The organism is Nonomuraea sp. NPDC050536 (genome assembly GCF_044457685.1).
Classification (GTDB): Bacteria; Actinomycetota; Actinomycetes; order Streptosporangiales; family Streptosporangiaceae; genus Nonomuraea.
Window position 1 is genome coordinate 391,887 of sequence record NZ_JBITHD010000007.1, and the last position, 57,135, is coordinate 449,021.

Genomic DNA, 57,135 nt, shown 5'->3' on the forward strand with positions numbered 1-57,135 from the left:
TCCAACTGGACCATCACCAGGCCCTTGCGCAGCGAAGGCAACACCTCAAGTAGGTGCAAAACCACCGGCACCGCAACGTTGTACGGCAAATTAGCCACGAGCGCCGTAGGGGAAAAGTCCGACAAATCGGTGGAAGTCAAACGTAGGGCGTCCTGATTCACCACCGTGAGCCGGTCGGCGAGCCCCCGGTCGGCCACGGTGAGCGGCAGCTGCCGGGCCAGTACCGGATCGATCTCCACGGCCACCACGTGCGCGGAAGCAGGCAGCAGCGCGAGCGTGAGCGACCCCAGCCCGGGCCCCACCTCGATGACCACGTCGTCACTCGACAGGGAAGCCACCCGGACGATCCGCCGGACGGTCCCGGCGTCGATCACGAAGTTCTGCCCGAGCCGTTTCGTCGGACGAAGATCTAGCTTGTCCGCCAAATTACGTATTTCCGCGGGCCCCAGCAGGTTCATCATTTCAACCACGTAGACAACATCCGTCCAGTCTCCCGCATCGAAGAACCTGTGATGGCGGACGGGGGCATCTAAAGGGGAGGATGGGATGCACGACGAAGGGACATCCCTGATGGAGCCAACGGGCGCCGCCCCGCTCCGTCCCACCGACCTGCGGGAGATCGGCCCGTACCGGCTGCTGGGGCGGCTCGGCGAGGGCGGCATGGGCACGGTCTTCCTGGCCAAGGCGCCAACCGGGCGATTCGTCGCGGTCAAGGTGGTGAAGGCCGAGTTCGCCAACCAGGAGGGTTTCGCGATCCGGTTCCACGCCGAGGTCGACAACGCCCGCCGGGTGGCCTCCTTCTGCACGGCGCAGGTCCTGGACAACGGCAACACCGCCGACGGCCGCCCGTACATGGTCACCGAATACATCGCGGGCACCCCCTTGTCCGATCAAATCGTGAAATATGGGGCGCTCGACCCGGGGCCACTCCACGGCGTGGCGTTAGGCGTCGCCGCCGCCCTGGCCGCGATCCACGTGGCGGGACTCGTCCACCGCGACCTCAAGCCCGCGAACGTGATCCTCTCGCTGTCCGGACCCCGCGTGATCGACTTCGGCATCGCCAGGGCGCTCGACCGCGAGACCGGCTTCACGCTGTCGGGCGAGCTGCTCGGCAGCCCCGGCTGGTGGGCCCCCGAGCAGGTGCGCGGGCAGGCCGTCACTCCGGCCGCCGACATCTTCGCCTGGGGCTGCCTGATCGCCTACGCCGGCAACGGCCGCCACCCCTTCGGCCGCGGCGACCCCATCACGCTGGCCACCCGAGTCCTGAACACGCCCCCCGACCTGGGCGCGCTGCCGGCGCCGCTCAATGACCTCGTACGGCGGGCCACGGCGATGGACGCCTCCCACCGCCCCACGGCGCAGGAGCTGCTCCTGGCCCTGGTCGGAGCCGCAGCCCCGGCACGCCCCGCGGCGGCGGACCCACCCACGCTGGTCGCCGACAACGTCCTGACCGGCTGGAAGCCGCCCCAGAACGTGGTCGAGACCCCGGACATCACGGCCGCCTTCGCCACCCCACCCCCCAGCGACACCACCCGGAACCCCGGCTCCGCCGCTCCGAAGGGAGGAGCCCGTGGCGATACCGCCAGGATCGCCAGGGAGGAGCAGGAGGCACGCGAGGAGCTGGCCCGCTGGGCGATCCCGGGCACGACCCCGCCACGCCAGCCCGACACCGAGCCCCCCAAACCCCCCAGACCACGCGGCACGAGGTGGCTGATAGCCGCGGCAGCGGCGGTGCTGGCCATCGCCGTCACGGCGGGCATCCTGATCGTCACCACGACCCGCAACGCCCCGCACCCCACGCCGAGCACCCAGAACCAAGCCCAGGCGCAGGACCACCCGAGCGACGTCGGCCGCCGCTTCGCGCTGAGCGAGGACTTCGACGGCCCGTTCCTGACCGTGGCGAGCACCCCTGAGTGCGGGCTGAAGGACTACCAGGGCACCGCCGCGACGCAGGGCCAGCTGTGCCTGCTCAGATGGACGATGCTGAACCCGGGCGGTGAACGGGCCCAGCTCGGCACCCCGGTCCTGACCCTGATCGACGACCGCAACGGCCGCCACGATCCGCTGCCGGTCTCGACCAGGCTGCCGGACAACCTCGTGCCGGGCGGCCGCATCGACGGCGTGTTCGTCTTCGACCTGCAGCCCGCCCGCAAGCCGGCCCGCCTGTCGGGCACCATGCTGCGGAACGGCCGGCAGATCGAGGTGCGGCTGTGAAGGCGCTCATGGCGATCCTGCTGGCGGCCACGGCGCTGGTCCCGTCGGTACAGCACGCGGCGGCCGACTGCTCCAGGGCGGGCGCGAGTGACTTCGACGGCGACGGCCAGGACGACGTGGCGGTCGGTGACCCGTTCGCCGACACGGTCTCGATCATCTCGGCCGGCAAGGTGATCCCGGTCGACGTGCCCGCGCAGAAGGGCGACGGGCTGGGCTGGTCGGTCCGCCTGACCAAGCTCAATGCCGACGGCTGCGCCGACCTGGTCGTCGGCGCGCCCTACGCCGACGTCAACGGCACCGTGGACGCCGGCGCCGTCTACCTGGTGTACGGGGGGAACGCCGCCCCGGCCAAGAGGCTGCTCGCCCCCGAGCCGCAGCGTGACGCCCACTTCGGCTGGTCGCTGGCCGCCAAGGGCGACCTGGTCGCGATCGGGGCGCCGTACGAGGACCAGGCCCAGCTGGCGGACGCGGGCTCGGTGTACGTGCGCAAGGGCGAGGGCGCGCTGCGCAGGATCCAGGAGGACACCGAAGGGGTCCTGGGCAACGCCGAGGTGGGCGACCAGTTCGGCTGGTCGCTGGCGTTCACGTCGGGAAACGGGCTCGCGGTCGGCGTGCCGTACGAGAACGACGACGGACCGGGCCGTCAGGTCGCCAGCGGCAAGATCGACTCGGGCTCCATCACGGTGGTGAAGGATGTGCTGGCGCCCGCGCTGACCAGCGTGAAGTGGGATTCGCCGACCAAGACCGCCGGTGACAGGTACGGCTACGCGGTGGCCTACAGCGACAGGGGCGGGCTGGCCGTGAGCGCGCCGGGAGCCGGTTACGTGCAGCTGTTCGACGCGGCCATGAAGACGGGCAGGACGATCCGCGGCGTGTCCGGGGTGATGCTGGCCGCGGCGCAGGACGGCAGGCTGGCGATCGGCTCGGCGAGCGGCGTGCAGGTGACCGGCCAGGGCGAGGATCGGACGATCCCCGCGCCGGGGCTGTCATCGGTGGCGTTCAGCGGCAACAAGGTCTTCGTGGGCCTGCCTGACGCGGGCCGCTACGGGACGGTGTCCTCGGCGGGCCGCAACGACAGCGCGCTCAAGCCGTACGAGCCGGCCAAGGGCGCGGACTTCGGAGCGTCGGTGGCGGGCTAGCCGAACAGCTGCGCGCTACGGCTGGACGGGCAAGGTGTGCGAGGGAAGGACGGTTCCTGCGGGGATGACCCGGATGACCGTGCCGTCGCGAGGGAAGCTGTCCAGGGGCGGCTCGACCCTGTCTCCGGCGCGCAGGCGGATCCGCTGCTGCCGCAGCACCTCGCGCACGCTGGCGCCGGTGGTGCGCGTCCACGCCCCCGCCCCGCTCGCCTGCACGTAGACGCGACGGCGGGTGAACATCGTCAGCGCCATCCCCTGCAGCGGCACGGCGCCGCTCGGCGGGGCGGAGATGCGGCCTCCGGCCTGCGTGATGTGCAGCTCGGTCAGCGCGTCGCCCACGTTGCCCGCGGTGACCAGGCGGCGCGTGGTGTGGCCGTCGACGGTCAGCGTGATGGGCCTGGCGTGCTTGACCACGATCTGCTCGCCGTCGGCCAGGTCCTCCTGCCCGCCGGGGAACAGGTAGTCGCCGAAGCCCACCTCGACGTGCGCCTCGTCGAGCAGTTCGTGCACCGAGCCGGCGAAGCTGCGCACGGCGACGGCGTGGCCGTCGACCATGATCCGCACGTCCTTGGTCAGGTACGAGACGGTGACCAGGCCGGCCACGACCAGCGCCACCGCCACGCCGACGACGAGCGTCCACGGGGATCGCCACTGCATCCCTGGGCGTGGCGCCCGCCTCTTTCCGCGCATCGAGGACCTCCGGGTGGCTGGGGACGCACGACGCTAGCGGCGGCCCCGGGATCACCTCCACCGGTTCACGGAAAGATGGTCACCATTGGCCGAAGACGGTGACCCCGTTGCCTTCGATCGCCGCGCACAACGCCTCGGGCTGGACGGACTTGACCTCGGCCAGGCAGCGCAGGGTGATGGGGATGAGGTAGGGGGCGTTGGGCTTGCCGCGGTGCGGCACCGGCGGCAGGTAGGGCGCGTCGGTCTCGACCAGCAGCAGTTCCGTGGGCGCGACCTGGGCGGCCTCGCGCAGGTATCCGGCGTTCTTGTAGGTGACGGGCCCCGAGAACGACATGAAATATCCGGCTTCGGCGCACTTTTTCGCCATTTCGGCGTCGCCGGAGAAGCTGTGGAAGACGACCCTGTCCGGGGCGCCCTCGGCGGCCAGCACCTTCAGCACGTCGTCGTGGGCGTCTCGGTCGTGGATGACCAGCGCCTTGCCCGTGCGCTTGGCGATCTCGATGTGCGCTCTGAAGCTGGCGTGCTGGTCGTCCTTGGCCGCCCAGTCGCGGAAGTAGTCCAGCCCGGTCTCCCCGACCGCGCGCACCTCGGGCCGCCCGGCCAGCGCCTCGATCTCGGCCAGCACCTCGGGCGTGGCCTCGTGGGCCTCGTTCGGGTGGATGGCCACCCCCGCGTACACGTCCCGGTGCTCGGCGGCCACGTCGGCGTTCCACCGCGAGGAGCGCAGGTCGTAGCCGATCGTGACGAGCCGGACCACGCCCACGGCCCGCGAGTCGGCCAGGATCGACTCGACCGTGGCCGAGGCCGCCTGCGCGGCCTGTGCCACCGGATCGCCCGAGGAGGCCTGCCGGTTGCCGACCATGATGTCCAGGTGGCAGTGGCTGTCGAACACCTGAGCGGGCAGCGGATCAGGGACGGCGGGAATCTTGCTCACGCCCTCTAAAGTAACGTCCATGCGCTATGGCATTCTCGGCAGTACCCGCGCCTGGCGCATCGACGGCACCGAGGTGCCGCTCGGCGGCCGTGCCCGGCGCGCCCTGCTGGCACTGCTCTTGCTACGGCCCGGCGAGAGCGTCTCCCCCGACCGGCTGATCGACGTCCTGTACGGCGAGCGGCCGCAGAAGAACCCGCACCACGCCCTCCAGTCCCAGGTGTCGCGGCTACGGGCCGACGGCATCGAGATCGAGCTGGGTCCGACCGGCTACCGGCTGGCCGTCGATCCCGACGACGTGGACGCCCACCGCTTCCTGCGGCTGGCCGAGCAGGGGCGACGGGCGCTCGACACCGATCCCGACCGGGCCGCCGCGCTGCTGGACGAGGCGCTGGGGCTGTGGCGGGGTCCGGCGCTGGCCGAGGTGGACGAGACGCACGCCGTACATCTGGAGGAGCGGCGGGTCGCGGCGCAGGAGGACCGGGCCGAGGCGGACCTGCGGCGGGGCGCCCACCGGGCGGCGATCTCCGCGCTGGGCGAGCTGATCGAGCGGTATCCGCTGCGCGAGCGGCTGCGCGGGCAGCTCATGCGGGCGCTGGCGGGCGACGGCCGGCCCGCGGAGGCGCTGATCGTCTACGAGCAGACCAGGACCCTGCTGGCCGACGAGCTCGGCGCCGACCCCTCGCCCGAGCTGGCGGCCCTGCACCAGACGTTGCTGCGGGGCGAGGCCGTGCCCAGGGGGCACGTCCCCGCCGTGCCGCTGACCAGCTTCGTCGGGCGGGCGGACGACGTGGACGGGGTCGAGGAGCTGCTCGGGCGGGCCCGGCTGGTGACGCTGCTCGGCCCGGGCGGCGTGGGCAAGACCCGGCTGGCCATGGAGGTGGCCAGGAGGCGTCCTTCGGCCTGGGTGGCGGAGCTGGCCGGGGCACGAGAAGGCGACGACCTGGCGCAGGCCGTGCTCGCGGCGCTGGGCGTGCGCGCGGGCGCCGGGATCGGCGGGCAGGACGAGACCGCACCGCTCGACCGGCTGGTCGCGGCGCTGTCGGAGGGTCCCGTGCTGCTGGTGCTGGACAACTGCGAACAGGCCGTCGAGGGCATCGCCCGGCTCGCGCAGCGGCTGCTGGATGCCTGCCGCGACCTGCGCGTGCTGGCCACCAGCCGCGAACCGCTGGCCGTCACGGCCGAGCACCTGTGGCCGGTCAAGCCGCTGCCCTCCGCGGAGGCCGTGCGGCTGTTCACCGACCGCGCGTCGGCCGTCCGGCCGGGGTTCGCGGCCGACGAGGCGGTGGAGCGGATCTGCGCCGCGCTGGACGGGCTGCCGCTGGCGATCGAGCTGGCCGCCGCGCGCACGCGCACCCACGAGACGGCCGAGCTGGCGGCTCGGCTGGCCGACGAGGACCGCTTCCGGCTGCTGTCGCGCGGCAGCCGCACCGCCGACGCCCGCCACCAGACGCTGCGCGCGGTGGTGCGCTGGAGCTGGGACCTGCTCACCGACGCCGAGCGCACCATGGCCGCCCGCCTGACCGTCTTCTCGGGCGGCGCCACGGCCGGGGCCGCCGCGGAGGTGTGCGGGCTGCCGGACGCCGAGGATCTGCTCGACTCGCTCGCGGACAAGTCGCTGGTCGAGGTCGCTTCCGGCCGCTACCGCATGCTCGAGACGATCCGCGCCTTCTGCGCGGAGCAGGAAGATCTGCGCAAGGTACGGCAGGCGCACGCCGCCCACTTCCTCGCCCTGGCCGAGCGGGCCGACCCCCACCTGCGCCGGGCGACCCAGCTGGAGTGGCTGGCCAGGCTGCCGGCCGAGCACGACAACCTCCAGGCGGCGCTGCGCTGGGCGGCCGAGTCCGGCCAGGTGAGCCTGGGGATGCGCCTGGTCGCCGCCCAGGTCGGATACCTGTGGATGCGCGGCATGCGCGTCGCGGCCACGGCTTCCGCTGTCGCGCTGCTGGAGCAGGCGGGGCCCGATCCCGATCCGGCGCTCGGCGACGACTACCTGCTGTGCGCCCTGATCGCCGCCTCTGACAGGGCCGGGCGTGCGGCCTGGCTGGCCTGCCGTCCGGCGGCGGAACGCCTGGTCCTGGCGGGAGCGTCCGGGCGCAGGCATCCGCTGGTGACGTTCCTGTGGCCGATGATCACCGCGGGTTCGGGTGACCCCGCTGCCACGCTCGCGCTGCTGGACAGGGGCTCGGCGAGCGAGGATCCGTGGGAGCGGGCCGCCGCCCGGCTGGTGTGGGGCTATCCGCGGCTGGCCGCGGGCGACCTGGACGCCGCCGGGCAGGAGTTCGAGGCGGCGCTGGAGATGTTCCGCGCGCTCGGCGACCGTTGGGGCGCGGGCTTGGCGCTCGACTCGCTGGCGTGGCTGGCGAGCACCCGCGGCGACCTGGCCAGCGCGCTGGCCCGCACCGAGGAGGCCATCGCGCTGGCCGAGCAGCTGGGGGCCGAAGAGGACCTGGCCGACCTGCTGTGCAACCGCGGCGACTACGGCACCGACCTCGCGCGCAGGCGGGCCGACTACGAGCGCGCGGCCGAGCTGGCGCGCAGGACCGGCACCCGCACCTACCTGGCCACCGCGCTGCGCGGGCTGGGCGACGTGGCCCGCCAGGAGGGAGACCTGGCCGGCGCACGCAAGCTGTACGAGCAGGCGCTGGAGCGGTCGGACCCGCAGTGGGTCAAGAACGCCGGCAACCAGGCCAGGCTCCTGGTCGGCCTGGGCCGCATCGCCGAGGCGGAAGGCGACCGCGGCACGGCCCGCTCACGCTACGTGGAGGCGCTGGAGGCCGCGACCACCTCGGGTGGCCTGTCCGAGGGCGCCCGGGCCGTCGAGGCGCTGGCCGGGCTGGCGCTGCCCGACGCGCCTGAGGAGGCGGCGGTCCTGCTCGGGGCCGCCACGGTGATCCGCGGGGTGGCCGTGCCCGGGATCTGCGACGTGGCGGCCGGGGCGCGGCAGGCTCTGGGAGACGACGGGTTCGAGGCGGCCCGCCGTACCGGGGAGGGCATGTCGCATGTGGAGGCGCTCAGGGCGGCCGGCGTGCGGGAGGACGTCATTGAGGGCTCACCGGTCGGACGCCTGCAGTGAGCCGGCGGTGAGTGCGCGGTGAGCGGCCCCGGCCAAGCTCTGAGGCATGGACATCCTGATCTCCGGCGCCAGCGTCGCCGGCCCCGCCCTGGCCTACTGGCTGCGCCGCTACGGCTTCAACGCCACCATCGTCGAGCGCGCGCCGCAGCTGCGTGACGGCGGGCACGCCGTCGACTTCCGCGGCGACGTGCACCTGTCGGTTCTGCGGAAGATGGACGGCGTCCTGCCCGCCATGGAGCGCGCGCAGACCGGCATGGGGGCCACCTGGACCGTCAACGCCGCGGGCAAGAAGATCGCCCGCATGCCCGCCGACCTGTTCGCGGGCGACATCGAGATCCAGCGGGGCGACCTGAGCCGGATCCTCGTCGACGCCTCCGACACCGAGTACATCTTCGGCGACTCGATCACCAGCATGACCGAGGACGCCGACGGGGTGACCGTGACGTTCGAACGCACCCCGCCACGCCGGTTCGACCTGGTGATCGGGGCCGACGGGCTGCACTCCACGGTCCGCGCGCTCACCTTCGGCCCCGAGGCGCGCTTCGCCAAGCACCTGGGGCTCTACGTCGCCATCTTCACCATGGAGAACTACCTGGGTCTCGACCACCTCGGGCTCTCCCACACCAGCCCCGGCAGGCTCGCCGCCTACTACAGCGCCAGGAACAACACCGAGGCGCGGGCCATGTTCTTCTTCGGCTCCGAGCCGCTGACCTACGACCGGCGCGACGTCGAGCATCAGAAGCGGCTGCTGAGGGAGGCCATGTCGGGGGTGGGCTGGGAGGTGCCCAGGATGCTGCGCGAGATGGAGCGCGCGCCGGAGTTCTACTTCGACTCGGTCAGCCAGGTCCACGTGGACCGCTGGTCGCACGGCCGGGTCACGTTGCTCGGCGACGCGGCCTGGTGTGCCTCGCCTCTGTCGGGCGTGGGGTCCGGGCTGGCCCTCGTCGGCGCGTACGTGCTGGCGGGCGAGCTGGCCGCGGCGCGCGGCGACCACCGCGTCGCCTTCCCCCGCTACGAGCAGCTGATGCGGCCCTACGCCACGCGCGCCCAGAAGTCGGGCGAGGGAATCGCCGGGATGATGGTGCCCCAGGGCAGGTTCATGACCTGGATGATGCGGCAGAGCCAGCGGCTCATGCCCTACACGCCGGGCATGAGCCTGATCGCCAAGTCGGCCAGGAAGATGGCCGAGGCCATCACTCTGCCGGAGTACCCAGTCGGGACAGCTCCTCGTCCACGACCTTCGGGTCGAGCTTCTTGAACAGCGGCACCGGCGGCGCCAGCGGGGTGCCCGGCTTGATCGGCCGGTGCTCCCAGCGCGCCGCGCCGTCGTACTCGCCGGTGATCACCGGGTACGGCGTGCCGCCGTCCTCGTCGACCTCGCGGATCTCCGGCATGCCCGACCAGACGCCCTCGCCGCCGAGCATGGCGTGCACCTTGTTGGAGGAGCTCGGCAGGAACGGCGTCAGCATCGTCTTGGCGTCATCGACCACCTGCAGCGCGACGTGCAGGATCGACTTCTGCCGCTCGGCGTCGTCCTTGAGCTTCCACGGCTCCTGCTCGGCCAGGTACTTGTTGGCGTCGCGGACCACGTCGAGCGCCTCGGTGATCGCGTTCTTGAAGCGCGAGCGGCCCAGCTCCTGGCCCACCGGGGCGAAGGCGTTGCGCGAGCGCTCGAGCAGCCGGCGGTCGGCGTCGGTCAGGTCGCCCGCCTCGGGGATCTGGCCGAAGTTCTTGGCCGCCATCGAGATCGACCGGTTGACCAGGTTGCCCCAGGCCGCGACCAGCTCGCCGTTGTTGCGGTTGACGAACTCCTGCCAGGTGAAGTCGGTGTCCTGGTTTTCCGGGCCGGCGACCGCGATGTAGTAGCGCAGCGCGTCGGCGTCGTAGCGCTCGAGGAAGTCGCGCACGTAGATCACGACCTGGCGGGAGGAGGAGAACTTCCTGCCCTCCATCGTCAGGAACTCGCTGGAGACCACCTCCGAGGGCACGTTCAGCCCGCCGAACGAGCCCGGCTTGCCGTCCTTGGCGCCCTGGCCGTTGTAGCCGAACAGCATCGCCGGCCAGATCTCGGCGTGGAAGACGATGTTGTCCTTGCCCATGAAGTAGTAGCTCGTGGCGTCGGGGTTCTGCCACCACTGCCGCCAGGCGTCCGGGTCGCCGCTGCGCCTGGCCCACTCGATCGAGGCGCTCAGGTAGCCGATCACGGCGTCGAACCAGACGTAGAGCCGCTTGTTCGGCTGGTCGCTCCAGCCGTCGAGCGGGATCGGCACGCCCCAGTCCAGGTCGCGGCTGATGGCGCGCGGCTGCAGGTCGCCGAGCAGGTTCAGGGCGAACTTCAGCACGTTCGGCCGCCAGTCGCCCTGCTTGGACTGCAGGTAGGAGCCCAGCACCTCGGCGAAGGCGGGCAGGTCCAGCATGAAGTGCTCGGTCTCGACGAAGATCGGCGTCTCGCCGTTGATGCGGCTCTTGGGGTTGATCAGCTGGATCGGGTCCAGCTGGTTGCCGCAGTTGTCGCACTGGTCGCCGCGCGCACCGTCGTAGCCGCAGATGGGGCACGTGCCCTCGATGTAGCGGTCGGGCAGCGTCCGCGCGGTCGACGGGGAGATCGCGCCCATCGTCACCTTCGGCACGATGTAGCCGTTGGCGTACAGGCCCTTGAAGATCTCCTGCGTGACGGCGTAGTGGTTCTTGGTCGTGGTCCTGGTGAACAGGTCGTATGACAGGCCGAGCGCGGTCAGGTCCTCGGCGATCACCCGGTTGTACCGGTCGGCCAGCTCGCGGGCGGTCACGCCCTCCTTGTCGGCCTGGACCTGGATCGGTGTGCCGTGCTCGTCGGTGCCCGACACCATCAGCACCTTGTTGCCCGCCATCCGCTGGTAGCGGCTGAAGACATCGGACGGCACGCCGAATCCGGAGACGTGCCCGATATGACGGGGGCCGTTGGCGTAGGGCCACGCGACGGCGGTGAGGATGTGCTGGGACATAGCCCCAAGCCTACGGGCTTCTTCCCGCTCGTACGGCAAGCCCTCGCGAACCCATGGCAGCGGGAGTCAAGGTCGGTATACTCGATGGTATGACTGCCACCACCATCAAGGTCTCGAAGTCCACTCGTGACCGGCTGCACAGGCTCGCCACGGCTGACGGACTGACACTCGCCCAGGAGATCGAGAAGCTCATCGATCTGCACGCCCCACGCCCCAAGCCCACCATTGGCGGCTACCGGAGCGGGAATCCGATGAGCGCAGAGGAGATCGACGCAGCGCTGGCTGAGGGATTCGGCGAGTGACGGCGATCGTCGTAGACACCAGCGCGATCCTTGCCATCCACGACGAGGACTACCCTGAGCACGGCAAGATCGCCGCGTTGCTGAACGACACCACCGATTCGCTGTTCGTCTCGCCTATGGTCGTCGCGGAAGCGGACTACATGCTCAGCAAAAGACACGGAGCACTGGCCGCACGGCGCTTCGCGCTCGACGTGATCACAGGAGCCTATGAGCTGGCCGAGTGGACGACCGAAGATCATGCCACGGCACTGCGCATCTCTGACGGCTTCGATGATGGCAAGGATTATGTCGGCATCGCGGATGCCTCGAACGTCGTTCTTGCCGATCGATACAGGACGACCAAGATTCTGACGCTTGATCAGCGGCATTTCCGGTGCCTGCGGCCCCTGTGGGGAGCCGACCACTTCACCCTTCTCCCCTACGACACGGATTAGAGGTGGCCAGGCCCCTAGTCGCGGCGGTCGGTGCGGGCCTCGACCCTGCGGACGATCGAGGTGCGCAGGGTCAAGGTCTTGCGCGTCCCAAGCCGGTTGTGAGCCGCGCGAGCAGGGTTTGCGCGCTGCCAGGCGCGCCCATCAAGGGGGCGCCTGAGCGGAGCGAAGGCCTATGTGCTGGGGGTCAGTGCTTGGTGGATTCTTCGCGGGTGACGGCCTCGGCGGCTTCCTCGGCGGCCTTGGCGGCGACGTCGACGTAGGTCTCCCTGGTGCGCCGGATGCCGAGGATGCTGATGAAGAGCGAGGCGAAGATCGTCTGGAAGCTCATGATGAGCGCCGTCGCCGCCGGCACGACCATGCGCAGCGACTCCCGGGGGTCGAGCGCACCGAAGCTGCGGACCTGCCAGTGGACCAGCGACATCACCAGGCCGACGAGACCGGCCAGCGCCAGCAGGCCGCCGACCACGAGGCCCTTCTCCAGGGTGACGATGTCGATGAGTTTCCTGATCCGTGGCGACTCGGGGAGAAACCCTTCCTCGGCCGCGTAGATCTTGGTGAAGACCGCGAAGAGGACCGCCTGGAAGCCGATCACCACCGCGGCCGACGCCCCGACCAGGGTGTCGACGTCGAAGGCCAGCTCCCCGATCTCGACGGGGCCGAACGTCAGGGCGGTGCCGGCGATCACGCCGAGCGCCATCAGCAGCAGGCCCGGATAGAAGAACAGCCACTTCGGGCTGTACAGGAGCAGGAAGCGCAGGTGGCGCCAGCCGTCGCGCCAGGAGCGCAGGTGCGGCGGGCGGGAGCGGCCGTCGGGCGACAGCGTGGTCGGCACCTCGCGCACGTCCAGGCCGGACAGCGTCGAGCGGACCACCATCTCGCTGGCGAACTCCATGCCGCCCGTCTGTAGCTGCAGGCGCAGGATCGAGTCACGGCGGAACCCGCGCAGCCCGCAGTGGAAGTCGCCGATCGCGCTCGGGAAGAACAGCCGCCCGATGAACGACAGGACAGGGTTGCCCAGGTAGCGGTGGAGCGGGGGCATGGCGCCCGGCGCGATGCCACCCTTGAAGCGGTTGCCCATCACCAGGTCGGCGCCGTCACGCAGCTGCTCGACAAAGAGGGCCAGGGCGGTGAAGTCGTAGGAGTCGTCGGCGTCGCCCATGATGACGTACTTGCCGCGGGCGGCGCGGATGCCGCCCATGAGGGCGTTGCCGTATCCCTTCTCGTCAACGTGGACGACCCGGGCGCCGGCATCACGGGCGAGCTGCTGAGAGCCGTCCGTGCTGCCGTTGTCGGCGATCAGGACCTCGCCCTCGATGCCGTTCTCCTCCATGCACGCGACTGCCTTGCGCACACAGACTTCCACGGTCTCGGCCTCGTTGAGGCAGGGCATGACCACCGTCAGTTCCACGTCTCAACCCTTCAGTCACGACTGTTCCAGTGAACCATCATGCACTCTGCCCGGGCATGCCCGCGTCAAGACCACAAAACGACTGGCATTCTTTAGAGCATGGTGAGCGTCGCGGAGGCGGCCCCTGTGGGTCGCTCCGCCCCTGGCCCTGTGGCTCGTGTGTGGATGTTCCTGTGCAGGCACCGGGTGTTCGCCGTGGCATTCGCCGTGGGCGGGGTGCTGCGGCTGATCACCATGCTCGGGTACGGCCCGGCCATGTGGTTCAACGACTCCTACGAGTACGTATCGGTTGCGTTGCATCCACGTCCCAGCGCGATCAGGCCCGATGGTTACGGGTTCTGGCTGATGATGCTCAAACCCTTCCACAGCTTCGCACTGGTGATATTTACCCAGCATCTGATGGGTCTGGCCACCGCCGCCTTGATCTACGCGCTGTTGCGGTGCAGGTTCGCGCTGCCCAGGTGGGGAGCGACGCTGGCGGCCGCGCCGGTGCTGTTCGACGCCTACCAGATCCAGCTCGAGCAGCTGGTGATGTCGGACGTGATGTTCACGCTGATCGTCGTGGCCGTGATCACGCTGGTGCTGTGGAAGCGGCAGATGTCGTGGCGGGTCGGCGCCGTGGTCGGGCTGCTGCTGGCGCTGACCGCGCTCACCCGGTCCATCGGCCTGCCGATCCTGGGGCTGGTGGTGGCGTACCTGGTCATCAAGCGGGTGGGCTGGAAGCCGATCGTGGCCGTGGTGATCGCGTGCGCGATCCCGGTCGGGTCCTACATGGCGTGGTTCTCCACAAACTTCGGCAAATACGCCATGACCAACAGCGACGGCACCATCCTTTACATGCGGACCGCGATTTTTGCCGACTGCCAGAAGATGGGGGTCGGCGGCTTCAAGCACACCGACCTGATCCCGCTGTGCATCACCGACCCGCCCGACCTGCGCAAGCCCTACGCGCAGTGGTACCTGTGGGGCACGGGCAACGGCAACGGCGAGGGCATCGGCGAGGTCCTGCACCGCTACGGCGGCAACAAGAAGTTCACCTACATCACCAACGAGATGGCCAGCGAGTTCGCCAAGCTCGCGATCATCTCGCAGCCGGGTGACTACCTGCGCGTGGTGGGGATGGACTTCCTGCGCACCTTCCACTGGGGCAGGCCGGTCTTCCCTGATCCCGACACCTACGAGATGTACGAGTTCAAGCCGTACTACGAGCTCGGCGCGAACGGCCAGCCCAAGCGGCTGCCCAGCTGGTCCTCCCCCGGCGGCCGGGTCGACACCGACGCCTTCGCCTACGAGCAGGGCCCGCCCGAGACGAAGATCGTCGCCCCGTGGGCCGACATCATGTCCGCCTACCAGCAGGTCTTCTACCTGCGCGGCATCCTGCTCGGCGGCATCCTGCTGATCGGCCTGTACGGCGTGGCGGTCCGCTGGCGGAAGGTCGGCGGTCCGGTGGCGTTGCCGTGGTTCGCCGCGTTCGGGCTGCTGCTGGCTCCGGCCGCGACGGCCGAGTTCGACTACCGGTACGTGCTGCCGGCCGTACCGCTGGCCTGTGTGGCGGCGGCGATCACGTTGCGGAAGGTGTCACGGAGACGGAAGGGGTCGGCGGCTTCGGCGTCGGCGCCGGAGTCACCCACGATCGCGCCAGCATCCGGCTCCACCAGTCTGCGAACGTGATCGTCTCGGCCGACAGCACCGGGGAGAGCCACCAGAAGTTGATCAGCACGATGAGCGCGAACGCGCCGACCGCGGCGGCCCCCATGGCCCGCCGTACCGGTGGGGCGTCGGCGCCGCCCAGCAGCAGGCCGGCGACGAGCACGCACGCCAGCACCATGAACGGCACGAGCGGGATCATGTAGAACAGGTACATGGTGCGGTGGTCGGCGATCGCCCAGTAGAACCAGGGGATCCAGCCGACCGCGTAGGTCAGCAGCACGGCGCCGGCCCGCCAGTCGCGGGTGGCGACGTACCAGACGATGAGCGCGAGCAGCGCGAGGATCGAGGCGTACCAGAGCGCGGGGGTGCCGACGCCGAGGATCGCCTGGGCGCAGCGTTCGGCGCCGCAAGGCACGCCCTTGGGCTCGACGTAGTAGAAGGTCACGGGCCTGAACTGCACCGGCCACGTCCACGGCTGTGACATGTAGGGGTGGTAGGCGTCCAGCCCGCTGTGGTAGCCGAGCACGTCCAGCTGGTACTCCAGCCATGACCGCATCGAGTCGATCACGAAGAACAGAGGCCCGGCGGAGGTGGCCTGCGCCCAGTTGCGCCCGTATCCGGCGTTGGTGACGAACCACCCGGTCCACGACAGCAGGAACGTGGCGGCAGGCACCAGCGCGAACGAGGCGAACCCGGAGGGCAGGTCCAGCGCGAACGCCCCCCGGTACGGCTTCCGCAGCCCGATCGCCCGCCTGGCGCCCATGTCCCAGCACAGGGACAGCAGCGCGAAGGCCACCAGGAAGAAGATCCCCGACCACTTGACCGCGCACGCGGCCCCCAGGCAGACCCCGGCGGCGATCCGCCACGGCCGGTAGCCGAGCCGGGGTCCCATGGGCGTGATCGGCGAGCTCTCGTACCAGGCGACCAGCCGTTCCCGCACCCGGTCGCGGTCGACGATCAGGCATCCGAACCCGGCCAGGACCCAGAACATCAGGAAGATGTCGAGCAGCCCGGTCCGCGACAGCACGTAGTGCAGCCCGTCGAGCGACAGCAGCAGCCCGCCCAGGCAGCCGAGCAGCGTGGAGCGGGTCATCCGGCGCGCGATCCTGGCCAGCATCAGGATCGACAGGGTGCCCACCAGCGCCGCCGCGAAGCGCCAGCCGAACGGGTTCATCCCGAAGATCCACTCGCCGAGGCCGATCATCCACTTGCCCAGCGGCGGATGGGCCACGTAGGAGGCGCAGTCGTCGACGTTGGGGCACTGCTTGAAGATGTCCAGGCTGCCGGCGATCAGGTGCTTGTCGGCGATGGGGTTCTTGGCGTCGCCGAGCATGGTCCGCTCGACCCCGTACTTGAGCAGGGAGTAGGCGTCCTTGATGTAGAACGTCTCGTCGAAGACGACCGCCTTCGGCTCGGACAGGCGGTAGAAGCGCAGGAACCCCCCGAACAGCGCGACCGCGATGGGGCCGAGCCAGCCCCACAGAGGGCTGCCCTGCATCGGCGGCACGAGCCTGTGTGCTGAAACCCCCCAGTTCTTCACGATGCGCACCCTATGGGGTTGGAGATCCCCTGTGAACCGCGTCGTACAGCTCGCGCTTGGGGATGCCGGCGGCCTTGGCCACGTCGACGATCGCGGTCTTGCGCGGCTTGCCCGCCTCGACCTGGCGGGCCACCTCGGCGACGAGGTCGTCGATGTCGGTTTCGGTCTCGCCGGGGACGTGCCCGGCCACGACCAGCGTGATCTCGCCCCTGACGTCGCCGGCCGCCCACGCGGCCAGCTCGGCGAGGCCGCCCCGCCGTACCTCCTCGTAGGTCTTGGTGAGCTCGCGGCAGACCGCGGCGGGCCGCTCGGGGCCGAACGCGTCGGACATGGCCTTGAGCGAGTCCTCCAGCCGGTGCGGCGACTCGAAGAACACCATCGTGCGCTCCTCGGTGGCCAGCGCGGCCAGGCGGCGGGCCCGCTCGCCCGCCTTGCGCGGCGGGAAGCCCTCGAAGCAGAACCGGTCGCTGGCCAGCCCGGACACGGCCAGCGCGGTGGTGACCGCGCTCGGGCCCGGCAGCGCGGTGACCGTGATGCCCTCCTCGACGGCGAGCCTGGTCAGGCGGTAGCCGGGGTCGGAGACGCCGGGCATGCCTGCATCGGTGATCACCAGAACCGTGCGACCCTCCTTGAGTGTCTCGACCAGCTCCTTGGCGCGGGCGACCTCGTTGGCGTCGTAGTAGGACACCACCCGGCCCGTCAGCTCCACGCCCAGCTCCGCGGCCAGCCTGCGCAGGCGCCGGGTGTCCTCGGCGGCCACCACGTCGGCGCTCGCCAGCGCCTCCCGCAGCCGCGGCGAGACGTCGCCCGCCTGTCCTATCGGGGCTCCTGCCAGCACCAACCTGCCTCGTTCCGTCACCCAGCCATTGTTGCAGGGCACCCCAATTCGACCGTGTTTCTTCGGTTACCACCGGGTCGGGACCCGTACGATGTCCGAATGGCGGTGACCTCTTTCGCGTACTCGACCTTCGACGATCCGAAGGTCAACGAGAGCAGTCCCCGGGGCAGGTCCATGCGTGACCGGCTCGTCCCGCCGATGCGTGGCAGCGTGCTGTGGGGCTGGATCGGCCCGCTGCTCGTCACGATCTTCGGCGCGATCCTCCGCTTTTCGAACCTGGGCTACCCCAAGGCCGTCGTCTTCGACGAGACGTACTACGCCAAGGACGGGTTCTCGCTGATCACGTGGGGCGTCGAGCGCATCACGATCAAGGACGCCGACAAGCTCCTCATCGCCGGCAACACCGACATCTGGCAGCACTGCACCCCTGAGACGCTCGACAAGTGCGCCTCCTACGTGGTGCACCCGCCGCTGGGCAAGTGGATGATCGGTCTCGGCGAGATGCTGTTCGGGATGACCCCGTTCGGCTGGCGCTTCGCCGCCGCGCTGATCGGCTCGCTGTCGATCCTGGTGCTGGCAAGGGTGGCGCGCCGGATGACCCGCTCGACGCTGCTCGGCTGCTTCGCCGGGCTGCTGCTGGCACTGGACGGGCTGCACTTCGTGCTGTCGCGGACCGCGCTGCTCGACATCTTCCTGATGTTCTGGGTGCTGGCCGGGTTCGCCTGCCTGGTGGTCGACCGCGACCGGACGCGCGAGCGGCTGGTCGAATGGTACGAGACCTCCCCGATGTCGCCGCGCGGGCCGTGGCTGGGCCTGCGGCCGTGGCGGATCGCCGCGGGCGTGTGCCTGGGTCTGGCGATGGGGGTCAAATGGTCGGGGATCTTCTTCCTGGCCGCCTTCGCCGTCATGACGCTCATGTGGGACTTCGGCGCCCGGCGCGCCGTCGGCGTGCGCAACGCCTACCTGGGCGCGTTCACCAGAGACCTGCCCAGCGGGCTGGTGGGCATGGCCGTCGTGCCGTTCGTGACCTACATGGCCACCTGGACCGGCTGGTTCGTCACCGCCACCGGCTACGGCCGCAACTGGGGCCAGGCGACCTCGGCCGGGCCGTTCTACTTCGTCTTCGACTCGATGCGGTCGTGGATCTCCTACCAGTGGCAGGTCTTCAGCTTCCACAACGGCCTGGAGACCTCGCATCCCTACATGTCCGATCCGTGGCAGTGGCCGCTGCTGCTGCGGCCGGTGGCCTTCTACTACGAGGGCAAGCAGAACGCCTGCGGCGTCAAGGACTGCTCGGAGGCCGTGCTCGGCGTCGGCACGCCGGTGATCTGGTTCGGCGCGATCGCCGCGCTCATCGCGCTGATCGCCTGGTACGTGGCCTCGCGCGACTGGCGCGCCGGCGCCGTGCTGCTGGCGTACGCCGCGGGGTGGCTGCCGTGGTTCTACTGGGCGATCGCCGACAACCGGACGATGTTCCTGTTCTACGCGATCCCCATGGTGCCGTTCATGGTGCTGGCGATCACCTTGTGTGCCGGGCTGATCATCGGACCGGCCACGGCCACGCAGACGCGGAGAACCGTGGGAGCCGCTGTCGTCGGGGCCTTCAGCCTGCTAGCCTTGATCAACTTTTGGTGGTTGCACCCGATCCTGTCGGCGGAGCTCATCCCGTACACGGAATGGAAGGCCAGGATGCTGTTCGACAAGCGCTGGATCTGAGCCTGCAGACGTGGAGTCACGGAATGGATTCGTAGGGTAGTCGCAGTGCAAGACCCGATACGCGCCGGTTTCGGCCATCGTCAGGGCTGGGGTCCATACGGCAAACTTCGAGGCATGAGTGCACCGGATGTCGCCGCGCTCCTGGCCGAGTTGGAGCGCTCCGAGCCGGACCTGGCCGATGAGGCCAGGACCGCGGTCGAGTGGCTGACCGGCGGGGAGCCGCTGGAGACGGTGACCCAGCTCGACGTGTGCGAGTTCCTCTGGTACACGCTGCCGCTCAAGGTAGGCGGCGACCACGAGCGGCTCGCCCGCTCGCTGGGCAAGCTGCTCGAGCTCGGCGGCATGCCCCGCTACGCCGCGCTGTGCACCTCCCAGACGACCAAGAAGATCCTGTACACCTACGCCCGAGACGGCGAGGACGCCGGCACCACCTTCTACCAGCGGGCTCTGGAGCGGACAGGGGTGCTCCCGCCGAACGTGGCCGAGCTGCAGTGGAGCATGATCATGGGGCCGGAGGAGCTGGGCGCGCACGTGGCCTGCTCCGCCGCGCTGGAGCTGGCCATCGTCTCCGGCGAGCCGGGCGACCGGCACGCGCTGACCCGGCGCTGGCTCACCGAGCCTCGGACGGAGCTGGGCGGCGACAGCTGGCTGCACCGCGTGCACGGCGAGCGGCTGAACCGCTGGGTACTCGGCCGCGGTCCGGCCCGGCGGGAGCTGGCCCAGCCGTTCGAGGTCCGGCTGCACGCCCCGATCTCACCGCAGCCTCTGCCCGCCCTGCACGGGCTGCTGTCGCTGTCGCTGGAGGGGCTGCCGATGCGGCTGGCGCCCTCGCCGCAGGCGCTGCGGCTGCGCGACCTGGCCGAGCGGGAGCTGGGCGCGCTGAGCCGCGACGGCGCCCGCCTGTCGATCACCGAGAACGGCCGGCGGCTGCTTGAGGACCCGCAGGCCATGTGGGAGGCGGTCACCCGCCTGCTGGTCGGCACCGGCGGCCACGAGCTGGACGTCGCCGCGCGCGAGGCGGCACTGCTGTTGCTGGCCGACTGCACGCTGATGTCACCGGCCGAGCTGAACGAACGTGTCGGCGAGGTCGTCGGCGCCGAGGGCTGGCATCCCACGTCGGGCCCCGACGACATCGCCGGCTCCCTGGCCGACCTGGTCGCCCAGCTGACGGCGCTCGACCTGGCCTTCTCCGACGACCTGGCCATCCGCCTGACCAGAACCGGCCAGCTGGCCGCCCTATCGTCCCTCCGCACTCACGCCCTACGCCCCCGCCAGTACGTCGCCTAGCGCTGTTCCAGTCTCCTGCGGAGGAAGTAGGCGTAGGTCGCCATGCCCAGCGTGATCCCCCAGGGCAGCCACGACAGGCTGGGCGCCAGTTCGCCCCAGGTGTCGGCCCGCAGGAACTCGGGCCGCAGGAACATCCACGACCGCACCCCCGACTGCGTCAGCAGGATGGCCGCCGCCGCTCCCGGCACGACGGCCATGGTCACGGGCACGCGCCTGCCGCCCACCCACGGGAACCACCGCGGGAACACCTCGCCCCACCGCTGCACCAGCCCCAGTGTGAGGACCGCACCGCCGAAGCACAGCCCGGCGAACAGCACCTCCGACAGCGCCCCGGCCCCGGCTGTAGGGTCGCCCTGCCTCAGGAACTCCTTGGTCACCCCCAGCGGGATGCCCATCGCCCAGGCCAGCCGCGAGGCCCCGTACGGCAACGCGAGCACGGCCGCCGCGTACGCGGCCCAACTGCCGATCTTCGGCATGGCCACGGCGCCCGCGCTGACGGCCGCCCACGCCCACAGCACGCCGCCGGCGATCGAGAACAGCATGAACGCCAGCGCCCCGTCCCACAGACCGGTGTAGCCCATCAGCGCGTAGACGAGGTTCTGCATGACCCGCACGTCGGGGACGACCACGACCAGCCCCACTGCCAGGATCCACGCGAAGATCCGCGCCGCCCTGGACCCACGCGTGAGCGCCCACGCGGCCACGACCCCGGCCAGCCCGACGGCCACCATGCCCACGCTCAGCGGGAGCGACTCCGCCCTACCGAAGACCGACCCCACCTGCGCGGCTCGCCAGTCGTTGCGTCCCAGCGGGAACCCCGCGCCGCCCAGCGCCCAGTATCCTCCGAAGGCCGTGAGCACCATCGACCAGGTGCCGGCCACCCATGCAATCTTCATGGGAACCACCCTCGCGAAGGCTCGGCACCGCCTCCTCCCCCGTGCGAGGGATCCGCCTCCCCCGGCCTTCGGCTAGACGCGGCGCTCGACGTGCAGGAGGTACTCCTTGCGGTCGAGCGGGTTGTGGTCCGTCCGCGGCCTTCGCGGCGGTGGGCCGGAGACCGGCTCGTAGCGGTCGAAGGACGTCTCCAGGACGCCCTCGCCACTGGTCAGGGTGGGCAGCTGGAGCTGCAGCCCGTGGATCCTGGCCGCGGGCACCTCGCCCTCCAGGCCCGTCGCCGACGGCTGCGGGATCGCGCCCAGGCGGACGAGCGCCGGGAGTACGGTGCCCAGCAGGTCGGGCGGGAGCTCCAGGGTGAAGCGGTGGACGGGCTCGCACACCCGGGTGCCCGCCTGGCGCAGGGCGTCCATGAGGACCAGCGGGGTCAGGTTGCGGAAGTCGCCGGCCGTACTGGACATGCTCTTGTCGAAGACCGCGTGCGCGTGGCTCTGACGCGGCGCGTAACCCGAGTGGGTCATCGTGACCAGGCAGTCGGTGACCTGCCAGCCGTGCAGGCCCTGGGTCAGCGTCTCGTGCACGGTCTCCTCGACCGCCTTGAAGAAGGCGTACGGCATGGCGCCGAGCGAGACCCCGAGGCGGAACTCCACCCCCGTGCCCGGCTCGACGCGCAGTCCGACCGTGGCCAGGAACGGGTTCGCCCCCAGGAACTCGGCCGCCTCGCTGGTCCCGGCCACGCGCTCCACGCAGATCGTGGTCGTCTCGCGGAAGGTGACCTCCAGGCCGTATTCCTCGGACAGCGTCGCCTGGATGACCTCCTTCTGCACCTCGCCGTAGAGCGAGACGGAGATCTCCTGCCGCACGCCGTCCTGGCGCAGGTTGATCAGCGGGTCCTGCTCGGCGAGCTGGGTGAGCGCGACGTGCATGGCACCCCTGTCGGACGGCCTGCGCGGCTCGACCACCGTCTCCAGGCTCGGCGGGGCGAAGAAGTGCTGCAGCTTGTCGGGCGTCGCCCCGATCCGGTCGCCGATCTTGATGCCTGCCAGTCCCCAGAGCTTGCCGATCTCGCCGGCCCTGACTGATTCGCGAGGTACGGCGGAGCCACGGTCGAAGACGCTTACCGCGGTGACCTTGCCCTGGTCGAGGCTCTGGCGGTTGCTCAGCGTGCCGGAGAACATGCGGACGTAGGCCACCTTCTCGCCTGCCGGGCCACGCTCGACCTTGAAGACGGCGCCTTCCACCGGGCCGTCCTCGTCGGGGTGCGCCGCGGGCAGGAGGGTTCTGATGCCCTGGGTGAGCTCGTCGACACCGGCGCCGGTGATGGCCGAGCCCGCGTAGACCGGGTGGACCGCGGCCTTCCTGGTCTGGGTCGCCAGCTCTTCGTGCAGCTTGCCGTACGGGATCCGCTGGTCGTTGACGAAGGCTTGGAGCAGTTCGTCGCTGTGGTCGGCCAGCGCAGCCTGCCATGCTCCGCTGCTCGCCTGGAACCTCGGACTGCGGGTGCCCAGGTTGTGGGCGTCGCCCATGGGGACGATGTCCGAGGCGAGTTTTACGGAAATGTCCTGCAATAGGTCGTCATACCGGGCGCCGCGGCGGTCGAGTTTGTTGACGAAGATCAGCGTCGGGATGCGGAGCCGCCTGAGCGTGCGCATCAGCACCCGGGTCTGCGCCTGGACGCCCTCGACGGCCGAGATCACCAGCACGGCGCCGTCGAGCACGCTCAGCACCCGCTCGACCTCGGCGATGAAGTCCGGGTGGCCGGGGGTGTCGATCAGGTTGACCGCGACGTCGCCGATGACGAACGACACCACCGCGGACTTGATCGTGATGCCGCGCTGCCGTTCGAGTGCGAGCGAATCGGTCTGTGTGCTGCCGTCGTCGACGCTGCCGACCTCGTCGATGACGCCGGCGTTGTACAGCAGGCGCTCGGTCAGGCTGGTCTTACCGGCGTCGACATGCGCCAGAATCCCCAAGTTCAACGATCTCACGAAGCGTCATGTCCTTCAGATGGGTGGATCTTGCCTGGGTGGACATGGACGTAGCTCGCATCTCGACTCCCGAGATCGATGAACAGATGCCACGGAGTACACCAGACGCCTCCGCGGCCGAACAACGGATTTTCAGCCGAGCGCCTCTTTCAGGCGCTCGTAGGTCGGCGCCAGCTCGTACAACCCTGCTGCCAGCGCCTTGTCATCGCCCGACACGGCAGGAAGCTGAAGCCCGCCCACGATCCGCGCCTGCGCGGCCGCGATGCCCGCGGCCTCCGCCATCCCGAGCATGGCCAGGCAGGCGGCCAGATCGTTGAGCCGCCGCGCCCCCACCCGGATCCCGAACGCCTGCAACAGTCCCCTGATGCCGTCGTCGAGACCTTCCTCGACCATCTCGGCCAGCCGGATCGCCGCCGCGGCCTGCCCCACGGTCCCTTCGGGAACGGGCAGGTCACTCCTGCCGCCGAGCCACGCGACCCCGTCGGCGAGCGACCTGCGCAGCGCCGCATCCGGCCGTACCTGCCGCTGCCGGACGAACCCGGCACGCATCGCGAACGGCCGCTCCAGATACCCGACCGTCTCTCCCCGCCACGCCTCGACAAATGCCGGTATGGGCAACGTCGCATACGGATACCCCTGCGGATCGTGCATCACCACCAGGTCGCCCTCGATCCCCAGCACCACCACATAGTGATCGGCCCCCACCGCGCCGTTCGCCCCCGGCTGATGCCCCAGCAACCCCATCTCCACCGGCCCGGCGATCACCGGCCCCCGCGCCCTGGCGCCCTTGAGCCGATCCACCGCCTCCTCGTCCGACCCGCCGTCGCTCCGCTCACACCCCCACCCCAGCAACGCGATGGCAGCATCCACCCCCTGCTCCGGATCCCACCCGAAGGGATCGAACATCGGGACCCGCCCCCCGATGATCTGCATCCCATAGGGCGACCCGGTAAGCACCTCGATCACCCCGGCAGCAGGAGCCGCCTCCCCCATCACCATCGCCAGCGAGTTGGAGTAGCAGTAGGGCCCAGACCCAACGTAAGAAACAGCCATGCCCCCACCGTGCCCCCTGACACGGTGTCACCCTCAACCCCCAGCAAGCGATCCGACAACGAAGAGCCCGGCGAACAACCCGACCACCAGGACCCGCACCCACCGGGGAACGCCGGGCGTGGCCACCCAGGCCGCCACCGGATACGCGATCAGCCCGCCGCACACGATCAGGATGAGCGAGCCGTCAAGCGCCTCCGCAACCCGCCAGATCGCCACCAGAAAGGCCCCACCCAGAATCGCGACGGGCCAGGCGGGCCGCACCCGCAGCAGGTAAAGCAGCGGCCAGGCCAGCACGATCGCACCCCACCGCCCGACGTTCCAGCCCCACAGGAACAGCCCGAGACATCCGGTGTACTCCCCACACGAGGAGGAGTCGGGAAACAGCGCGACCACCAGCCACGCCCACGCGAACAGAACGACTGGGAGAGCAACCCCGACCACCAGAGCCTTGGTGATCTCTTCGGACGACACCCAGATCTTCATGCCAAGGACATTACGACTACTGGGAAAATATGGAACGCATGAGAAAGATGTGGACAATGGTGTTCGTAGCCGTGCTCACCGGCAGTTCAACCGCGGGCGGAATGACCGCGAGTTCAGCCGAGAGCGCTACCAAGGGCTCTCACAGCAGCCCACCTGTTCGGGTCGTGGCGACCGACCTGACCGTGCCGTGGGGGATCGCGTTTCTCCGCGGCGGCGACGCGCTGGTGACCGAGCGCAACTCGGCCAGGCTGCTGCGAATCACCAGGGCAGGCCAGGTCAGCGAGGTCGGCACGATCGAGGGCGTCAACGCCTCCGGCGAGGGCGGCCTGCTGGGCGTCGCGGCCAGGGGCAACATGGTCTTCGTCTACTACACCGCGGCCGACGACAACCGGATCGTCCGTTACGACCTGTCCTCCGGGCGCCTGACGAATCCGAAGGTGCTGGTCACGGGCATCCCCAAGGGCAGCCAACACGACGGCGGCCGCCTCGCCTTCGGCCCCGATGGGTACCTGTACGCCGGCACCGGCGACGCCGGCGACTCCAGCCTGGCCCAGCGGCTCGACTCGCTCGGCGGCAAGATCCTGCGGATGACCGTCGACGGCGCACCCGCCCCCCGTAACCCGTTCGGCACGCTCGTCTACTCCTACGGCCACCGCAACGTCCAGGGCCTGGCCTGGGACTGGGCGGGCCGGATGTACGCCACGGAGTTCGGCCAGAACACCTGGGACGAGATCAACGCCATCAAGTCGGGCGGCAACTACGGCTGGCCGGTGGTCGAGGGCAAGAGCAACGACCCCCGCTTCATCAACCCGATCGTCACCTGGACCCCTGCCGAGGCCTCCCCCTCCGGCCTGGCCTTCGCCAAGGGCTCGCTCTGGGTGGGCGCGCTGCGCGGCGAGCGGCTCTGGCAGGTCCCCCTGCGGTGGAACGGCACGCCTGGCACGCCTATCGCCCACTACACCGGCGTGTACGGCAGGCTGCGCGCGGTCGCGACGACGCCCGGCCGCGACCTCTGGGTGTCGACCAGTAACAAGGACGGCCGGGGCACCCCGCGCACCGGCGACGACAAGATCCTGAACGTCAAGCTGTAGCACAGGCTCGGCGTCGTTGAGATCTGCCTCTGTCAGGGTGGTGAAGCGGCGGATACGGGCGCCCACGGCGTTGCGGTGCAGGTAGGTCTGGAGGGTGCGGAGCAGGGATTCCGCACCCTCCCGGCGTCGGGGGCGAGGAGTTCGCCGATCGCTTCCCTGGCGGCGTCCGAGCCGTACCACTCCAGGAGCATGCGATCCAGCCCGGCGGCGTCGTGGGCGGTGACGGTCGAGGTGGTGTCGCGTAGGAACGCGGCGCGGCCCTCGCGGGCGCTGGTGCGGATGCCGAGCGACCCGCGTTCCGGCTGACCGCGTCGGAGTTGACGCTCTCGAGCACCTGGTAGCGCTCGGTCCTCTACTACTTCGGCTACCCCCCTTCACCCCCACCCGTAGCCGCGCTTTGCGTCAGGAAAACCGGTGGACGCCGTCGGTACGGTGGCTCGCATGAGTATGTTCGATGTTGATCGTTTTGTTGCCGACGGGTTCGCCAAGCTGGAGGCGGCCGTGCCTCGCGAGGTCGGCGATGCGGCCAGGGCGCTGGTGTGGCAGCAGATCGGCCTGTCGCCTGATGACCGTTCCGGCTGGCAGCAGCCCGTGGTGTGGGCCGCGGACCTGACCGGCGAGGGCCCCTTCGGGGAGTTCATGCGCAGCCCGCGGCTGCATCAGGCGCTGGATGAGGTGGCCGGGCCCGGCGGGTGGGTGCCGCGTGGCTCCCTCGGCAACATGCCGATCCGCTTCCCGGGCGTGGAGCCTGCCGACGATCGGGGCTGGCACATTGACGGCTCCGTGGCCAGGCCCGACGGTTCATGGGCCGTGTCGGGGCGGCCGGAGACGATGTTGCTGCTCGTGTTGCTGTCGGAGGTGGGCGACGACGACGCTCCGACCCGCATCAGGGTCGGCTCGCACCGCGACGCCGCCCGGATGATGGGTGAGCAGGTGCTCGACCCGTTCGAGGCAGGACCGCTGCTGGATGCCGCCTCCAAGGACCGCCCGGTGGCGTACGCGACCGGGCAGCCGGGCGACATATACCTCGTGCACCCCCTGACCGTCCATGCGGCCGACGAACATCGAGGAACGCGCCCGCGTTTCATGGCCCAGGCACCGCTGTTCCTGACCACACCAGTCGCACCAGGCGACGCCAACGCCCTGGCGCGAGCCGTCCTCTAGCTTCCCCTCCGGCTTGATCGATCAATACCGAAGCCTCTTCAACCGGCCAGGCCACCAACGACCTGCACGTCACGCCATCGCCGATCTCGTCGGGCACACGGGCATGAGCGTCACGGAAGCCGTATCCAGGCCCACACGATGACCACCAGCTTCGGCGACAGCCGGACATCGAAAGAGGGCTCCGGAGGAACTCCGGAGCCCTCTTTACCACACCGAAGGCCGCATTGATCAAGTGCCGCTCGTGGCCGCCATACCTAGCCGCAGTGTTCGAGGGGGCTGTCGTAGGTGGCCGTCCCGGCCTTGCCACCCCACCTGACGCACTTGTCCGCCGCGCTCGCCCGGACCGGACCCGCGTAGTACTCGAAATTGCCGCTGTCGGTCACCCGTGACTTGCCCTGCACCTCCAGATAGGCGCCCACAGCAGAGCCACTGCCCAGCGACGTCTTCTTGATCGTCGCCACGCAGTTGTTACCGTTGCCCGAGTTGTACAGCAGGTAGACCGTCCCCGCCGAGCCCAACGCCGCCGAGTCGATCACCTTGTAACCGCTGCCGCACACCTTCTCCGCCGTGTACGGGTTGGTGCTGCCGCCGCCGCAGCCGTTCTTCGAGGTCACGTTCTGGATCGGGTAGCCGAAGGTGACCCCGTTGAAGACGGCCTTGCGGATGTTGCCCGGGTAGCCGCTGCCCTGCCGTACCTCGTAGTGCAGGTGGGGCGAGATGTTGTTGCCCGGCTTGCTGGTGTTGCCCACCGTACCGATCTTCTGGCCCTGGGCCACGTGGGCGCCCGCGGCGACGGCGCGCGAGTTCAGGTGCGCGTAGAACGACGTCCAGCCACCTCCGTGGTCAATCTTGACGAGGTTGCCGTAGCCGTTGGTCGAGCCCTGGTGGGCCGAGATCACCACGGTGCCGGCCGCGGCGGCGACGACGGTGTCCCCGAGGTCGGCGCCCGGCGTGCTGCCCCGGTTGAAGTCGATCTCCCACGACCGGTGGGCGCTGCTCGCGCTGGAGTTGCCATTCCAGGTCTGGCCGCAGGGGAAAGGTAGCTGGAAGTTCGTGGAGGCGAGGGTCGACACCTGCGGCGCCTCCGCCTGGTTCGGGGGGTCGTTCTGGTCCGTCGGAGACGGCGGCGGATCGTCGTCCGTCACCGTCTGCCACGCCGCGGCGATCGGGCTCGCCGACGCGGCCTGACCGGTAGCGAGGCCGGCGAGCAGGGCTATCCCTAACGCAAGCACCCCTATGGGTCTCATACCGATCCTTTCTGCACGATGCGGGGGACGACGTCCCAGCCGCGCCGCGCACTGTCTGCTGGATCTCTGGTAGTGCTCTTGCTGGCGACCCAGCTTGCAGGTACGGCGTACAGAGAACATCCAAAATCGGCATAAAGGCCTAGCCGGCCGTCCGCTTCTCCGGTTATGACCAGTACGGAGGTCGCACCCTTAACCAGGCGGATGCAGGGCGGGTTCAACGGCGGCGAGCAGCTCAAGCATGGGCTCTTGTGTCTGTTCAGCGAAAGCTGCCTCCACGGCCACGGCAGCGGGCCCGTCTGTGAGCCAGGCGAGGACCTGCTGGTACACAGAGCTGCGACGGTCCCAGAAGGCGTTGGTCAAGCGGTTGCCTGACAAGCCGTTCAGGACGAACTCGTGGAGGTGCTTGATTGCTGCGTCGGTGTCGAGCTTGCTCCAAGCGCTGAGGCAGGGCATCGGATCCATGCCTGTGGCGGCCAGGGCGCACAGCACCGTGTCGACCGGGGGGCGGGCCGGATAGTTGCGCAGCGTTTCGTGCCACCATTCACTCAGGAACCCCGCTATGGCATCGCGCTCGTCAATCGGCCAGGTCCGCCAGTCGACGGAGGCGAGCTTGCCAAAAACGATCTCGGGATCCGGATAGACGAAGGCGTCTTCTGCCGCGCATTCAAGCAGGCGCGGCAGAAAGTAGCGGAACTCGGTGACACCACCCCACGTGTTAAGGGCCTTGCCGGCGTAGCGGGCCAGCGACGCAGCTTCCACGGACCTGACCGGCCCGGCCAAGAGGCACAGCTCATCGCCTGGATCGACGCAGTGCGGACAGCCGATCACGCGCTCAGGTCGCTCAACGCGTCCGAAAACTTCGTACAGTCGCTGCTTCGCTGCATCCCATCCCGACATTGATCCATTATCGGCGGGCACGCTTGTCCAACGCAGAAACGGCGGTGTTCGCCCTCGAAGAGGGGTCTTCGAGTAACGCGTCTTGGGTGGGGTTTCCTCGAGTACGGCTGAGTTGTGTATTCAGAGGGGCAAGAAGATCGCTTCCCGGCTGGTTCGAGATCGTTTCCCAGGTCCCTACTCGTCGGCCTGGTTCTTGCGGCTCGACCACGATCCACAGACACCGCGCCTCTGGCCACTGGGAACTCGCCGCCAACCTGACCGCGCGCACCCGCTACACAGTCCTGTCTACGCTCCTGCCAGTCAGAGCCACCCGGATGGCACACGTGACCCCACCCACGAGCAGGACAGCAACCGCGAAGACGACCCGCACGAGGCCGGCGGCCGAGGAGGGCGCAGCGAAGTAGACACTCCCGAGCCCGGCCACGGCGGTCACCCCGGCGAGCACGGGCCCGGTGGAGTTCAACGCTGAGATCGCTGACGCCAGCCGTGGCTCGACCAGCGAGGTGATCAGTGCGATCAGTGGGCTGTACCCGGCAGCGTGCCCGGCCCCGGCCAGGAGCAGCAGCGGTGTGGCCACGACCGGCTGCCACTGATCACGGCAGAAGAGGACCAGCAGGCTCGCCCCGACCGCGAAGGCGATCGGACCCGCGATCGGCAGGGCGCGCTGCAACCACTGCAGATATCGGTTCCAGCTCAAGCTGAGTGCGCCGAATCCCAAGGCGTACGGGACGAACGCCAGCCCCGCGCGAAGCGGCGAATAGCCCAGCGCGGTCTGGAGGTGCAGGGTGAGGGTGAGTAGGAAGACGGTATAGCACCCCATGATGGTCCAGCACGCCACCAGTCCCGGCTTCACCCCGCTCGGCCGTACCGAGGCCATGTCCAGCAGCGGATACCGCGCCCTGTTCTCATAACGGATGAATCCCACCGACAGCGCGGCACCGCACGCCAGCGAGATCCAGACCCAGACGGGCCAGCCTAGGTCGCGGCCGAAGATGAGCGGGACCGTGATCGCGGCCATGGCTGCGGTCAGGACCGCCACCCCACCCGGGTCGAGGCGTGCCTGCTCGTCCACGCGGGAGACAGGCAGCAGGCGCGGGCCTACGGCCAACGCGATCGCGCCGATCGGGAGGTTGAGCAGGAAGACGGGCCGCCACGACAGGCCGAAGAGGTCGGCGCTGACGACCAGCCCTCCGATGACCTGCCCCAGCGCGACTCCCAGGGCGAGCACCATGCTGTAGAGGCCGATCGCCCTGCGGCGTGCCGTACCCTCCCAGTGTGTCTGGATGAGCGAGAAGATCTGCGGAGTGAGCAGCGCCGCCCCCATGGCCTGCGCGATGCGTGCGAGCACCAGCACGCTCACGCGGATGACACGGATCGGAAGATCGCTTCCCGTCACCGAGCTGATCGTTTCCGTGACTGGTCAGCACTGTTGTGAGGTTGGTGACTCTTCTCTCCCGCTTCCTTCTCAGTCAAGATCGTCGCGACAAGGGGAGAGACGATGGAGACAGCGGATCGGTATCGGCGCTTCGGAGAACACCTCGAGTCGAGCACCACCGACGTAGGCACCCGCCTCCGACGAGTCGAACAGCTCGACGAACGCCACACGATCACGAGCCTGCGACTCGCGCAGCACGAGCCGCTCGGTCCTGATCGGAGCGGCGGCCAGACGGCGGATCCAACCTCAGTCCAGCCGGCAGCTATCGCGCGCTGCACCACCCCGCCTTGAGGCGCTCGTGCCGCCTGGTTCCCGACCAGCACGGCGTGTCCTCGCCGACCATGACCGCGTTCCAGGTGCGGGCCGGGTCCTTCATGGCGTCGCACCCCCTCGTGAACCGCGGTCAGAATGTGGCGATCGGGTTGACCGGGCTGCCGGACGTACCGGCGAAGCGGACCGGCGCGACTGCGAGGTGGAAGTCCCACTGGCCGAGCTCGGCAGCCGTCGTCGCGCACGCCTCCAGGTCGCAGTTGTCGAGCATCCACAGACCCATAGCGACGAGGCTCACGGCGTGAACCGGCATCAACACGTCTTCGTACCCCGATGGCTGAACGTCCTGGGGGGTGTCAGCGCCGATCAGCGCGACCTCCCGTTCATGCAGCCACGGCAGGCAGGACGCGTGCCAGCCGGCCTGAGTGAAACCGCTGGCCGCACCGGTCTCGTGCCGGACGCGGCCATAGCCGGTCCGCAGGAGTACCGCATCGCCGGATCGCACCCGCACACCCTGGCGACGCTCGGCTTCCTCGAGATCGTCGGGCAACACACCCTGCCCCGGTTCCAACCACGGCACATCCCGCACGCTCGCAATGTCCAGCAGGACACCACGCGTGATGATCCCGTTCGCCGCCGCCGTGACGGACGCCCACGCCGATCCCGTTGCGGCGTCGACCAGCGAGTGCGACCGCCCGTTGTACATCGTGCCGTCCCAGAAGATGTGGCACGGCGAGTCGACGTGGGTGAGGGTGTTGCCGTGGAACGTGATGCCGAGCCGCTCGGACGAAAAGCCCCAGCGCCGGTCGTTGCGGAATCCCGGCACCGGCATGTTCTCGGCACCCGGCATGTCGGCGGCGCACGGGCAGGTCGTCGTCGACCGCTCCATGTCTTCCGGTACGGCAACCTCCCATGCGCACGACACGCTCCTGCCGTGGCGCACGGCCCGCGCCGCCGCCAGCCGGACGTCGTCGGTGATGTGGTTCAGAGTGCCGAGCTCGTCGTCGTCGCCCCACCGTCCCCAGTTCGACAGGGTGTTGAAGTACCCGAGCACGTCGTCCTGTGTAGGCATCGGTCGCCCTGCCGTCATCCCAGCATCGACTCCTCCGGTCACGTGGTTGAGGCACCGCAGGCAGGGTATCCCGCCCTCTCCTTTGATATGACCTCGCCGGGGCCGGAGAGACGGTGTGAGCAACCTCGATCCAACCCCCGGCGAAGCCCATGTCAATCCCCATCCATTACGCACAGAACTTCTGGATAGGCGCTTAGAACTGGTCTATGCAAAGAGATCAAGTTCAAGCGAGAGGCTTCACTTGTCCGAACTGCGACGAGCGGCGGCGAACATCGCGGCCCGGGAAGGAGCGAGGCTGCATACACGCGGCCACGGAGCCGTTAGTCGATCAGATGCCGGTTGGCCCGGCTCCACGCGACACGGGCGCGGAGCTCGTCCAGATGCCCTTCGGCAACCCAGGTGGCCTGGGGCTCGTGGCCCTGCTCGGCTAGGCGTCGAACAGCGTCGACGTCCTGTTCTTGAACGGTGATGACGGCATCGACCAGGCCCGCCGTGTCGGTCAGACCGTACGCGCCGGCGAACACCTCCAGGCGGCGACGCCGGTCGGGTGGCTCGGGGTAGCGCAGCCAGCGCAGGCACTCGGTATCGTCGCGGAACGGAGCGACGTATTCGAGTGCGTAGGCGACATCATGTCGGCGCGGCGCCGGACGGGCGTGGTCCCAGTCGATGATTCCGATCGGCCGACCACCGCTCCAGACGACGTTCCAGGGGCCGAAGTCACCATGGCAGACCACCTCATCTCCCACCGATCCATCGGTCGTGGTCGACGAGCACGTCGTCTCAGCAGGGCGGTACCTGGCAACAGCATCGTGGTAGTCGCGCAGCAGGTGGGCGAAGGGGATCAGTCCGCGGTCATCGATGACTTTGGCCCAGCCATCCGGTCCAGACTCCCCGCCGATCCAGGTCAGACACGTCCGGTGAAGGTCCAGAACGGCGAGCACGACGCCTTCTGCTCCCACCGGACCACCTTCAGACCGTGCTCTACATTCACCACATCCAAGGAGCTCGTCTTGCGTCGTTTCAGCGTCGTTATCGGAGCCGTGCTCACCGCCGCCACCGCGCTCACCCTGGCCGCTCCTGCCCATGCCGACACCACACCGGCACAGCCCGACGCCACTGCGATCGAGTACGGGCTGTAGAGCGTCCACAAGCCAGCCGCCGCAAGAAGCCGAGATGGATCCGGCGGCCGAGGTTGACCGATGCCGAGGCGGTGTGTGGCCGTGGCGCAGGTGCATATTGACACGTCCTCGCCCGTGGCCCGCCACATGCGCCGTGAAGCGCCGACTTGTGAGGGTGCGGTTCGTGGCCGGGGTAGCCGCCCGTAGCGTGCCGTAGGACGCCGGGTGGGATGGCTCGTGAAGCGGGCCATCCGGCAGGCTCAGGCAGATCAGGTGCTCAGGAACGTTGCCGAACTGGTCACCGCGCCCACAGGCACCGATGGACACCCAGCAAGGCACTCACCCAACAACAGGCAGAGGCGGTGCTCAAGGCCGCAGAGCCTTCCGAGCTTCACGCCTACGTGGTCATCAGCCTCAATACGGGCATCCGTACCGAGGAAGCCCGTGCACTGCGCTGGGATCACGTCGTCGCCTGGATACCTGACCTCAAGAAGTGGCAACCGGTGACCGAGGTTGGGTTCAAGCACAAGAGGTTCGCCATCTACGTATGGCGCGCCGACCGAGTAGGAGGTGACACCAAAACCCGCAAATCACGGCGCACGCTGGAGCTGCCCAAGCTGGCCACTCAGGCACTCCGACAGCACCACGCCCGACAAGCCGCCCGCAAGCTCAAGGCGGGCGACGCATGGCAAGATCACAACCTGGTGTTCTGCACAAGCATCGGGACTCCGCTCGACGCGGCGAACGTGCGGCGGTCATTCCGCAGGATCACCAAGAAAGCAGGGATCGGAACCGAGTGGCGTCCTCGCGAGCTGCGCCACTCGTTCGTCTCGATCATGAGCGACCAGGGCGTACCCATCGAGACCATCGCCGATCTCGTCGGGCACGCGGGCACCAGCGTCACGGAAGCCGTGTACCGGCACCAGCTCAGACCGGTGATCACCAAAGGTGCCCACACGATGAACACCATCTTCGGCGACAGCCGACACGGGTAGAGAGTCCGAGTGAGATGGCTCCCCGACTGGCTCCCATCGACTTCCAGACATGAAAAAGGGCTCTGGATCAACTCCAGAACCCCTTTTCACCTGCATCTTCTTGGTGGGGTGTTCACGAGTGTGCTTGAGCAGGGATGGAGTCGGTACCTGGAAGATCGCTTCCCGCGCTCGTCGTGATCGTTTCCCGGAGCCCGTATCGGTGCGTTCGCGTTTCCTGCGCCGATACCTGAGCTCGTGGGTTGTAGAGCTGTGGCGTTATGAGGGAAGCCAGGAGGGCCACCACGGTAGAACGCAATCGCCCCGGGGCGCCTCGGCGGCCACGTCGTACAGAGGGGTCCGAGCAATCTCGGAAAATCCAACGGATGTGGGCCTGACCTGCATGGATAGAGCTTTACCGGCCATCCAAGTGATCATATTTTCCCAAGGAGTCTCCGCAGGTCAACAGCAACATCGTTGGACTCACGGCCCTACTACCGGGGCCCCTCTATGGGCGAGCCCAGCCACGCTCCAGCGACGGCACCAAGCGGGTCAGGCCCGAGCCGCCTGAGCACTCCTGCCACCGCCCGGCGCGACGGCGTGCAGGCGTTCGTCCTGCAGCTTCATGCCACCCCGCGTGGTCACCAGCGAGCGCGAGCCAGCACGCCGGCCAGTTCCGGATTGTTCCAGCTGTCCACGACAAGGACCTTCTCCTTGGGGAGATACCACAGGCGCTGGGTGAAGCGCTTGACCGTCTTATTGGTCTTGAAGGAGTAGCACTCCCCCGCCCACTCCCTGTACTGGGCCTTTCGCGCGCCCACCGGCCGGAACCCGTTCACCAGGGGCCTGTCCGACGGGAATCGCTCACCGTGGTCGGTGTCCGACCTGAACCGGCAGGCGTTCACGCCGGTTCCGGGCGCGAATTGCCGGTCGGTGCGGTACCCCTTCATGTCATTCCCGCCCTTGATCGTCTTGGCGCCCACCAGCTCGAAACTCGGACAGTTGACCTTGTTCTTGCCACACTTCTCGGTCGTGACCGTCAGCCAGTCGGGGTTGACGGTGAGGCGACGCACGGTCCATCCATCGGGCACGGTCAAGGTCATGCCGCTGAAGGTGATCGTCTTGGTCTGCGCCGCAGCCGGAGCAGCCGGGGCCGCCGCAAGGAGTGCCACCAGGGCCGCGGCTACCGTCATCGTCTTGATCATGCGCAATTAGAGTGTCGATCTGCCCGAAAAGTTGCGACCTACCGCCAGGTCGTCGTCGGTGACTGGCACGAACTCCGCCACCGTCTCCACCGCGGCCGCCAGTCGGTGATTGATCCACCAGACCGACAACCGGACAGCCTCGCCTCGACCGCTGGATTCCGCATGCTCAGCGGCCGGTTCCTCACGCGCTCCCAGCGGCCTGACACCACCAGCGCCCTCCGTCCCAGCCGCCACTCGAGCCAGAACCGGCTCATCCAGCGGCCTCGAGACCCCGGAAAACACGAGATCCCGTCCGATCCAGATGATCGGATGACCTCCTGCTGGATCTGGTCGCCGAGCCCGATCTGTCGCGCATCCGATGGAAGGATGTGGAGGAGTATGAGCATGGTCGCCGGCTCGGGCTGATCGATGATCGGTCGCATCAGGGTGTTCTCGCGGCTCGCGAGGAAGTAGTCGGGCTGATCGAGTCGCGACAGGGGCCCTTCGCGCAGGACTGGTCGCCTCTGCCCTCGGAGGACTGGCGAACGCCCGTGCTGCCTGATGATGTTCGGCCTGGCGATGTGAACTCAGGCCTTTGGATCAGTTAGTCATCCGGCAGGCATCTGGATGCAGGTGTTGATCTTGGTTGTGGTAGTGACTGCCAGAACTTCCCCGCTTACAGTGTGGAGTTGTCGGACCACATGGCGTGAAGCAGATCGGGTGGGCGCATCTGCGCTCTTTCGTGGAGGCGGATGTGACGTCACTGCTGGATCGTTTGTCCCAGGCCGAGGCGGCTGCCGCAGAGAAGGCGGCCACGCTGCGCGAACAGCTCGCCGTCGCAGAGGAAGAGCTGCGGCGTCTGTCTATTACGCGCGAAACGGTCCTGACCCTGTCCACCCAAGACGACGAGCGCGAGGCGAAGGCCGTGCGAGGCGATCCCGCGCAACCGTCGGACGGTCACGAAGATAAGCCGGGGAACCCAGAGGGGCCCGTCGAAGTGGCGACTCTGCCGCTGCTGCGGGGGGTTCGCCGGCAGACGGTGGCGCTGCTGGCCACAGCTCAAAGACCGATGCGGGTCCGGGACGTGGTGGTGGCGCTCGGCCAATCGGACGATCGAGGGAAGGTCGAGTCGATGCGGTCGCGGTTGCTACGACTGGCTGCCGACGGGTGGCTGGTGCGCTGCGAGGGCGGTACTTACGCGATCGCCTCGGGCGTGAATGGCAACGCCCCGGCCTGGGAGGTTGATTGATCGTTAATCCCTGATCGCGGCCATGCCGTGAGCGAGCAGGGTGCCGCCGAGGGATCAGCTCGGCGGCACCCGAGGTTGCGTGAGCACCCTCCAGGTTCTAACTGACAGTGGCTCGCGCACTCCCGAGAGTAACCCGGATGGGATGTCTTGAGGAGAGGCGTCGAGCCTGGATTTCGCCTGCCCTGCCGCTGGGAGAGACGGGCGGGAAGGATCGGCGATGCCCTCACCAGGGCGAAAACATGTCCGCCGCAGGTCAGCTTCCACCGGATCCGCCGGGCGGGACAGGCCAGAGCCGGACGGACAGCCCAGCCTCCAACTGGGCGATGGTGGCCACTATGGGTGGGGTGTGACCCTCGACGCGGAAACCTCGGCCACGATCACCGGCTACCGCCCGCAGAAAGCTCCGCCAGAGTGGGACCACATCTGCGGGCATGTGCGGATGCTGGTCGCCGCCAGCGCTGAGCGCTCCCCCTACCGGGTGGAACGGCTGCTCACCGCGACCACCCGGCTGGCCGTGTGGTGTCACCGCTCCGGCCTGCCGGACAACCCGGAGGTGTGGTTGCGACACGAGACGATCGACGCGTTCGTCCTGACCGGCTGCACCGACCTGGCCCCCAGTTCGGCGCAGACCTACCGGTCCTGGCTGCGGCACATGCGCGCCACGCTGGCCTGGCTGGAACGCGGTGAGCAGACCCCGCCACCGATGAGAGCCCCGACGACCGTGAGCACGCCATACTCGACGGCGCAGCTCGGCAGATTGCGCTCGTGGGCCGAACACCTGCCCGGCCAGGCAAGCCTTGATGCGCTCGCGCTGATGGCGCTCGCGTTCGGCTGCGGACTGGCGCCCCGCGAAGTGATCGCGGTCCAAGGCTGCCACCTGCGGCGCCTGGATTCGGGCGCCGTCGTGGTCCACGTCCCGGGCACCACACGGCTGATCGTCTGTCGCGCGGCCTGGGAGAACACCCTGTTCGACCTTGCCCAGCGAGCGGGCGACGGATACTTGTTCCGGCCCCGCCGCACCGCCCGGCACGCCAAGAACCTGGTCAGCTCCTGGAACGTCCGCCACCGGCCCACCGGCAACCTGCCCGACCTGTCGGTACGCCGGCTGCGCGTCTCCTGGATCGTCGAACTGCTGACCGCCCGGATCCACCTGGACGCGGTGGCTGAGGCAGCCGGGATGAGCACCTCCGCACTGGCCCGCTACCAACGTTTCGTCCCCGCCCTGGACGAACAGACCGCGGTCGCGCTGCTGCGCGGCCGCACCGGTTGAGTACGGCGAAGCCACGCGCCTGGCCTCCGCATACCATCCGCGCCCAATCCGCTCGCCCCCGGCCGCCTGCCAAGCAGGCGATGCAGGTCCCCGACGCCGTCGCAGACCACTACGCCCGCCTGCTGGACGCCTCCGGCGTGATGACGTTGATCGAAGACGAACTCGGTGTCCGCCCCGGACCGGCCGGGCTTCCAATCCGGGCTGTGCTTGTCTGCCTGCTGATCTCCATCCACTACACCGGCAAGGCCGTCCTGGCTCAAGCCTGGCGACTGGCCGACTTCTCGCTGTCGTCCACCGCCCGCTGGCGCCTCGAGCTCAACCCCGACCGGCCGCACCCCGACGACATCCTCGGCTGCGAGGCCAGCAGTCAACGCTTCTACCGGGCTTTCGACCGGCTCACCAGCCTGCTGGACCCCGCCCGGCACGACCGACGGACCCGTCTGGCTCAGCACGAGGCCGACCAGGTCTCCGAAGCCTGGGACGACGACGATCCCGAACACCGGCGCAAACGCGAGCTGCTGCAACAGGTCGTCACCTGGCTTGTGCTCACCCCGGTCAGATGGGCCAAGGGCCGCGGCTACCTGGCTGGCTTCCATGGTGATGTCGGCATCGACGGCACTGCCGTTCCAGTCTTCGCCCGTCCGCCCAAAACCAGCCGCTCCACCGGCGAGCTCTTGGCCTCCACCGAGATCACCGCGGGCTGGCACCACTCCGCCGGCGGCGATCCACCGGAGTTCGGCTACAGCGCCACCCTCACCGTCGCCGCCCGCACCCGCTCGGTCCTCGGTTCCTTCCCGCAACTGGCACTCGGCCTGGTCGTCGACACTCCGCACAAGCGCATTGGCGCCAACGCCATCACCACCCTGCGCCCCCTGGCCGAACTCGGCCTGCCAAGGCGGTTCGCCGCCGTCGACCGCGCCTATACCGACCAGACCCCTGAACACTTCGCTCATCCGATCCGCCAGCTCGGCTACCGGCTCGCTCTGGACTACAAGGTCGAGCAGCGCGGCGTCCAGGGAAGCGTCCATGGCGCGTTGCTCATCGACGGCTCCTTGGCCTGCCCCCTCATCCCCGACCGGCTGGCCACTGCCACCACCGGCCTGGACGACCAGGTTGTCCGCACCCCGCCCGAGGAACTCACCCAGTTGATCACCGCGCGGGAGCCGTACTTCCTCCGGCGCAAACAGAGCGCAGACACCCGCGGCGCGGTGCGCCTGCAATGCCCAGCGGCGGGCACCTCGCCCTCGCTCACCTGCCCCCGCTTCGAGCGCCTCCACCGGCCCGCACCGGCCCGACCCGCCAGCGTGGATCTGTCCGACGCCCGCGCCCGCGCGGCCCACCCGGCAGCCAAGCCCCGCGTCCTGCCACCATCGCCAGACCAGTCGCGCGACGACCTGCCCAAGATCTGCCACCAGCAGACCATCACCCTGCACCCCACCGATCTGGGATACCGGGACAAGCTCCGCCAGGACCTTCCCTACCTGAGCCCGTCCTGGACCGGCACCTACAAAACCGTCCGCGCCATGACCGAGGGCATCAACGGCCGCGTGAAGAGCTTCGACATCGATCTCGGCGACCCGAAGAACCGGCTCGCCCACGGCCGCGTCGCCCAGACCATCCTCACCGCTCTGATGGTCGCCGTCGCCAACGACCACTTCCTTGATGCGTGGCGGCAGACCCACCAGCCGGAACCCGTCCCAGCCGATGTCGTTCCCGAGCCGGGCGTCGACCGTCCGCAAGAGCAGCCCAGACCTACTGGAAAGCCTCCGCCGGACGGTTAAGCCACAAACCGGTTCATCAAGGCCCAGCATCCCGCCAGCCGCAGGCTTCGCCATGCCCACCAGGCCATTACCACGCCCACACGGCCGCGTGACAGCACCAGAGCTTCTCATCTCGTCGGCTCCCGGAGCCCAAACCAGGACGAACCAGGTTCGGAAAACCCCTGAAACGACGAGATCCCATCTGATCGGGATGATCAGATGGGATCTCGTCAACCTTGGCCAAGCCGTCTTAACAACGGCTCCTGGTGGAGATGAGGGGATTCGAACCCCTGACCCCTTCGATGCGAACGAAGTGCGCTACCGGACTGCGCTACATCCCCAAGGACTCGACCAGGTTAGCAAACTCCGAGAGGTTCTCGCGCCATCCACTCAGTCCCCCACCGCCCGCCGTGGCGGCTCGGCGTACTGATCGAAGAGCACATCCGAATGATGGGCCGCGAATTCGATGATCTCCGCCTCCGCCTGCTCGGCCGCGAGCTCCGCCGCCCGCCGCTGGTCGCGCAGGCGACGCGCCCGGTCCGCGCGGAGCTTGGCGGCACGCTCGCGCCGCTCCCTGTCCACGTTGACCGCGATGCGCAGGAAGGCCATGTACGTCACCATGAACACGCCCGACGGCGCCACGCCCCACCACGGGATCATCTTGACCGCGGCCGTGACGACCGAGGCGATCACCAGGAGCGCGGTGAAGAACAGCAGCCTCCGCCGGCGCGCCACGATGATCGCGCGACGCCGTGCGCGGAACTGCCGCGGGTCGATCGGCGGTTCGGGGACGACCTCGATCTCACCGGTCTCACCGAGTTCGACGGAGGCGGACTCCGAAGCCGACTCCTCCAGCTGCGTCAGATCCGGGATCTGATGCTCGCCCGTGTAGTACTCCTCCTCGAGCTCAGCGAGCTCCGCGAGGTTGGTCTTGTCCCGGCGCAACCACATCGGTACCAGGACACAAAGCCACATCACGACAATGAGGAGATAGAGGAAGGCGCTGCTCACGACCACCTCCAGGCAGCATGAAGACACCTGGGCGTTCTTGGCGTCTTCGATGTGCTCACGTCACGCACCGTAAGACCGCGTGTCACTAATTGACGAGCATTCGATGCGGTGTGTCGCGAGATCGTCAAACCTCTTCTACCGGAGACCCACCGTGAGCGGCTGACTCACGGGCGCGACGCCACTGCACGAGAAGCCCGCCGGGAACATCTTCGACGGTCAACGCATAGCAAATGTGGTCGCGCCAGGCTCCATCGATGTGGAGTTGACGACGCCGAATGCCTTCTTCCCTGAAACCGAGCTTCTCAACCACTCTTCGACTGGCCTGATTCTCGGGACGGATGTTCGCCTCGAGCCGGTGCAGGCCCGTCGTGAAGAAGCAGTGATCGACCGCCATCGCCAGCGCGGTGGGCGTAATGCCCTGCCCGGCCAGCATCCCGTCGATCCAGTACCCCACCTGGGCGGATCGGGCGGATCCCCACACGATGGCGCCGACGGTCAGTTGCCCGGCGAACCGCCCGTTGTGGGTGATGACCCACGGCAGCGCGAGCCCCTGGCGCGCCTCGCGGCGCAGGGTGCCGACCATGGAGACGTACGGCCCGAGCCCGGTCCTGAAAAGGGGCGTCTCCGGATTGCTCGGCTCCCAGGGGCGCAGCCAGTCGGCGTTGCGCAGCCTGGTCTCGCGCCATACACGCACGTCACTCAGCCGCAGCGGCCGCAGGCCAACTGGCCCCTCGCTCAGAGTCGCCGGCCAACCACGAAGTCGATCCACATCTCTCATCATCCCCCCATCGGGGTCCATGTCGCCACGGATCAGCACCCGCGTATCAGCGCGGGTGATCGCCTCCGCGTATCTGGTCCACCGCGTGCTGAAGGACGGGAGCCAGTACGGCGAGGCCGTCGCGGACGCCGCCCGAGGAGCCAGGCAAGTTGACGATCAGCGTGTCGCCCGCCTGACCCGCCAAGCCGCGGGAAAGGATGGAAGCCGGGACTTTGTCACGGTTCGCCTGCCGGATGGCCTCGGCTATGCCGGGTATCTCCCGAGAAATCACTCGGGCGGTCATCTCCGGCGTCCGATCGGTGGGCGTCAGCCCGGTGCCTCCGGTGGTGACGACCACGTCATATCCCCCGGAGACCCCGTCCCGCAGAGCCCCTTCGACCGGCTCCCCATCGGGCACCACGACCGGCCCGTCCACGACGCACCCGGCGTCCTCGAGCAGCGAGACCAGCAGCGGCCCCGACTTGTCCGGATAGACCCCGGCCGAGGCCCGGTTCGACACCGTCACCACCAATGCGCGGATCATGAGCGAGTCCAGCGACCGGTCTTGCCGCCGAGTTTCTCCTCGACGCGCACATCCGTGATGACCGCGGCCGGGTCGACCGCCTTGACCATGTCGATCAGCGCGAGCGCCGCCACGGTCACCGCGGTCAGCGCCTCCATCTCCACGCCGGTACGGTCGGCCGTCTTGACCACGCAGGTGATCTCCACCCCCGAGTCGACGACCTCGAGCGACACCTTCACCCCGTGCAGCGCGATCGGATGGCAGAGCGGGATCAGGTCGGGCGTCCGTTTCGCGCCCATGATGCCCGCGATCCTGGCCACCCCGAGCGCGTCGCCCTTGGGCACCTCTCCCGAGCGCAGCAGCGCGACACATTCGGGCGACAGCAGCACCCGCCCGGTCGCGGTGGCCTGGCGGGCGCCGACGTCCTTGGCTGACACGTCGACCATCCGGGCGGCGCCCGTCTCGTCCAGGTGGGTGAACTCGCTCATAGCGGCATCACCTGCACAGCGGTCCCCGAGGGCACCTCGGTCGTGTCCTCGGGCACCACGATCAGCGCGTTCGCCGAGGCGAGCGCGGCCAGCTGGTGCGACCCCTGGCCGTGCACGGGCGTGACCGTGCCGTCGTCGGCCAGGACGCCCCGCAGGTAGGACCGGCGGCCTGCCGGGGACCGCAGGGATGCCAGGACGTACGCGGTCACGGTCTCCGGCGGTCCGGCCGGCAGGCCGCGCATCTTCCGCAAGGCCGGCCGTACGAACACCATGAAGGAGACGTACGACGAAACGGGGTTGCCGGGCAGCGCGAAGATCGGGATCTGGTCGTCGCCCACCACGCCGAAGCCCTGCGGCATGCCGGGCTGCATGGCGACCTTCTCGAATCGAACCGTGCCAAGCGGCGACAGAGCCTCCTTGACCGGCTCGTAGGCGCCCATGGAGACGCCGCCGCTGGTGATGATCGCGTCGGCGCGCACCAGCTGGGCGTCGAGCTGGTCGAGGAAGACCGCCGGGTCGTCGCCGACCGTGGCCGCGCGGAAGCCCTCTCCGCCCGAGTCGCGCACGGCGGCGGTGAGCGTGAAGCTGTTGGAGTCCCAGATCTGGCCTGGCCTTAAGGCCGTACCGGGCTCCACCAGCTCGGCGCCGGTGGACAGCACCACGATGCGCGGGCGAGGGCGTACCCAGACGCGGCGGCGTCCGACCCCGGCGATGATGCCGAGCTGGGCGGGGCCGATCACCGTGCCGGGCTTGAGGACGACCTCCCCGGCCTGCACGTCCTCGCCGGCCCGGCGGATCGCGTTGCCGACCTGGACGGGCCGGTTGATGGTGACCTGCGCCGTGCCGCCGTCGGTCCACTCCACCGGCACGACGGCGTCCGCCCCGGCGGGCACTGGGGCGCCCGTCATGATGCGGACGGCATGGCCTGGGCCGACGGCCCGCAGCTCGTCCGACCCGGCCGCGACGTCGTCGACGACCGGCAGCGTGACCGGGACACCGGAGACGTCGGCGGCGCGTACGGCATAGCCGTCCATGGCGGAGTTGTCGAAGGGCGGCAGCGGCACCGGCGAGGACACCTCCTCGGCCAGCGTCGTGCCCAGCGCCCGCTCCAGCTCCAGCTCGAGCGGCGCCAGGGTGCGCACCGTGGCCAGGATGTCAGCCAGGTGCGCGTCAACCGATTTCATCGAGGAACTCCCGCAACCACGGGACGAACTCCGGCGCCAGGTCCGGCCGGTCGGCCGCGAACTTGACCACCGTGCGCAGGTAGTCGAGCTTGTCGCCGGTGTCGTAGCGGCGCCCGCGGAACAGCACGCCGTGCACCGGCCCGCCCTCGTGCGAACCGCGCGAGGCCAGCGTGCGCAGCGCGTCGGTGATCTGGATCTCGCCGCCGCGGCCCGGCGGGGTGTTCTCCAGCACCTCGAAGATGGCCGGGTCGATGACGTAGCGCCCGATGATCGCCCAGTTGGACGGCGCCTCCTCCATCGGCGGCTTCTCGACCAGGTCGGTGACCCGGACGACGTCCTCTTCCGAGGTGGGCGAGATGGTGGCCACGCCGTACATCGAGGTCTGCTCGCGCGGGACCTCCATCAGCGCGATGACGCTGCCGCCGTAGGTGCTGCGCACCTCGATCATGCGTTTGAGCAGCTCGTCGCGGTGATCGATGAGGTCGTCGCCGAGCAGGCAGGCGAAGGGATGGTCGCCGACGTGCTGCTTGGCGCAGAGCACGGCGTGGCCGAGGCCCTTGGGCTCGCCCTGCCGTACATAGTGCAAGGTCGCCAGTGAGGCGGGCTCGCGCACCTGCGACAGCCGTTGCTCGTCGCCCTTGGCCTCGAGCGTGGCCTCGAGCTCGAAGGCCACGTCGAAGTGGTCCTCGATGGAGCGCTTGTTCTTGCCGGTGACCATGAGGACGTCGAGCAGACCGGCGGAGGCCGCCTCCTCGACGACATACTGGATCGCGGGCTTGTCGACGATGGGCAACATCTCCTTGGGTGTTGCCTTGGTCGCCGGTAGGAACCGGGTGCCCAGACCCGCGGCGGGCACGACGGCTTTCGTCACAGGGTCGAAGTCAGCCATGAGTAGACCCTAGTGGAGGTATCTGTGGACAAGACGAAGCTGCGCCGCCAACTGATTGAGGCGCGCACCTCCCTATCCCCCGAGGAGCGACGGGCAAACGCGACAAGCATCCGTGAAACCCTCCTAGATCAGCCGTGGGTGCAGATGGCCGGGCTGGTTGCCTGCTATTGGTCTACAGGTAGCGAGCCCGACACGCACGGCTTGGTCTTCGCCCTGTGGAAACACGGTGCAACCGTCATCCTGCCTGTGCATAAAGAGGATGACGATCTGGACTGGGCGGTCTATGACGGCCCGGACACGCTCGCACGCGGACGTTCCGGGATCATGGAGCCCATAGACACCCGCCGCGGTGTCGACGCCATCCGCACGGCCGCCCTGGTGATCGTCCCGGCTCTGGCCGTCGACCGGCGGACGGGGGTACGGCTGGGCCGCGGCGGCGGCTCCTACGACCGGGCTCTGGCCCGGGTGGGACCGAACGTGCCCACGGTCGCTCTGCTCCACGAGGGCGAGCTGCTGGAGGGGATCCCGGCGGAGCCGCACGACCAGGCCGTCCGTTTTGCGGCGACACCTTCGGGACTCACTAGGCTTATGTGACCGAAAGTACGAGAGGGGGGCCAGATGACGTTGAATGTCTGGCTCCTTCTCGGTGCCGCGATCGTCATCGCGGCGATCGCGTCCGTGCGGGTGGCGCATCGCAGCGGTCTGCCCAGCCTTCTGCTGTTCCTGGCGTTCGGCCTGCTCCTGGGCGAATCGGGGCTCGGCATCCCCTTCGACAACCCCGAGCTGGCCCAGCAGATCGGGCTGACCGCGCTGGCAGTGATCCTGGCCGAAGGTGGTCTGACGACCAACTGGCACCACGTGCGCGGGGCGGTGCCGCTAGCGCTGATCCTGGCCACGCTGGGCGTCGCGGTCAGCATCTTCGTGGTCGCGCTGGCCGTGTTCGGGCTGCTCGACATGAATCTGCAGGCCGCGCTGATCCTCGGCGCGGTGCTCGCCTCCACCGACGCGGCGGCGGTCTTCTCCGTTCTGCGCAGGTTGCCGCTGCCGCCACGACTCGCGGGGATTCTGGAGGCGGAGTCCGGTTTCAACGACGCGCCCACGGTCATCGCGGTGGCGCTGCTCAGCAACACCGGCACGCACGTGCCGAGCGCCGGCATGTTCGTCCTGGAAACCGGCTACGAACTGCTCATCGGCGCCGCCGTCGGGCTCGCCGTGGGGCCCGCCGGGGCTTTCGCCCTGCGCCGGGTGGCCTTGCCGGCTTCGGGCCTGTATCCGATCGCGGTGCTCGCACTGACCTTCGTCTCGTACGGCGGGGCGGCGCTGCTCCACGGATCCGGATTTCTCGCCGTGTATCTGACGGCGTTGATCCTGGGCAACTCCCGCCTCCCGCACCGGGCCGCGACCCGCGGATTCGCCGAGGGCGCCGCCTGGCTGGCCCAGATCGGCCTGTTCGTCATGCTGGGGCTGCTGGCCAGCCCGGCCGAGATGCCCTCCGCCATCGTGCCGGGCCTGATCGCGGGAACGGTCCTGGTGCTGCTCGCCCGCCCCATCTCCGTGCTGCTCAGCGCGCTGGTGGCCCGACTGGCGCGGCTGGGCAGGGTGAACCTGCGCGAGCAGGCGTTCCTGTCGTGGGCCGGCCTGCGCGGAGCGGTGCCGATCGTGCTGGCCACGATCCCCTGGGCGGCCGGAGTGCCGGGTTCGAAGGTCATCTTCAACGTGGTCTTCGTGATCGTCATGGTGTTCACGCTGCTCCAGGGCCCGACGCTGCCCTTCGTCGCCCGGCTCCTGGGGGTGGCGGCGCCCGCTGAGGCGCACGACCTGGAGGTGGAGTCCGCGCCGCTGGAGGAGCTCAACGCCGACCTGCTGCAGATCAAGGTGCCTCCCGGCTCCCAACTGCACGGCGTGGAGATCTTCGAGCTGCGCCTGCCCGCCGGAGCGGCGATCACTCTGGTCGTGCGGGAGGGCAAATCGTTCGTCCCCTCGGGCACCACCCAGATCATGGAGAACGACCAGTTGCTGGTCGTCGCCACCGCCGCCTGCCGCGATCAGGTCGAGCGCCGCATGCGCGCCGTCAGCCGCCGCGGCAAGCTGGCCGGTTGGTACGGCGAGCGCGGAGTGGAATAGGTGTTTGACCGTATCGGTTACCATTAGCAGTCTCAAAGCTCGAGTGCCAGAGCGTGAAGGAGGAGCGCGTGCCGACCTATCAGTACGCCTGCAACGACTGCGGTGAGCAGCTCGAGGTCGTCCAGAAGTTCACGGACGACGCCCTGACCGTTTGCCCCAACTGCCAGGGAAACCTCCGCAAGGTGTTCTCCGCGGTGGGCATCGTCTTCAAGGGCTCGGGTTTCTACCGCACCGACAACCGCTCCTCGTCGACGTCCACCTCCACGACGACGCCCTCGTCGTCGAAGTCCGAGAGCAAGCCGTCCACCGAGACGAAGTCGACCCCCGCTCCCGCCGCCGCCTCCAACTAGTCAGGCCGGTCGGCGTGCGCGCCGAGCAGTTCAGGCGTGAGCTTGTCGAGCAGCTGCTCCAGCTCGGGGCACGGACCCCAGTCGGCCACGAGCTTCTGCAAACCGTCGCGTGAGTGGCGCAGGAGCGCCTGCGCGGCCGCGTCACCCACGGGGGTCAACCTCAGCGACTCGCCATCCGGCGAGCGCTGCACCAGCCCTGCCTCGATGAGCTGGTCAACGTACGCTCGCCCTTCCTCTCTGCTGATCTCGGCGCGTTCGGCCAGGTCGTCGGCCTGGACCCAGCCCTCGCCGCCGAGCCTGGCGATCACCCAGACGCCCTGCGGCGGTATGCCGTCCAGCCCCGCCAGCGCCCCGAGCCTGTCGTAGTAGCCTCTGCGCAGGTCGGCATTGGCCAGCCGTACCAGCCCCCGCTCCACCTCAGCGAGCGAGGAGCGCTCCGCGGACGTCGCGCCCAGGCCCTCGCCCAGGTCGGAGGCCTTCGTCGTCTCCCTGAGGCGCTGTTCGGGGATGAACCAGCTCAGCAGGAACGCCACGAACAGGACCGGCGTGCCCACCCGGAAGACAGTGGCGATCGAGCCCGCGTAGATGTGCAGGAAGTCGGCGGCCAGCTGCGGCGGCAGCTTCTGTATCGCGGTCGGGTCCTGCTGGACCGTGGCCGGGTCGAACCCCGCCGGCAGTTTGGTGGTCGCCAGCAGTCTGGCAAGGTCGTCGTTGAGCGTGCTTGCGAAGACCGAGCCCAGCGTGGCCACGCCGAACGAGCCGCCGATCGAGCGGAAGAACGTCGCGCCCGAGGTGGCGACGCCGAGGTCCTTGAACTCGACCGCGTTCTGCACGACGATCACCAGCACCTGCATGGTCATGCCCAGCCCGATGCCGAGTACGAGCAGGTAGACGCCCATGATGAACAGGCTGCTGTGCTCGGTCAGCGTCGACAGCAACCCCATCCCGACCGTGGCGATGCCGGTGCCGGCGATGGGTAGGAAGCGGTACCTGCCTGTCCTGGAGATGATCTGCCCGCTGACGATGGACATCAACAGCATGCCCGCCATCATCGGCAGCAGGTGCACGCCGGACAGCGTCGCGCTCACGCCGTGGACGGTCTGCAGGTAGAGAGGCAGGTACGTCAGCGCGCCGAACATGCCGAACCCCACCACGAACCCGACGATCGACGTCATGCTGAACGCGCGCAGCTTGAACAGCCCGAGCGGCATCACCGGCTCGGCGGCCCGCCGTTCGACGAGACCCCAGGCCACCAGCAGCACCAGCGCGGCGACGGCCAGCCCGATGATGACCGGGCTGTTCCAGGCGTAGATCGTGCCGCCCCAGGTCGCGATCAGGACCAGGCAGGACGTGGCGGCGCCGAGCAGCACCACTCCCGCGTAGTCGATCTTGTGGGTGGTCCTGGTGTCGTCGCCGGGCAGCACGGCGACGATCACCACCAGCGCGATCGCCCCCAGGGGCAGGTTGATGTAGAAGACCCAGTGCCAGGACAGATGGTCCACGAACAGGCCGCCGAGCAGCGGGCCGATGACGCTCGACACCGCGAAGACCCCGCCGAACCAGCCCTGGTACTTGCCGCGGTCGCGCGCGGAGACGACGTCGCCCACGATGGCCTGCGCCAGCACCATCAGCCCGCCGCCGCCCAGCCCCTGCAGCGAGCGGAAGGCGATCAGCTGGCCCATGCTCTGGCTCAGCCCGCACAGGGCCGACCCGATCAGGAAGATCACGATCGCGGCGATGAACAGCCTCTTACGGCCGAACTGGTCGCCCAGTTTGCCCCACAACGGCGTGGACACGGTGGAGGCCAGCATGTAGCCGGTGACCACCCACGACAGCTGCTCCAGGCCACCGAGGTCACTGACGATGGTGGGCAGCGCGGTGGACACGATCGTCTGGTCGAGCGCCGCCAGCAGCATGCCGAGCATGAGCGCGACGATGATCAGGCCGAGACCCCGTTGCCGCATGATGATCCTCCCCTGCGGCGATATTACTCTGCGCGTTTTCGTGGCCACTTCCGGTTATCCACAGGTGAACCGATCTTGCCTGGCTGTCCACAGAACGCCGTTCTCCTCCTGCCGTGCCCTCGCGCCATGCCACTAATCTCGGCGCCATGGTCAATCGCGCAGACATCGGCGTCATCGGTGGATCCGGCTTCTACTCCCTGCTCGACGACGCCGAGGAGGTCCAGCTCAGCACGCCGTATGGCCCGCCGAGCGACGTCGTCACGGTGGGCAGGATCGGCTCGCGTTCCGTGGCCTTCATCCCTCGGCACGGGCGCGGCCACCAGTTCCCGCCACACCGTATTCCCTATAGGGCCAACCTCTGGGCGCTGCGCTCGCTGGGCGTGCGCCAGGTGCTCGCCCCGAACGCGGTCGGCTCGCTGCGCGCCGAGTACGGGCCGGGCGCGATCGTCGTCCCCGACCAGATCGTCGACCGCACCTCCGGCCGCGCGCAGACCTACTACGACGCCGGCGGCGCCGTCCACGTCTCCTTCGCCGATCCTTACTGTCCCTCCGGCCGCGAGGTGGCGGTGGCCGCGGCCCGCTCCGGCGACTGGCAGACCGTCGACGGCGGCACGCTCGTGGTCATCGAGGGCCCGCGCTTCTCCACCCGCGCCGAGTCCCAGTGGTTCGCCGCCAACGGCTGGACCATCGTCGGCATGACCGGCTACCCCGAGGCCGTCCTGGCGCGCGAGCTGGCCCTGTGCTACACCTCCCTGGCCCTGGTGACCGACCTCGACGCGGGCGTGGAGGCCGGTGGGGGCGTCACCCACGAGGAGGTCATGGCCTTCTTCGCGGAAAACGTCGCCCGCATGCGCACTCTGGTCTCCGCCACGGTCGAGGCCCTGCCCGCCGAGCGCACCTGCGAGTGCGGCTCGGCGCTCGACGGCATCAAGCTGCCCTTCGAGCTGCCGTGAGCTGGGCGCGCCGCTTCGCCCGCCGCCGGCGCCTCATCGCCTCCGTCCTGACCGGCCTGGCCGTGCTGACGGCCCTGCTCGCCGTACGGCCGGCCGCCCCGGACCCGATCCTGGTCGCGGCGCGGGACCTGGCTCCCGGCGTGCTCGGACCCGGCGACCTGCGAGCGGTGCCGGTAGACCCGCCGCCCGACGGCGCCCTGCGATCGGGCGGCGTCGGCCAGGTGCTGGCCACCGCCATGCGCAGGGGCGAGCCGCTGACCGACGCCCGGCTGCTGCCGTCGATGCCACTGCCGCCCGGCACCGTGGCCGCGCCCGTGCGCATCGCCGACCGCGACGCGGTCCGGCTGATCGCGCCTGGGTCGATCGTGGGCGTGCTGGCCGCCTGGGAGGGGCAGAGCGCGCAGCTGGTGGCCGACGACGTCAGAGTGGTCACGATCCCGGCGAGCAGGGACGAGCACGGCGCCTTAGTCGTACTGGCGGCCACTCCTACCCAGGCCGGTCAGCTCGCCGCGGCGCAGGCGGGAGGGAGTTTGTCGATCATGATCAAGCCATCACTCTGAGTAATTGACCAGCTACGATCATGTGTCATGAGTGGATTCAAGAAGTTCCTCATGCGGGGCAACGTCATCGACCTGGCCGTGGCGGTCGTCATCGGCGCCGCGTTCACCGCCGTCGTGAACTCCTTCGTGAAGGATCTGCTGACGCCGCTGATCTCGGCGCTCGGCGGCATGCCCGACTTCTCGACACTGAAGTTCACGATCGGCCGCTCCAGTTTCCTCTACGGCGACTTCATCAACGCCGTGCTGTCGTTCCTCATCGTCGCGGCGGTGGTCTACTTCCTGATCGTCATGCCCTACACCCACTTGAAGGATCGCGCCGAGGCACGTCTGGAGGTGATCACGCGCGAATGCCCCGAATGCCTGTCTGAGATCCCCAAAGCCGCCTGCCGCTGCGCGCAGTGCTGCGCGGAGGTCAGCCCGGTCTAGAGGACCGAGTCGATCTTCGGGTTGTACTCCCAGTGCCACGGCTCGAACGGGCTGCTGTAGGCCCAGGCAGGATGGAACCAGCCGTACTTCTTGGAGTTCTGCTCCATCCACCTGAACTGGGCGGAACCGGGGTTCTGCACGCCTCCGCACAGGTCGGCGGCAAGCCCGAGCCCGTGGTTGCTGCGCCCGGGCACAGCGGCGAACCCCGGGCGACGGTAGTAGACCGACTGCTGCTCGCTCAGGCTGCGGTAGGCCGAGGTGACACAGATCTGCTTGCCGAACTGCCGGCGGTAGGCCTCGTTCAGGCTGACGAACGCGATCGTGGCATCCGCCCGGAGCATGAAGCCCTTCTGCTGCAGCGGGCACAGCATCGCGCGCGGGATCAGCCCGTTCGGGTAGTCGTTGGCCGTGGCCGCCTGCAGCGGGTTGCACCCGAGCGCGGCCTTGCCCACCTTGTCGATCTTGATGCCCAGCTTCACCAGTGCATCGGTCAGCGACTTCACGATCTTGTCCGAACGCTGCCTCAAGGTGTCGATCTCCGCGGCCATCTGAGCCTCGGCCAGCAGGTTGCTCGCCCGAAGATCCTGCGCCTGCGCGGCCAGCTGCTCGGTCTGCGTGTAGAGCTGGCTGGTCTGCTCGACCGCCTGCTGCCGTTCAGCCACGATCTGCCCGACGTCGGTCATCGCCCGCAACGTCCCGGCGCCGGCGTCACCGGACACGAACGGCGCGATCCCGTCCGCGCCCACCGGCTGCTCGTACAACAGCTCGGCCATCTGGGAGACGGGCTGCCTGACCTGCGCCAGCTGCTGCTCGGTGGTTTGCAGGGAGCGCAGCTTGTCCTTCAGCTGCTTCTCGGAGGCGGCGATGTCGCTCCTGCGCTTCTCCAGCGCTTTGGTGGCGTCCTCGAGCTCCTTGGCCGACTGCTCGGCCTGCTTACGCAGCGCGGTCAGGCCGGCGGGGTCCTTGGGCGTTTCGGCCAGACTTTCGGACAGGGGTGCGGCATGGGCCGCGGGCGCGCAAAAGGAAGTCATCGCCATGACGACCGCGATCAGACCTGCTGATCGAGCGGATGGCACGTTCGACTCCTCCGTTTGCGAACTCGTTACCTGGGTCAGGCACGCACGTTACTACAGCCCCCCGCGTGCCCGGACCGAACTCCAGAGAGCCGCTATGTTCCGAAAGCCCCATTTCATCCACCAGCAGGGAGAAGTACGGCAAGCCTTTGCGGCCACCCCCCTGACTCCCCACCGAACCCACGACCCACAAGGCTGTATGAACAAGCCACGCCGCCCCAGCCACCTACTTGGCCCAGCGACCCACCCAAGCCCACCTAGTCGCCCAGCCAGGCTTCCGCCGGGCCAAGGCATGCCCACGCTCAGGCCCCCTAGGCCGAGCGTCCCAGCGGCCCGCTCCAGCCCATCCAGTCACCCAGCCAGGGTTCTACGGGTTCTCCGGGGCGAAGCCATGCCACCTCAGCCGCCCGCCAGGCCCAGCGCCCCAGCGGCCCACACAAGCCCGCCGTGTCGCCCAGCCAGGAACTCCAGCCTTTGGGCTCGCCTTTGCGTTCACATGCCTGACCGGATGCTTGAGCCCACCTGCCTGGCCAGCCGCTTGGGCTCACCTGCCTGACTGACCGGAGCCGCCTGCCTAGCCAGCCGCTCTACCTCATGCCGCGCCCACGCCTTCCTGGCGCCCGCCCATATCGCCCTCACCCGCCTCACCGGCTGCTTGGGGCCGCCTACCTGACCAGCTGCTTGACCCGCCTGCCTAGCCAGCCCTCAACCCCGTGCCGCGCCCACGCCTACCTGGCCGGCTACTTGGGCCTGCCTACTTGACCAGCTGCTTGGCCCACCCGCCTAGCCGGCCGCTCAACCCCGCGCCGCGCCCACGAGTTCTTGACCGGCCACTTGGACTTGCCTGCCTAACCAGCCGCTCGAGCCCTGTGTCGCGCCACCCTGCCTGGCCGGCCGCTTGGCCCGCCCGCCTAGCCGGCCCTCAACCCCCGTGCCGCACCCACGCCTACCTGGCTGGCCGCTTGAGCCCCGTGCCGCGCCCACGCTTTCCTGGCCGCCCGCCTGGGCCGCCTGCCTGGCTGGCCGCTCAACCCCATGCCACCACACCTTCCCGGCGCCCGCCCATATCGCCCTCGCTCGCCTCACCGGCTCGCCCGCCTTCCGGCCTTGGCTCTCGACCTACCTGCCCAGACTCCTCGGCAGCTTGCCGTACCTGCCGAGCCGTCAGTCAGGCGTATCTGCCCTTCCCCCCTGCTAGGCCCGGCACCATGTCGGCTCCCCCGCACCTCGGCTACCTGCTCTGCCCGAGTCATCGAGCGCTTCCCGTTCCGCCGAGCCGCTAGCCAGGGCGCCAGCCCTCAGGCTCATTGCCCACGTGGCCGCTAGCGCCACGCCCTCACCCGCTGGATCAAGGCACCCCGGACGCCGATCAGGCAGGCCGCCGCTCATGCTCCCGACACAACTCCCACAACCAGGTGTCCTCCCACTCCCCCGGACAACTGGACTGCGTAACCTCCGGCCGAGGCGTACTCCGCACCACAACCGCCGGCGGAGACGTAACCGGCGCCGCCACAGCCTTAACAGGCTCCCGCGACCGTTCAGGCGCGGGCACAGCCCCCTCGTACCAGAGATCGGCATGCACAGGCGCAGGCACCAGTACAGGCTCGAACGCCAGCCCACCCTCACCGGAAGGCGCCGCCTCGGAAGCAGCCCCCTCCCGATACCCGCCCATCTCCCCCGCCATCAACCCCCCAGCCAAGATGGCAGGCGCCATCAACGCCACGACCAAAACCACAGGTCGCCTACGCGTTTGTTTACTCCGCCTACGATTCACCCGGCAGACGCTAGCCCCGCACCATGCGGGGAACAGGGATCGCTTGTCCTCCCTTTACCCCCACGCACACCACCCATGACGATCCCCGTGGCAACAACCAACCCCCTGACGGCACACGCACGCCTAGAGATTCGCTACGCTTACTGACGTCCGCCTCCGTAGCTCAGGGGATAGAGCACCGCTCTCCTAAAGCGGGTGCCGCAGGTTCGAATCCTGCCGGGGGCACCTAGTTGATCAGGCAAAACACCATCTGACCTGCGGTCTCACTGCCGCAGGTCTTTTGCTTGTTGGGCAACCGTAGGCCACCTGATGCCGCCGTATGTCAGCGGTTGTGGGATATATGCGGGATGGATCAAGGCCCGTTTCCGCAGGTCGCGCCGATGATCTCGCCCAATACCTGTCCACGATCCCGCACTCTCGCCGTGGGGAGGCATTGGGGAACCCCGGTCCTCGGTGCCGTAATCGTGGCCGGCCCTCGTCGCCGGTCAAGGTCGTACGTCCTCGCTGCGCTCCGGGCGCTCCACCTTGACCACCTCCTCAGCCCAGCGGATGAGCAGCCGTCGAGGGCGGGAGGGAAATGGCAGGGGGCATGGCAAGCAAGAGGCCCCGGCGGGGAGGCCGGGGCCGAGGTGGACGAGGGGTAATTCACTCAAGGGCATCGTTGATCTTCCCGTTGATGTGGTCTTGCTGGCCATCGATGCACTTGGCGTAGACGCGGAGCAGAACGTCAACGCTGTGACCGGCGCGCTTGGCTACCTCGGGAGCCGGAACGCCCGCATTCAGCCAGAGCGAGACCGCCGCGTGGCGCAGGTCGTAGGGACGCGCCCCGAGCGATGACGCAACCTGAGCTGGAGCGAGGGCCGCCTTGCGTGCGGCCTGCCAGACGTAGGAGTAGGCCGAGCTGGAGTAGGAGCCGCCGGTCTCGGTGCGGAAGAGCCTTCCGTCCTTAGCGACGCCGTGCGCCTCGATGTGCTCGCGAAGGATTGCCACCAGGACGGGAGGGATTGGGATCTCCCGTGTCTCCTTGTCGGCCCGGTGCTTGAGACGGCGTGACTCGTGGGTCTCGCCACTGTCGGTCCAACGCTTGGTGCCTTGGGGCCGTGCTCGCTCCAGGATGATCAGACCCCATCCTGACTCGGGCAGCGTGCAGTTCTTCTCTCGGAGGTCGGCCGCTTCCTCCGGGCGGAGAGCGGCGTAGTAGACGCAGGCGAACAACGCCCTGAGCCGAGTACCACGCTTGCGACCGATCTTGGCTACGGCGTCGAGGAGTCGACGGGCTTGGGCCGGGTTGACGACGGTTCGCGGGTCAATCACCGTGACGGCCTTGGGCGCAGTCCACTTGATCTCATCCAGGGGATTGCTGGCAAAGACCTTCTGTTCTACGGCCTGCTCTAGTAGGTGATGCAGGACCGCCCGCTTCCGCCGTACGGTGTTGGCCCCAGCGATCTTGCCCGCGAACGTGACTGAAATGGCGTCGAGGGCCAGGCGTAGCTTCGCCGCTTCCCCCAGCTCCGACAGGGGCGTGGAAGCTCTCTCAAGCCACCGCAGCGCCGCCTCTTGCTCCACCGTCAGAGCGGCCCGCCGGTCCTCGGGAAGCAGGGCGTGAGCCCGTAGCGCCCCCCGCAGGTCTTCCGGCTCAGGGCGGTTCGGCACGTCGGCCACGAGCGCCGGTAGCAACGTGATCAAGGCGTAGGCGTCAGTCTCGCGGGTCCGGGCCGCCGAGGTACGCCAGCGCCGGAGCACGTGCGACTGTGCGAACTCGAAGAACGTCGGCCCGGAAGCTTCGGGCGTGAGCATCGACGCCGGGAGGCCGCTCGCGATGTCGAAGCCCTCTCCCTTCTTGGCGGCCTGGCGCAGCGACGAGAGGAAGCTCTCGGCAAGCGCCTTGGTTCGGAAGGTCTTGGACTTCGGCTTGGGGCCAACCTTCCAGCGGGCCTCATAGGACGGTGTCTTGCTGGAGGCGTTCCGGCGGACATCCCAGAAGCGCACGTCGTACGTGATGTTCATGCGCTCTCCTTGTGGGCGTTGAGCCAGGTCAGCAGGTCATGCCGCCAGACGCGGAGTTCGTCGTTGGGGAGCCGGACGCAGGCGGGGGCGCGGCCAAGCTCCCGCCAGCGGTAGAAGGTGCGGCGGGAGACTCCGCCCAGCTCGTCGAGGACCTGGGCAATGGTCAGCAGCTCGTCGCGGCGACTCATCGGGCACCACCGCCGATTCCCGGGAGGCGGGTTCCGGTCAGTGCGGCAGCGAGGAGTTGATCGCCGGCTGAGTAGCCCTTACCTGCGTACTCCCACTCGCTGATCACGAGAACGGTGTCCTCGTCGAAGAGCAGGAGGCGTCCGGTGGTGATCTCGTTGTTGCGGGCGTGGTCTTCGCGGGCGGCCCGGATCACGCCGAGGGTGGTGGAGTAGTGGCGGGATCGGGTGGAGAAATGGCCGCGGAAGCCGATCATGTGGGCCCATTGGGCGAGGCGGAGTTCCGCCAGGTCCTGGATGGCGCCCAGGCGGAGGCACTCGTTGATCAGGCGTTTTGCGTGGTCGCGGAGGTTGAAGGCGTCGAGGTTGTCGAGCGGGTTGATGCGGCGGTCGAGGGTGCCGATGCATTCGGCTGCTTTGGTGGCGTACTTGGCGATGTAGCCCGCGACAGCTTGTTCGGTGAGATCGCCGTTGAGGGTGATGGGGCGGATGTCGAGTTGTTGGCCCCACTTGAAGAGGCGGGCAGGTTGTTCCTCGTGGGCAGGGATCAGGGCGCTGACGACACGGGCGGCGTGTTGTACGGCTTGCGTCAGGACGTCAGCTGTCGCCCAGGCCGGAGGGGGTACGGCGGGGCCGCCGGGTCCGTCGAGGCGGATGACGGCGTGGAAGTGGACGACGCCACGCCGCTGGTATTCGGCGACCTTGGCGAAGGAGAGGGTCAGGTGTTGGCGGAGCTCACGCAGGGCTAGGCCGCCGAGCTTGGCCAGGTGCCAGCGGAGGGAGTCAGCGAAGCGCTTCCACAGCAGCGGGGCCAAGGCGTTGAACAGAACGCTGCCCGCGTAGTCGTAGCAGTCTGGGCAGAGCGGTTCGCCGAGGCGCTTGTCGTCGGGGTTGTGCTTGGCCGTACAGGACATGACCGTGCCATGCGGGCAGGTCTGCGCGTCGCGGCGGGCGTGGCACGGCAGGGCCTTGCCGTTGTTCTCACGGCGAGTGTGGACCGCGCCGAAGGACGGGGCGGTCAGCGTGACGAACAGGGTGGGATGCGCGGTGACGGTGTCGGGGACGCCTTTGCCGCCGATGAGGCCCGCGCGGATTAGGTGGTAGGTGTCGGCGCGGTAGATCTCGGCGCAGGCCGGGCAGCGGGAGGCGCGGCGGGTCTTGCACGGCAGGCGCAGGACGCCGTCGGGCTCGTTCCTCGTGGTGTAGCGGTGGAGCAGCGCGCCCGTAGCAGCGTCCCAGTGTTCGACCTTGCCGCGTAGGTGGATCGGCTGTCGACAGCTGCCGGTGGCGTGGATTTGGGCGGCCCATCGGTCGTAGTCGGGGCGATTGAGTCGAGTGATCATGCCCGCGATGGCATGCGGATTAGTGGTGTTTGAGGGCAAGATGGAGGCCTCCTTTCACTCGTTGGGGTGAGGGGATGGCCTCCGACCTGGCGTGTGTCTTGGCGGATGTGCGGCCAGGCCGGAGGCGCTGCGCTTATGCGCCGTGGTTGTCGATGCCGGTGCCCTGGCA

Annotated in this window: 50 protein-coding genes and 2 tRNA genes (1 of these 52 cut by a window edge); 23 read left to right on the forward strand and 29 right to left on the reverse strand. The window is 68.9% G+C overall.

The annotated features are described in order from the left end of the window. Positions 1–458, reverse strand: partial view of a 16S rRNA (adenine(1518)-N(6)/adenine(1519)-N(6))-dimethyltransferase RsmA gene (gene rsmA / locus ACIBHX_RS22685; RefSeq protein ID WP_397069247.1) — the 5' portion only. The gene continues 388 nt to the left of window position 1, outside the view; the window shows 458 of its 846 coding nt (coding positions 1–458); it begins with the start codon at positions 456–458; the stop codon falls past the left edge of the window. Positions 459–570: 112 nt separating this feature from the next. On the opposite strand from rsmA, the gene ACIBHX_RS22690 reads away from it, so the two are divergent. Further along, a complete protein-coding gene (locus tag ACIBHX_RS22690) occupies positions 571–2,214 on the forward strand; it encodes a serine/threonine-protein kinase (protein WP_397069161.1) in 1,644 nt (547 codons plus the stop codon). Beyond that, positions 2,211–3,353, forward strand: coding sequence for a hypothetical protein (locus ACIBHX_RS22695; RefSeq protein WP_397069163.1), 1,143 nt, complete (start codon positions 2,211–2,213; stop codon positions 3,351–3,353). Before ACIBHX_RS22690 ends, ACIBHX_RS22695 begins: the two co-directional genes overlap by 4 nt. 15 nt (positions 3,354–3,368) lie before the next feature. Here the strand turns inward: ACIBHX_RS22695 and ACIBHX_RS22700 are convergent, their stop codons facing one another. Continuing rightward, entirely contained in the window at positions 3,369–4,010 is a 642-nt protein-coding gene (locus tag ACIBHX_RS22700) for a ubiquitin-like domain-containing protein (protein ID WP_397069164.1), read from the reverse strand. A 112-nt stretch (positions 4,011–4,122) separates the two neighbouring features. Further along, positions 4,123–4,977 (reverse strand): TatD family hydrolase, encoded by an 855-nt coding sequence (locus ACIBHX_RS22705; RefSeq protein WP_397069166.1) that lies wholly within the window; start codon positions 4,975–4,977, stop codon positions 4,123–4,125. A gap of 19 nt (positions 4,978–4,996) precedes the next feature. Between ACIBHX_RS22705 and ACIBHX_RS22710 the strand changes: the two genes are divergently transcribed. Together ACIBHX_RS22710 and ACIBHX_RS22715 are read left to right on the forward strand one after the other, a co-directional pair. Next, positions 4,997–8,050 carry an ATP-binding protein gene (locus ACIBHX_RS22710; protein WP_397069167.1) on the forward strand — a complete coding sequence of 1,018 codons (3,054 nt, stop codon included), beginning with the start codon at positions 4,997–4,999 and terminating at the stop codon, positions 8,048–8,050. Between the two features lie 46 nt (positions 8,051–8,096). Beyond that, positions 8,097–9,308: an FAD-dependent monooxygenase gene (locus tag ACIBHX_RS22715; RefSeq protein ID WP_397069169.1), complete on the forward strand. Its 1,212-nt coding sequence runs from the start codon at positions 8,097–8,099 to the stop codon at positions 9,306–9,308. Here the strand turns inward: ACIBHX_RS22715 and metG are convergent. Further along, entirely contained in the window at positions 9,244–11,034 is a 1,791-nt protein-coding gene (metG, locus tag ACIBHX_RS22720; RefSeq protein WP_397069170.1) for a methionine--tRNA ligase, read from the reverse strand. The two genes, ACIBHX_RS22715 and metG, sit on opposite strands and share 65 nt — an antisense overlap. 89 nt (positions 11,035–11,123) lie before the next feature. Here metG and ACIBHX_RS22725 point away from each other — a divergent pair, with 89 nt between their 5' ends. Then, positions 11,124–11,336, forward strand: coding sequence for a hypothetical protein (locus ACIBHX_RS22725; protein ID WP_397069172.1), 213 nt, complete (start codon positions 11,124–11,126; stop codon positions 11,334–11,336). Then, on the forward strand, positions 11,333–11,770 hold the full coding sequence (locus ACIBHX_RS22730) for a PIN domain-containing protein (protein WP_397069174.1): 438 nt from the start codon (positions 11,333–11,335) through the stop codon (positions 11,768–11,770). The genes ACIBHX_RS22725 and ACIBHX_RS22730 overlap by 4 nt, the downstream gene beginning before the upstream one ends. Before the next feature lie 184 nt (positions 11,771–11,954). On the opposite strand, the gene ACIBHX_RS22735 is transcribed toward ACIBHX_RS22730, so the two are convergent. Next, positions 11,955–13,178 carry a glycosyltransferase family 2 protein gene (locus ACIBHX_RS22735; RefSeq protein ID WP_397069175.1) on the reverse strand — a complete coding sequence of 408 codons (1,224 nt, stop codon included), beginning with the start codon at positions 13,176–13,178 and terminating at the stop codon, positions 11,955–11,957. A 195-nt stretch (positions 13,179–13,373) separates the two neighbouring features. Between ACIBHX_RS22735 and ACIBHX_RS22740 the strand changes: the two genes are divergently transcribed. Next, positions 13,374–14,849, forward strand: a complete 1,476-nt coding sequence (locus tag ACIBHX_RS22740; protein ID WP_397069176.1) for a hypothetical protein — start codon at positions 13,374–13,376, stop codon at positions 14,847–14,849. Here ACIBHX_RS22740 and ACIBHX_RS22745 read toward each other — a convergent pair. Together ACIBHX_RS22745 and rsmI are read right to left on the reverse strand one after the other, a co-directional pair. After that, positions 14,740–16,368, reverse strand: coding sequence for a dolichyl-phosphate-mannose--protein mannosyltransferase (locus ACIBHX_RS22745; protein WP_397069177.1), 1,629 nt, complete (start codon positions 16,366–16,368; stop codon positions 14,740–14,742). The genes ACIBHX_RS22740 and ACIBHX_RS22745 overlap by 110 nt on opposite strands. A gap of 10 nt (positions 16,369–16,378) precedes the next feature. Next, entirely contained in the window at positions 16,379–17,227 is an 849-nt protein-coding gene (rsmI, locus tag ACIBHX_RS22750; RefSeq protein WP_397069179.1) for a 16S rRNA (cytidine(1402)-2'-O)-methyltransferase, read from the reverse strand. A gap of 78 nt (positions 17,228–17,305) precedes the next feature. Here rsmI and ACIBHX_RS22755 point away from each other — a divergent pair, with 78 nt between their 5' ends. Then, positions 17,306–18,922, forward strand: a complete 1,617-nt coding sequence (locus ACIBHX_RS22755) for a dolichyl-phosphate-mannose--protein mannosyltransferase (protein ID WP_397069181.1) — start codon at positions 17,306–17,308, stop codon at positions 18,920–18,922. 114 nt (positions 18,923–19,036) lie between these two features. Further along, positions 19,037–20,209 (forward strand): hypothetical protein, encoded by a 1,173-nt coding sequence (locus ACIBHX_RS22760; protein ID WP_397069182.1) that lies wholly within the window; start codon positions 19,037–19,039, stop codon positions 20,207–20,209. On the opposite strand, the gene ACIBHX_RS22765 is transcribed toward ACIBHX_RS22760, so the two are convergent. The 4 genes from ACIBHX_RS22765 to ACIBHX_RS22780 form a co-directional block, all read right to left on the reverse strand. Continuing rightward, positions 20,206–21,105: a hypothetical protein gene (locus tag ACIBHX_RS22765; RefSeq protein WP_397069183.1), complete on the reverse strand. Its 900-nt coding sequence runs from the start codon at positions 21,103–21,105 to the stop codon at positions 20,206–20,208. The two genes, ACIBHX_RS22760 and ACIBHX_RS22765, sit on opposite strands and share 4 nt — an antisense overlap. 72 nt (positions 21,106–21,177) lie before the next feature. Beyond that, complete coding sequence (locus ACIBHX_RS22770) at positions 21,178–23,091, reverse strand: GTP-binding protein (protein WP_397069184.1); 1,914 nt, start codon at positions 23,089–23,091, stop codon at positions 21,178–21,180. A 132-nt stretch (positions 23,092–23,223) separates the two neighbouring features. After that, on the reverse strand, positions 23,224–24,144 hold the full coding sequence (locus tag ACIBHX_RS22775) for a hypothetical protein (RefSeq protein ID WP_397069185.1): 921 nt from the start codon (positions 24,142–24,144) through the stop codon (positions 23,224–23,226). Between the two features lie 33 nt (positions 24,145–24,177). Then, a complete protein-coding gene (locus ACIBHX_RS22780) occupies positions 24,178–24,627 on the reverse strand; it encodes a hypothetical protein (protein WP_397069186.1) in 450 nt (149 codons plus the stop codon). Between the two features lie 164 nt (positions 24,628–24,791). Here ACIBHX_RS22780 and ACIBHX_RS22785 point away from each other — a divergent pair, with 164 nt between their 5' ends. Next, positions 24,792–25,718, forward strand: coding sequence for a PQQ-dependent sugar dehydrogenase (locus ACIBHX_RS22785; RefSeq protein WP_397069187.1), 927 nt, complete (start codon positions 24,792–24,794; stop codon positions 25,716–25,718). A gap of 441 nt (positions 25,719–26,159) precedes the next feature. Then, complete coding sequence (locus ACIBHX_RS22790) at positions 26,160–26,882, forward strand: phytanoyl-CoA dioxygenase family protein (RefSeq protein ID WP_397069188.1); 723 nt, start codon at positions 26,160–26,162, stop codon at positions 26,880–26,882. A gap of 254 nt (positions 26,883–27,136) precedes the next feature. Here ACIBHX_RS22790 and ACIBHX_RS22795 read toward each other — a convergent pair whose 3' ends face one another. The 5 genes from ACIBHX_RS22795 to ACIBHX_RS22815 all read right to left on the reverse strand — a co-directional run bounded on the left by ACIBHX_RS22795 (position 27,137) and on the right by ACIBHX_RS22815 (position 32,762). Beyond that, positions 27,137–28,129, reverse strand: a complete 993-nt coding sequence (locus tag ACIBHX_RS22795) for a M23 family metallopeptidase (protein ID WP_397069189.1) — start codon at positions 28,127–28,129, stop codon at positions 27,137–27,139. Between the two features lie 189 nt (positions 28,130–28,318). Further along, positions 28,319–29,026 (reverse strand): hypothetical protein, encoded by a 708-nt coding sequence (locus ACIBHX_RS22800; protein WP_397069190.1) that lies wholly within the window; start codon positions 29,024–29,026, stop codon positions 28,319–28,321. 271 nt (positions 29,027–29,297) lie between these two features. Beyond that, positions 29,298–30,422 carry an MFS transporter gene (locus ACIBHX_RS22805; protein WP_397069191.1) on the reverse strand — a complete coding sequence of 375 codons (1,125 nt, stop codon included), beginning with the start codon at positions 30,420–30,422 and terminating at the stop codon, positions 29,298–29,300. 442 nt (positions 30,423–30,864) lie between these two features. Further along, the gene (locus ACIBHX_RS22810) at positions 30,865–31,785 is read right to left on the reverse strand and encodes a cyclase family protein (RefSeq protein ID WP_397069192.1); all 921 of its coding nucleotides are present in this window, start codon (positions 31,783–31,785) and stop codon (positions 30,865–30,867) included. A 338-nt stretch (positions 31,786–32,123) separates the two neighbouring features. Continuing rightward, on the reverse strand, positions 32,124–32,762 hold the full coding sequence (locus ACIBHX_RS22815) for a phosphotransferase (RefSeq protein WP_397069193.1): 639 nt from the start codon (positions 32,760–32,762) through the stop codon (positions 32,124–32,126). A gap of 51 nt (positions 32,763–32,813) precedes the next feature. On the opposite strand from ACIBHX_RS22815, the gene ACIBHX_RS22820 reads away from it, so the two are divergent. Next, the gene (locus ACIBHX_RS22820) at positions 32,814–32,942 is read left to right on the forward strand and encodes a hypothetical protein (protein ID WP_397069194.1); all 129 of its coding nucleotides are present in this window, start codon (positions 32,814–32,816) and stop codon (positions 32,940–32,942) included. Positions 32,943–33,283: 341 nt separating this feature from the next. Continuing rightward, the gene (locus ACIBHX_RS22825) at positions 33,284–33,916 is read left to right on the forward strand and encodes a site-specific integrase (RefSeq protein WP_397069195.1); all 633 of its coding nucleotides are present in this window, start codon (positions 33,284–33,286) and stop codon (positions 33,914–33,916) included. A 617-nt stretch (positions 33,917–34,533) separates the two neighbouring features. On the opposite strand, the gene ACIBHX_RS22830 is transcribed toward ACIBHX_RS22825, so the two are convergent. Beyond that, the gene (locus ACIBHX_RS22830) at positions 34,534–35,085 is read right to left on the reverse strand and encodes a hypothetical protein (RefSeq protein WP_397069196.1); all 552 of its coding nucleotides are present in this window, start codon (positions 35,083–35,085) and stop codon (positions 34,534–34,536) included. A gap of 697 nt (positions 35,086–35,782) precedes the next feature. Here ACIBHX_RS22830 and ACIBHX_RS22835 point away from each other — a divergent pair. The 3 genes from ACIBHX_RS22835 (at position 35,783) to ACIBHX_RS22845 (ending at position 39,376) form a co-directional block, all read left to right on the forward strand. Beyond that, entirely contained in the window at positions 35,783–36,325 is a 543-nt protein-coding gene (locus ACIBHX_RS22835; RefSeq protein WP_397069197.1) for a hypothetical protein, read from the forward strand. Positions 36,326–36,671: 346 nt separating this feature from the next. Then, positions 36,672–37,595: a hypothetical protein gene (locus ACIBHX_RS22840; protein ID WP_397069198.1), complete on the forward strand. Its 924-nt coding sequence runs from the start codon at positions 36,672–36,674 to the stop codon at positions 37,593–37,595. Beyond that, positions 37,592–39,376, forward strand: coding sequence for a hypothetical protein (locus ACIBHX_RS22845; protein WP_397069199.1), 1,785 nt, complete (start codon positions 37,592–37,594; stop codon positions 39,374–39,376). Before ACIBHX_RS22840 ends, ACIBHX_RS22845 begins: the two co-directional genes overlap by 4 nt. Before the next feature lie 243 nt (positions 39,377–39,619). Here the strand turns inward: ACIBHX_RS22845 and ACIBHX_RS22850 are convergent. The 7 genes from ACIBHX_RS22850 to galU form a co-directional block, all read right to left on the reverse strand. After that, positions 39,620–39,696 (reverse strand) — tRNA-Ala (locus ACIBHX_RS22850). Between the two features lie 49 nt (positions 39,697–39,745). After that, positions 39,746–40,306, reverse strand: a complete 561-nt coding sequence (locus ACIBHX_RS22855) for a hypothetical protein (protein ID WP_397069200.1) — start codon at positions 40,304–40,306, stop codon at positions 39,746–39,748. A gap of 184 nt (positions 40,307–40,490) precedes the next feature. Further along, a complete protein-coding gene (locus ACIBHX_RS22860; RefSeq protein ID WP_397069248.1) occupies positions 40,491–41,144 on the reverse strand; it encodes a GNAT family N-acetyltransferase in 654 nt (217 codons plus the stop codon). A 46-nt stretch (positions 41,145–41,190) separates the two neighbouring features. Continuing rightward, entirely contained in the window at positions 41,191–41,667 is a 477-nt protein-coding gene (locus ACIBHX_RS22865) for a molybdenum cofactor biosynthesis protein B (RefSeq protein ID WP_397069201.1), read from the reverse strand. Then, positions 41,664–42,134, reverse strand: coding sequence for a cyclic pyranopterin monophosphate synthase MoaC (gene moaC / locus ACIBHX_RS22870; protein ID WP_397069202.1), 471 nt, complete (start codon positions 42,132–42,134; stop codon positions 41,664–41,666). The genes ACIBHX_RS22865 and moaC overlap by 4 nt, the downstream gene beginning before the upstream one ends. Next, positions 42,131–43,318 (reverse strand): gephyrin-like molybdotransferase Glp, encoded by a 1,188-nt coding sequence (glp, locus tag ACIBHX_RS22875; RefSeq protein ID WP_397069203.1) that lies wholly within the window; start codon positions 43,316–43,318, stop codon positions 42,131–42,133. The genes moaC and glp overlap by 4 nt, the downstream gene beginning before the upstream one ends. Next, positions 43,305–44,207 (reverse strand): UTP--glucose-1-phosphate uridylyltransferase GalU, encoded by a 903-nt coding sequence (galU, locus tag ACIBHX_RS22880; protein ID WP_397069204.1) that lies wholly within the window; start codon positions 44,205–44,207, stop codon positions 43,305–43,307. The genes glp and galU overlap by 14 nt, the downstream gene beginning before the upstream one ends. Positions 44,208–44,231: 24 nt before the next feature. Here galU and ACIBHX_RS22885 point away from each other — a divergent pair, with 24 nt between their 5' ends. The 3 genes from ACIBHX_RS22885 to ACIBHX_RS22895 all read left to right on the forward strand — a co-directional run bounded on the left by ACIBHX_RS22885 (position 44,232) and on the right by ACIBHX_RS22895 (position 46,681). After that, positions 44,232–44,801: a 5-formyltetrahydrofolate cyclo-ligase gene (locus ACIBHX_RS22885; RefSeq protein WP_397069205.1), complete on the forward strand. Its 570-nt coding sequence runs from the start codon at positions 44,232–44,234 to the stop codon at positions 44,799–44,801. Positions 44,802–44,825: 24 nt separating this feature from the next. Then, on the forward strand, positions 44,826–46,331 hold the full coding sequence (locus ACIBHX_RS22890; protein ID WP_397069206.1) for a potassium/proton antiporter: 1,506 nt from the start codon (positions 44,826–44,828) through the stop codon (positions 46,329–46,331). A gap of 68 nt (positions 46,332–46,399) precedes the next feature. Further along, positions 46,400–46,681 (forward strand): FmdB family zinc ribbon protein, encoded by a 282-nt coding sequence (locus tag ACIBHX_RS22895; RefSeq protein WP_397069207.1) that lies wholly within the window; start codon positions 46,400–46,402, stop codon positions 46,679–46,681. Here ACIBHX_RS22895 and ACIBHX_RS22900 read toward each other — a convergent pair. Continuing rightward, complete coding sequence (locus tag ACIBHX_RS22900) at positions 46,678–48,645, reverse strand: MFS transporter (RefSeq protein WP_397069208.1); 1,968 nt, start codon at positions 48,643–48,645, stop codon at positions 46,678–46,680. The genes ACIBHX_RS22895 and ACIBHX_RS22900 overlap by 4 nt on opposite strands. A gap of 146 nt (positions 48,646–48,791) precedes the next feature. On the opposite strand from ACIBHX_RS22900, the gene ACIBHX_RS22905 reads away from it, so the two are divergent. Genes ACIBHX_RS22905 through mscL form a run of 3 tightly spaced genes read left to right on the forward strand, consistent with a single transcriptional unit; the run spans position 48,792 to position 50,584 of the window. After that, complete coding sequence (locus ACIBHX_RS22905) at positions 48,792–49,598, forward strand: S-methyl-5'-thioadenosine phosphorylase (RefSeq protein WP_397069209.1); 807 nt, start codon at positions 48,792–48,794, stop codon at positions 49,596–49,598. Further along, on the forward strand, positions 49,595–50,158 hold the full coding sequence (locus ACIBHX_RS22910; RefSeq protein WP_397069210.1) for an SAF domain-containing protein: 564 nt from the start codon (positions 49,595–49,597) through the stop codon (positions 50,156–50,158). Before ACIBHX_RS22905 ends, ACIBHX_RS22910 begins: the two co-directional genes overlap by 4 nt. 27 nt (positions 50,159–50,185) lie before the next feature. Next, the gene (gene mscL, locus ACIBHX_RS22915; protein WP_397069211.1) at positions 50,186–50,584 is read left to right on the forward strand and encodes a large conductance mechanosensitive channel protein MscL; all 399 of its coding nucleotides are present in this window, start codon (positions 50,186–50,188) and stop codon (positions 50,582–50,584) included. Here mscL and ACIBHX_RS22920 read toward each other — a convergent pair. Continuing rightward, positions 50,581–51,615 carry a D-alanyl-D-alanine carboxypeptidase family protein gene (locus tag ACIBHX_RS22920; protein ID WP_397069212.1) on the reverse strand — a complete coding sequence of 345 codons (1,035 nt, stop codon included), beginning with the start codon at positions 51,613–51,615 and terminating at the stop codon, positions 50,581–50,583. The two genes, mscL and ACIBHX_RS22920, sit on opposite strands and share 4 nt — an antisense overlap. A gap of 1,968 nt (positions 51,616–53,583) precedes the next feature. Between ACIBHX_RS22920 and ACIBHX_RS22925 the strand changes: the two genes are divergently transcribed. Then, positions 53,584–53,656, forward strand: a tRNA-Arg gene (locus ACIBHX_RS22925). Between the two features lie 420 nt (positions 53,657–54,076). Here the strand turns inward: ACIBHX_RS22925 and ACIBHX_RS22930 are convergent. From ACIBHX_RS22930 to ACIBHX_RS22940, 3 genes are read right to left on the reverse strand one after another with little or no spacing between them, the layout of a single operon-like run. Next, positions 54,077–55,438, reverse strand: a complete 1,362-nt coding sequence (locus tag ACIBHX_RS22930; protein ID WP_397069213.1) for a tyrosine-type recombinase/integrase — start codon at positions 55,436–55,438, stop codon at positions 54,077–54,079. Next, complete coding sequence (locus ACIBHX_RS22935; RefSeq protein WP_397069214.1) at positions 55,435–55,626, reverse strand: helix-turn-helix transcriptional regulator; 192 nt, start codon at positions 55,624–55,626, stop codon at positions 55,435–55,437. Before ACIBHX_RS22935 ends, ACIBHX_RS22930 begins: the two co-directional genes overlap by 4 nt. Further along, positions 55,623–56,966 (reverse strand): replication initiator, encoded by a 1,344-nt coding sequence (locus ACIBHX_RS22940; protein ID WP_397069215.1) that lies wholly within the window; start codon positions 56,964–56,966, stop codon positions 55,623–55,625. Before ACIBHX_RS22940 ends, ACIBHX_RS22935 begins: the two co-directional genes overlap by 4 nt. Positions 56,967–57,135: the final 169 nt, after the last annotated feature.

Excerpts from the sequence above, each read along its gene's own strand:
- ACIBHX_RS22690 (WP_397069161.1), top strand. The coding sequence starts at position 571 with ATGGAGCCAACGGGCGCCGCCCCGCTCCGTCCCACCGACCTGCGGGAG.
- ACIBHX_RS22700 (WP_397069164.1), bottom strand. The coding sequence starts at position 4,010 with ATGCAGTGGCGATCCCCGTGGACGCTCGTCGTCGGCGTGGCGGTGGCG.
- ACIBHX_RS22710 (WP_397069167.1), top strand. The coding sequence starts at position 4,997 with ATGCGCTATGGCATTCTCGGCAGTACCCGCGCCTGGCGCATCGACGGC.
- ACIBHX_RS22715 (WP_397069169.1), top strand. The coding sequence starts at position 8,097 with ATGGACATCCTGATCTCCGGCGCCAGCGTCGCCGGCCCCGCCCTGGCC.
- metG (WP_397069170.1), bottom strand. The coding sequence starts at position 11,034 with ATGTCCCAGCACATCCTCACCGCCGTCGCGTGGCCCTACGCCAACGGC.
- ACIBHX_RS22725 (WP_397069172.1), top strand. The coding sequence starts at position 11,124 with ATGACTGCCACCACCATCAAGGTCTCGAAGTCCACTCGTGACCGGCTG.
- ACIBHX_RS22755 (WP_397069181.1), top strand. The coding sequence starts at position 17,306 with ATGGCGGTGACCTCTTTCGCGTACTCGACCTTCGACGATCCGAAGGTC.
- ACIBHX_RS22760 (WP_397069182.1), top strand. The coding sequence starts at position 19,037 with ATGAGTGCACCGGATGTCGCCGCGCTCCTGGCCGAGTTGGAGCGCTCC.
- ACIBHX_RS22765 (WP_397069183.1), bottom strand. The coding sequence starts at position 21,105 with ATGAAGATTGCATGGGTGGCCGGCACCTGGTCGATGGTGCTCACGGCC.
- ACIBHX_RS22775 (WP_397069185.1), bottom strand. The coding sequence starts at position 24,144 with ATGGCTGTTTCTTACGTTGGGTCTGGGCCCTACTGCTACTCCAACTCG.
- ACIBHX_RS22780 (WP_397069186.1), bottom strand. The coding sequence starts at position 24,627 with ATGAAGATCTGGGTGTCGTCCGAAGAGATCACCAAGGCTCTGGTGGTC.
- ACIBHX_RS22790 (WP_397069188.1), top strand. The coding sequence starts at position 26,160 with ATGAGTATGTTCGATGTTGATCGTTTTGTTGCCGACGGGTTCGCCAAG.
- ACIBHX_RS22795 (WP_397069189.1), bottom strand. The coding sequence starts at position 28,129 with ATGAGACCCATAGGGGTGCTTGCGTTAGGGATAGCCCTGCTCGCCGGC.
- ACIBHX_RS22800 (WP_397069190.1), bottom strand. The coding sequence starts at position 29,026 with ATGTCGGGATGGGATGCAGCGAAGCAGCGACTGTACGAAGTTTTCGGA.
- ACIBHX_RS22830 (WP_397069196.1), bottom strand. The coding sequence starts at position 35,085 with ATGACGGTAGCCGCGGCCCTGGTGGCACTCCTTGCGGCGGCCCCGGCT.
- ACIBHX_RS22855 (WP_397069200.1), bottom strand. The coding sequence starts at position 40,306 with ATGTGGTTGCGCCGGGACAAGACCAACCTCGCGGAGCTCGCTGAGCTC.
- ACIBHX_RS22860 (WP_397069248.1), bottom strand. The coding sequence starts at position 41,144 with ATGAGAGATGTGGATCGACTTCGTGGTTGGCCGGCGACTCTGAGCGAG.
- ACIBHX_RS22865 (WP_397069201.1), bottom strand. The coding sequence starts at position 41,667 with ATGATCCGCGCATTGGTGGTGACGGTGTCGAACCGGGCCTCGGCCGGG.
- moaC (WP_397069202.1), bottom strand. The coding sequence starts at position 42,134 with ATGAGCGAGTTCACCCACCTGGACGAGACGGGCGCCGCCCGGATGGTC.
- glp (WP_397069203.1), bottom strand. The coding sequence starts at position 43,318 with ATGAAATCGGTTGACGCGCACCTGGCTGACATCCTGGCCACGGTGCGC.
- galU (WP_397069204.1), bottom strand. The coding sequence starts at position 44,207 with ATGGCTGACTTCGACCCTGTGACGAAAGCCGTCGTGCCCGCCGCGGGT.
- ACIBHX_RS22890 (WP_397069206.1), top strand. The coding sequence starts at position 44,826 with ATGACGTTGAATGTCTGGCTCCTTCTCGGTGCCGCGATCGTCATCGCG.
- ACIBHX_RS22900 (WP_397069208.1), bottom strand. The coding sequence starts at position 48,645 with ATGCGGCAACGGGGTCTCGGCCTGATCATCGTCGCGCTCATGCTCGGC.
- ACIBHX_RS22905 (WP_397069209.1), top strand. The coding sequence starts at position 48,792 with ATGGTCAATCGCGCAGACATCGGCGTCATCGGTGGATCCGGCTTCTAC.
- mscL (WP_397069211.1), top strand. The coding sequence starts at position 50,186 with ATGAGTGGATTCAAGAAGTTCCTCATGCGGGGCAACGTCATCGACCTG.
- ACIBHX_RS22920 (WP_397069212.1), bottom strand. The coding sequence starts at position 51,615 with ATGACTTCCTTTTGCGCGCCCGCGGCCCATGCCGCACCCCTGTCCGAA.
- ACIBHX_RS22930 (WP_397069213.1), bottom strand. The coding sequence starts at position 55,438 with ATGAACATCACGTACGACGTGCGCTTCTGGGATGTCCGCCGGAACGCC.
- ACIBHX_RS22935 (WP_397069214.1), bottom strand. The coding sequence starts at position 55,626 with ATGAGTCGCCGCGACGAGCTGCTGACCATTGCCCAGGTCCTCGACGAG.
- ACIBHX_RS22940 (WP_397069215.1), bottom strand. The coding sequence starts at position 56,966 with ATGATCACTCGACTCAATCGCCCCGACTACGACCGATGGGCCGCCCAA.